We start from the raw sequence: 57,671 nt of genomic DNA on the forward strand, positions 1-57,671 counted from the left end.
CGTTTCTTTATGTTGATGGTATGTTGAACTTCCATCATGGCGCATTACGACGCCGTATTAAAGGGGGAGGAGACCATCTCATCACCCTACCGGTTCGTCACTCCCTGACGGGGCGATATGTAATGTGCATCACCCCTGGTAGGGTGCGCATTGCGCACCAAATAATAAAGGATATAAATAAACAACATCATGAATAAAGACATACAAATCACCATCACCCAACCCGATGACTGGCATCTACACCTGCGTGATGGCACCCTGTTGCAACAGGTGGTGCAACACACCGCCGCACAGTTTGCTCGTGCCATCATCATGCCTAACCTTAAACCACCGATGACAACGACCGAGGTGGTACTCGCCTATCGGCAACGTATCCTTGATGCCCTGCCAGCCAACAATCAGTTTCAGCCCCTGATGACCCTCTACCTCACCGAGACCATGAGCCCGGATGAGATCCATCGCGCCCAACAAAGTGGCCATATCTATGCCGCCAAGCTCTATCCAGCCGGTGCCACCACCAATTCCAGTGACGGTGTACGCGATCCAGCCAATATTTATCCCGTACTGGAGGCGATGCAAAAGGCCGATATGCCTCTACTCATCCACGGCGAGGTCACCGATCCCGAGGTCGATGTATTTGACCGCGAGGCCGTCTTTATCGAACGCCACCTGCTCGATATTGTCAAAAACTTCCCCGCATTACGCATTGTGCTGGAACACGTTACCACGCGTGAAGGTGCCCACTTTGTGCGTGACGCATCAGCCAACATAGCAGCCACCATCACTCCACAACACCTGTTGTTAAATCGTAACGCCTTATTTCAGGGCGGTATAAAACCGCATAATTACTGCCTACCCATACTCAAACGAGAAACCCATCGTCAGGCATTACTGGATATTGTCACCAGCAGACACCCACGCTTCTTTGCCGGCACCGACAGCGCACCCCATAGCCGTATCAACAAGGAATCTGCTTGTGGCTGTGCCGGCATCTATTCCGCTCATGCCGCCATCGAACTCTATGCCGAGGCGTTTGAGAACATTAACGCATTGGATAAACTAGAGGGATTCCTGAGCTTTTATGGTGCAGACTTTTATCGCCTACCCAGAAATAGTGGTGAGATCACTTTATACAAGGAAGATTGGGAGGCACCCGCATCCTATCCTGTGGATGGTGAAGAGATCATCCCCTTCCGTGCAGGTGAGAAAATTCGTTGGAAACTGTAGAACGAAGAGCAACCCTCGTACGCATCAAAGAAGAAATAACCTCAAGAGGGATTTTAATTTAGTCTCCTTTAAACTTGCACAATCTGCATAAGCTTTTCATAGCTGCTTACAACATCATATTTCACCTGATCCGATGTGATTTTTTTGAAGAATTTCTTGGCACATTTTATTTTGACGTTTTCTATTTCTTTAAGCTGCAAAGAACTCATTGTGCCCTTGGTTTCTGCAATGAAATACACGTGCTTTACAGTGCCGTCTTTAAATGAAATAGCCCAATCCGGGTTATAGCTACCAACCGGGGTTGGTATTGAAAATCCTCGTGGCAGTTTTGCGTAGACAACCACCTCAGCACTGTTATCAAGTTCTTGTACAAACCTTGTTTCAATTTTAGAATCCGTGAACACATAGTCGTAAATATGCTGATTGACTGGTATTGCCTTACTGAAATCTTCTTTTGGTTTTTCGGCTGTGAATATTTCCGTATCATAGACTTCATCTAAAGGGTCATAAGACAGGTGTTCTATAATTGTTGTGGCTTTCTGTTCATTGATAAGTTCAGATACCTTTGAAATAAAATCCTCGGGATTAGTTCGATATAACCCGAAAACAGCCACGTTCATTTGTTTTAATATGCTGGCAATCGTCCGTCTAGTGAGTTGAGTATTTTCTGAAATCTGACCTATCAGGTCATATCTTACCGATGATTTAATTGAATCATTGTATGTTTCCGTAGAAGTTTCAGAAACTTTGAATGCTGTTCCATCCTTGATGTTTTCATAGGTAGACTTATCTGTTTGTGTCCCTGCTTCAATAACATATTGCAAAGGCGATATTTTTAACCCACCTTTTTCATTGAGTGCCTTTACGCATTTTTCAATAAGCTCGTTTGAATCAAAGTCTACTGCATATACTGCTTTGCGATTAATTTTATTCCAAAGCTGCTGAAACTCTTTTTTATCAAAATTTGCATTAAGAGGGTTTTCTTTTGCTTTACGTCCATCTTCAATATCAGGCAGTAAAGAGGCACTAAAGACACCACTAATCAAGTGATGAATTTCTTCTGTATAAGGTTTTAGGTCTTGGGGTAATTCAGCAAGCTTCCCTTCACGCTTAGCCTCATGATAACCCTCCACGATCATATCGTTATCATCTGTGTAGTCATTTTTAAGAAGATAACGGTAAATTTTCTTTGCCATTTGATCATCAATTTTCAGGCTACCATCCTTTGTTTTAATAGATTTACCCTGAAAATAATCTTCATTAGCGGCTTTAGGACGCGCCGAAAGTGAATCGGCTGTTTCTTTAAGCAGTGCCTTTACAAAATCTTTATAACTTTCATTTGCAACAACGGTTAGCACGTTAATCTGATGAACATTCAATGGATTATCCATGCGTTCACCATTTTGATTAACCGCAAGGCGAAGACCACGACCAAGCTCTTGCCGTCTTGTAATCGTGTTGTCGTAATTCAGGTTTTTAAGCTGGCAGATATTAAATACATTCGGATTATCCCAACCTTCTCGTAACGCGGAATGAGAAAAAATAAATCGTACTGGTTCATCCAATGATAGAAGCCTTTTCTTGTCCTTCAATATCAGGTCATAGGCATCCACATCATCAGAAGCCTCAGCGCCCCGTTTCACTGTGGAGTTTATAAATTTTTTCTTTTTATCTTTGGAAAAATATCCCTCATGTGTTTTTTCTGTCGCAATATTCTTAAGGTACGTGTTATAAGTCGAGCCTTTATCATTCAAGCCTTCTAATGATAAAACCTCGTTCAAATATTGATTATATTCTTCTTCAAATATCTTAGCGTACTCTCCACGCATGTCTTCTTGATTATCGTAATCCCGATATTTAGCCACCTCATCAATAAAGAAAAGCGATAAAACCTTTAGTCCCTGATGAAAAAGCACCTGTTCTTTGTCAAAATGGGCTTTAATGGTTTCTCTTATTTGAATACGCCGCAAAGCTTCTTCATTAACATCCCCGATGGCATCGCCAACGGTAAGCTCAACACCANNNGGTGAAGCTCAGCGTATCCTTAACGGCATCAATATCAGAAACAACAAAGCCTCTGTATTCTTCTAAACCCTTAGATTCATCGAATAGATTAATACCTTTACCAATTTTCCGAACAATGCGTTTAATACCGTTGTTTTGTTTAATCTCAAATTCAACACGCGCCACAGGGGGCTTTGTAGACGAAACCTCAATGGATTGCAGGTAGAGATAGGCATTAGTCCCACTTAATCCTTTAATCGATATTCCGCGTACAGCAATCTTTTTAACTAGCTTCTGGTTATAGGCATCCAGGGCATCAAGGCGGTGTATCTTATTATGTTCTGTTCTATGTGTGGCGGAATATCGTAAAGTAAACAATGGCTCAAACTCAGCAAGAGATTCCATCGTTTTCTTGCCTTCCATTTTCTGTGGCTCATCCAGAATAAGTATCGGGCGGTTCTTTTTAATCACATCAATGGGGCGGCGAGATTGAAAATCATCAAGCTCCATATAAATACGGCGCGCATCTTTACCGCGTGCTGCAAAGGCTTGCACGTTGATAACCATGACATTAATGCCTGCATCAGATGAATAGTTTTCAATCTCGTGAAGAGATTTTGAATTATAGATAAAAGCTTTGGCGCGTTTCCCATATTCTTCTAAAAAGTGATCTGCCATACCATCAAAGGATTGATAGACACCCTCACGAATAGCAATACTCGGCACTACCACGATGAATTTATTCCAGCCGTAACGCTTGTTCATCTCGAACATGGTTTTAATGTAGCAATAGGTTTTCCCTGTTCCTGTTTCCATTTCTATATCGAGATTAATAGCGCAGGATTTTGTTTTCACTAACTCATCTGAAATAGGTAAGTTTTGCTTTTGCTGGACATTTTGAACATTGGTGAATATTTGTGCAGGTATCAGCATGAGATCAGAGTTTTTAAACCCGTCAGTCAATATACTGGCTTGGCTTTGCCCCGTATCATCCACTTCCCGCCCCGGATCAATACGGTACGACAAAGAAGAGAGCTTGGGTTGACCTGCAAAGCAATCTACCACAGCATCTACAGCCTCGGCTTGATAAGGAAGTTGCTTAAATTTTAGGTTCTTCATACTATCCTTCATTTTTTAACCACGAAATACACGAAACACACCCCACAAATTTTCTTGGTTTTTTGAGCATTATCTGTCAAATCTTTCTCACTTTTACAGGCATCTGTATCAATATTAATCTAATAACATCAATCAGTTAGAAACAACCCTTCTCAAATCTCTCTCAAATCTCTCTCATTTAACACGCGTTAACCGCCACTCTGGGGCAGCCTTTGAACCAGCATTATAAATAATGTCTGCCATTCGTAACTGCGTGAGAAGATGGCCAACTTTTGTTTTTTTCTGCTTATCACTTAAAACATCACTGAGTTTTTCATACAGAATATCGTCAATCTCCTTTCTTGATGCTTTACTAAATTTTTCTAAATATTCAGTAATCAACTTTTTGTAATACCCATCACCCAACGAGCGAGTCCGAATATAATCTGCTTTACTAGAGGTCGCACTGGCAATACGCGCAGCAACATGAAGGTTTGGCTTACGCCCCTCAATCAACTTGTCTCGGCGCAGTTGTTTAATGACATCGTCTGAAATCTTTAGTTTCTTTTGCACTCGGTCAAGCGCCAAAACACTCTCGAAAGTTAATTTTTCTTCTTGCATCAGCAATTGACTGTAAGCAGGGTCTACAACCCCACCATGAAGAGTCAAGCTAACAGAGTTTGTATCAGACACATCATAATCTGGCATAGGTAAGTAACGTTCGGCTTGTTTGCTGTGCATTTGATGAATGCCATACCCCATCGTATCAATCATATTCAACTCAGCCATTGCCTGCACCAAAAAAGGATTACGGTAACGGTGTGGCGTTTTTTCATTCAGAATATAATCTTCGGGTTTACCTTCAAAAAAACTTCCCACATTTTCAAGAACGAGCCTATCGTTCTTCTCTGTCACAATAATACGGCCATAAAGTGAATAGTCCTGGTGAGCGATACAGTTATGGAGTGCTTCTAGTACAATTTTCTGATCGTATTTTGAGACCTCATAAGGCAAAAGTTCATCAAATGGCAACAAACGAAGCTGAATATTGCGAATGCGTTGGTAGAGTAAAGACGTGTTCAACATAAATGGCAGGCTGAAATGCTCATAGGCTTGTTCCTCCCCTACAAGTTTCCATGTCATTTGTGCTGGATGTGGAGAAAGCAGGTACGCTGACTCTGGTTTGCCAAGCAACAGAATCGCCGTGCGCGTCATTTTTCCACCCTGTGTTAACTTTGCACGGTCTAAAAATGTGCTATCAGACCATTCTTCCACTTCATCAGGAGTAAAACGGTTGGCATGTTTTAAAATAAAAGCGGCACGCGCCCTTTGTATAGCGACCGGATCTAAATCACCAAGGGAAGCGTTAGCTACAATTTGCGCCGACCAATCAGTAGCCAATGTTTGTTGACGTATGCTATCGAGTTTATCCAACCCAAGATTTGTTAGGCTCTCCCCTGCACGCGCATAATAATGCCCCTTCCATGCGATAGGCATACCTCGTGGCGCTGGTGGAATTTCGAATAAAATGACGCGCCTGGCAGAAACATCTAATTCATGGATATGACGGAACGTGACACCAGGTGCTGTATTTTCAGCAATTTGCATTTTCAGACTTTGCAAACGTTCTGGCTCAGGGCGATATCCTGTTCCTACCACCGTTCTTGATTCGTTATTAACGCCAAAAACAAGCCATGCTTTTTCAATGCCTCGCAAATTAGCTTCGTTAGACAGGGCAGAGAAATATTTCCCAATATCATTGGTGGAAAAGCCATCTCCTGCCTGCTTAAATTCCACCACTTCATTTTCCCAAGTGGCTATTAAGCTATCCAGCGTTGTCTGTAGATCGTTTGCGTTCATGCTATATCCTTTATCTCCTTAAATTACCTTAATATCAGTTGCTGGTGATTTAAGTTTAAATATTTGCTCGACATTGATTTTTACAGCATCACTGGTAAAGCCATCATCACGGAATACAACCCGTAAAGGTTGTTTTTCGGCAAGCTTTTTAACAAAGTCTTCGTTTATGTCTTTGTCAAAACAAGCTGCCAAAGCATTGCCATCCACAAAGAATACTTCCTTGCCATCAATTTCTTCTCGGTTAATGGGCATAGATAAATCCACACCCCAATCTAGTAATATTTGGAACAGCAAGTCTTCTGAAGATCTGTCTGTTTTAATATTCCCAACCTGTTCTTCAAACATATCAGGGTGTGCTTCATCAGGGGATAAGGTGACATCAACCATGTTTGAGCTATCTATTTTGAAAACACGAAAACCTGTATCGAGGTTTTCTATGCCTTCTTTATCGATATTGTCTTCCTTGATTTTCTTTCCAGCACGACGAATACGTTCTTTTGATATTTCAGCGATATTTTTATAACCCGCGTTAAAGGCTTCGGACGTTTCATCGGTTTCTTCGGGAAGCTGCACAGAAATACATTTACGGCTTCCTCCATCCTCAGCATTAAGCTGCATGGTGGCGTGGGAAGTTGTCCCTGATCCAGTGAAGAAATCTAGTACAAGATCCTCTTCTCTAGCACCAATTTGAATAAGTTTCTTAATCAAATCAACAGATTTCGGAAAACTCATTACAGCTGACCCAAGTAATTCCTTAATTATTTTTCTGCCATAGTCATTGTTAATTTTTTTATCTAACCACAGAGACTTAACTAATGTAGTTGCCGTTTTGCCATCTTCATCAAGCAAATAATCTTTACGATAAACCCTCCAGCCATCTCCTGTTTTTTCAGCTATCAATAAATGGTTTTCTTTAACAACTTTTTCTTTCCCCCAAGTCCAACATGTTTTTACTCCGTCTGGCGTATCTGGCCATATTTCATCGACAAAAATGTCACTTTCTTCAAGGGAAACGTGACCTGTTAACTGTTCTATATATAAGGGATAATAAAGTTTTGGACGAGTCTTTGGATTAAACGCCTGATTCCGGTTTCTCAACCCAGTTAATCTATGTTGCCCGATATCGTCCGTCTTATTGTATTCCTTTACCATTCGACCTTCTTTTTGCATTCCAAAGATCGAATCTTCATTCATATAATCTTTCACAAAGACCAAAACTGTTTCATGTGTTTTTGCAATAAATTTATCAAGGTTTCTCCCCCGAGGATTAAGCTGGACAGAGATTTGAGCTACGAAGTTGGCTTCTCCAAATATTTCATCACAAAGTTTTTTTAAGTTTGATTGTTCATTATCATCAATGGAGATGAAAATAACTCCATCATCGCGCAATAGGTTTCGAGCCAGTTTTAGTCTGGGATATACCATGGAAAGCCAATCAGAATGGTAACGACCATTGCTATCGGGATTAGCAACAAGACGGCCACCTTCTTCATCGCGCTGACCGGACGCTTCATCATATTCGCCTTTATCAACCGTAAAATTATCATTATAGATAAAATCATTACCTGTATTGTAAGGCGGGTCGATATATATCATTTTGATTTTATCGAGGTAAGTTTCCTGCAATAGCTTTAATGCATCAAGATTATCGCCTTCAATAAATATATTCTTGGTGGTGTCGAAATCTACACTCTCATCACGACATGGGCGTAGAGTTTTTGAAATGGGCGTATTCGCTGTAACTAATGCTTCACGTTTGCCCGGCCAATTCAGGCTATAACGCTCCTGCTGACCTTCAACGATGGTATCGGAAAACTCTTGGCGCAGAGTATCAAAATCAATAGCGTATTCTAAATCGCCTTTGTCATTTTTCTTTTCAGTCACACAACTGGGAAATAATTCAGCTAGCCTGGCGATATTCTGAACAACAAAATTTTTGCTCTGCATTTTTAATTTATCCATTATTGCTCTCCTTCCATCTTTTTAATGCTGCTGTCTGCTGTTAACAGGCGCATTTGATGGATAGCGGTTTTATTCAACAATTTTAATCGCTCAGCCTGCGCTAGTTCCTGCTGGATTAAATGGGCGTTGAGGTTTTCAAGGTTAGCCAGGCAAACTAATTGTGACATATTGGCAAAATCACGGATATTTCCTTTGTCATCAGGATGCACATCCCGCCATTGTTTTGCTGTTTTTCCAAAAAGAGCCATGTTCAAAAGGTCTGCTTCGATAGAATAGACCAGATTAACCTGCTGTTTGCTTAGCTCGGGTGGAATGAGGTTTTCTTTGATGGCATCGGTGTGAATACGGTAGTTGATTTTAGTTAAGTTGCGTTTTATATCCCAACCGAGTTGATTTTGTTCATGCTTTTTAAAGCGTTGAAACTCTTTAATGAGATAGAGTTTAAATTCCACGGATACCCAGGAGGCAAATTCAAAGGCAATATCCTTGTGGGCGTAGGTTCCGCCATAGCGTCCAGATTTAGAAATAATACCTACTGCATGGGTGAGGTTGTGCCATTTGGTCGGGGTCATCACAAAAGCATTACTGCCAGCCTCGTTTTTAACCGCCTCGAATTCGACACGGTTAAAATCCGGATTATTCAAATGCTCCCATAGTCCAAGAAACTCTATGGTAAAACGGGTGCGCATCCAATTTTGAATAATAAATCTCGGATCATCCGGATTTTTATGTTTAGCAATGTCAGTCAGTGAAATATAATCCTCTTTTTGCACGTTTTGTACACGGACAGTCTCACTTAGAACCTGCATTTCCCTGTTTTTACCCATCTATCAAACTCCTTACTCCGGTCTTCAGCTCATTGAGTGTACGATTAAGCTCCACGCGTCGGTTAAATTGTTTTTCTCTATTCATGCGTACTTCCAACTTTTTAGCTTCTTTATCCTTAGCTATCACTTGCTCCATCCGTTCTATATGACTTTCTAAACTTTCATTCTCTCGCGGTTTTAATGGTATTAATTCACGCAGGATACGCTCATATAAAGTTGACAAGTTAAGCACCACAGGCAATTTTTGTCGCTCAATACCTGCTGGCAACCAATCTGTTTCAAAATATTCTTCACTTGTAACCCATTTGCTTGCATCTGCTTCGCCTGGGCGTTTGTATGTCGCAATCACTTTTATTTTATCTGCATAAGTTAGGTGAAATATAATTGGGTGCGCAATGGATTTATCAATACATCGTAAAATATTCACGTCTAAATTTTCTGTTTTTGAAACCACCTCAAAAACTTCTATTTCTTTAACCTTTTCTGTTTCAGATAAATTGGTTGTTTTCGGTGCGAGCTTATATTGCCAGATTATTTTCCCAACTTGCGATACGAACGCTTCCTGTATTTTACGACTTGGCTTTACTCGATCATAAATCTTGTTTTTGGCGACTATACGACCAAACCCTGCCTGTTTTGGGTAGTCATATAATACGCTCATCAAACCTTACCTTCCTGCACCACCAGAAAGTTAATCAGCTCAAAATCATCAAGCTCTGCAACCGTATCAATTAAAACGGTCGTGCGCTCACCGCTAAAGAGACTATCAATGTCCTTATCTTCATTGAGATCAATAATTGAGCCTATCGTCTCTTTCAGCAGACTTGAATAGGCACTCATATCTCGACCATCATCTGTTTCCTGATTAAACAGCCGACAAATATCATCCAGTGGTTTGCTTTGACCTTTGCAGGTGCTTCTTACTAAATCCAGAAGTTTTTTAATCTCACTGTGGTTTGCAATAATTTCACCATCATTGGCAATATAAACCATATAGTACGGATGTAGGCGGTTATGCTGGTTGATATTGACGCTTTGATTACGATTACGAAGGGTAAAGATAACACCGGGATTTAATCCCTTGTCTGGTGTTGCGGGAACAACGGCGTGCATACCATTAGGGATGTTAGACATATCGCCGTGGTCTTTTATGTAACCTAAAAGATCCATACGGAAATCATTCAAGCCAAGGTCGGTTATGGATACCCCTGTTTTGAGGTCTTCCATTTCGATCACCTCTTCTTGCAGGCGTTTTAATTGGTCTTTGCGGTAAGAAACATCACTTGAGTCATTGTTTAATTGGGCATTGAGCGGGTTGTCATCTGCCGTTGCTGACATATCCGCAATAACCATGCGGCTTTCTACACGTTCTTTAAGGTTGATATATTCATCAAGTGAAATGTCAGGCCAATAATTCATGAGCTGGATAGTGGAATTGATAGAGCCGATACGATCAATCCGACCAAAACGCTGAATGATGCGCACGGGGTTCCAAACGCGTATATAGAAAAGCATGAAGCTGCTATTTTCAGCTTTGAGCTTTTTTGTATTTCCTGCTTTATATTATCGCCAAGTAGATGATTTATATTGTCAATTATTTCCATAGTTTCACTTATGTCTTTATATCTGACATTACACCCTTGGTTAGTTTCTCTACTTCATCCTTTCGGAATCGCCAACTACCGCCCACCTTGAAGCCGGGAAGTTTACCCTCCGCCGCAAGGCGATAAGCTGTCTTCTCTGCTAGCTTTAAGTATTTGGCGACCTCTTTTAAGGTCAAAATTTCGTCTGTCATCGTTTCTTTCACCTGAATACCAGATGAGAGAATAAAGGAAAATCGGGGGGTTAACAATATTCAATCAAAAGTAATCTTATGATTAGTAAACACTTATATTAATTTGATCAAGCCGCACCGTATCGTTTAATACCACAAATAGAAATTCATTCACGGCATACACTTCAGAAACCCTCCATTCCTATCCACCTTTAAGTATCGTTATTAACAAGATAAAAATTAAAATGAATTTGTATTCAACCCTCTCTCCCCGTATCCTGTATAACTATGAATGAAACCAAGCTCAAGCCACGTATGGCAACCCGTTTCCGTAGTTATCTACCCATTGTGGTCGATATCGAGACCGCTGGCTTTAATGCCAAAACCGATGCTATGCTGGAATTTGCGGCGGTTATTATCAAGATGGATGAAAATGGCAAGCTCTATCGGGGTGCCACCCACTCTGCCCATATCGAGCCTTTTCCCGGTGCTAATCTAGATCAAAAATCACTGGAATTCACGGGCATTGACCCCTTTCACCCCTTCCGTATGGCAAAACCCGAAGCCGATGCATTGCGTGCAATATTCCAGCCCATCCGCAAATCCATCAAGGATCAGGGCTGCACCCGCGCCATTATGGTGGCGCATAATCCAGCATTCGATATTGCCTTCCTCAACGCAGCCATAGAACGCAACCAGATCAAACGCAGTCCCTTCCACCAGTTTAGTAGCTTTGATACCGCAACACTCGGTGGTCTGGCTTATGGACAAACTGTGCTGGCCAAGGTTGCCAAGGCGGCGGGGATGGAATGGGATAGTGAGCGCGCCCATTCTGCCGTTTATGATGCAGAACAGACTGCCGAGCTATTTTGTACCATTGTTAACCGTTGGGATAAAACCAATGACAGCGTACACCATGAAGGCCCCCGATTTGCCAACGAGGCCTAGCAAGTTGAATAAAACCTAATTGACAGGAAATAATAATATGTCCCTCTTCACTGAAAAAGCCGAACAGATTCGCCAGGCCCATGCCGGTCTCATCCATCGCGTTGTTATCGAATGCAACAACCCCGGTGCCGTCAATGACCTTGAATCCATCCTGAAAGAGGCTGAGGCCAATGAATGGAAAATACTGGTCATGCTAATTCGTAAGATCCTTAGTGGTGACCGTAATGAGACCCTGCTTCAAAACCTGGATGAAGAAGATCATATCATTATCAAATCCATTCTCAGTGGGCTACAGGATCCCGCCACACTGCCCGACCTGGATCAGAACATCAGCCCTGAACTGGCCGCACCGGGAATTGCCTCTATCGTCCATGCCGCACGCACAGGTAATGAGGGTGCTCTGCAACTCATTGGTCAAATGGCAACACAGATGTCTCATGCAGGTGGTGAGATGGCGCGTATTGCGGCACTGGTACGCCCATTGGTAACGGGTGAACGTGATGAGGCGGTATTATGCAAAGGACTCAATGAGGATGGTAGCAAACTGGTTAAGCGTATCCTCGAAGAGCTACTAAAGCTTGAAGAGGCTGTAACCGAGTAACCACGTTCGATGTTTTTCAGAAAAAATAGCCTCTCCCAACCTCAGGTCATGGCCGCGATTGATCTGGGTTCCAATAGTTTTCACATGATTATCGTCCGGGTAACCGGGCAGGATATACAGGTCATTGATCGACTACGTGAGATGGTTCGCCTGGGTTCCGGCCTGGACAAACGCAACCGACTCAATGAAACAACACAGGTACGCGCACTCGAATGTCTGCAACGATTCGCTCAACGTCTGGCGGACATCCCCCCAGCCAATATTCGTATTGTCGGCACCAATACCCTGCGCAAGGCGATCAACGCTCAACAATTCCTCAGCCGTGCCGAGGCCACCCTCGGTCACTCCATTGATATTATTAATGGCATTGAAGAGGCGCGACTGATCTATCTCGGGGTTTCACATAATCTCCCGGAGGATGAAAAACGCCATCTAGTCATTGATATTGGTGGTGGCAGCACAGAATTAATCATCGGTGAACGCTTCAGACCCATCACCATGGAAAGCCTGTTTATGGGCTGCGTCAGTATGACAAAACGTTTCTTCAAAGATGGCAAGATCAGCAAGAAACGCCTGCACAAAGCACATATACATGCACTACTCAAGCTGGAAGATATTCAGCAACAGTACTGTGATATTGGCTGGGATATTGCCATTGGTGCCTCAGGCAGTGCACGTGCTATTGCCGGGGTCATCAGTGCCGAGGAATGGTCAACAGAACATATCACCGCTAAATCACTCAGCAAGATGAAGGAACATATCCTTGCCTGTACACATATTGATGAACTGAAACTGAATGGTCTTGATGAGGATAGACAACCTGTCTTTGTCGGCGGTTATATCGTATTACATGCCATCTTCGAGGCATTACACCTCAAGAAGATGATCGTCTCTGATGGTGCCTTACGCGAGGGATTGATCTTCGAGGCTCTGGGACGAATTAACCAGGAAGATGTACATCAACAAACCATTACCAATCTGTGTAAACGCTATCATATTGATGTTGAACATGCCGACTCAGTTGAACAAACCGCACTACAACTGCTTAATAGCACAGCTAAATCATGGCACTTGCAGGGTGAAGAACACCGTAATCTATTAGGGTGGGCTGCCCAACTACACGAGATGGGTCTGACCATTGCCCACTCCAGCTATCACAAGCACAGTGCCTACCTGGTTGAACACTCCAACATGCCCGCCTTTACACTCAAGGAACAACAGATCCTGGCACTCATAATTCGTTATCATCGTCGTAAGATAAACCCTGATGCCTTTGCCTCATTAGCGGACAAAAGTCATCATCCTATTATCTATTTGTGCATCCTGTTACGACTAGCCATTAAGTTTCAGCGCAGTCGATCACATCAACCGCTACCCAAGTTAACCATCGAGACAGAGGATAAAAAATTGACTCTAGGTATCCCTGCTGCCTGGATCGAGGAACATCCATTGACGATGACTGATCTTGAGCATGAAAAGGAATACCTGAAGAAGCTGGATTTCAAACTACGTTTGAAACCACAATAAAGTGTAAAAAAAACACTAAAACCATAAATAGCTATAATTTCATTATAAAACAATGCATTATGATAACAATTTAATGTCTTTTATCATTAAGATATGTCGATATAGATTACACTTACTGAAAATCCTAATTTGATAAAATTATAAAAAAATAATAACCCATTGAAATAAAAGATAAAAAAATAAGTGGCATCAATAATGCTAATAAAACCAGTAAGGGACTGTCGCATGACATAGAGAGGGTGGACTAATAACAACCTACTGCTAAGGAGGGATTCTCTATGATATCTCAATTAACAAGTACCAAGGGCAAGACGCTATCTTGTCTTATCATCGCAGCAGGGATGTCGGCCACGTCATCTATTGCCTACGCTGTAGCCGCCCAACCCTATGTAACACCAAGACCTTCCGCAATACCAATGCCAGGTTTAAGCATTCCTGATCCAACGCAAGTTACCGGTAAAGAATACTCAAACAATACTGATGAAGACTTTATCGGAGTACCCGACCCCATGCAGGTCCTTAACTGGGATGGTCTTGGCGGAGTCACAGATGGTGTTGATTTCGGCACTGAATACGAAGTTGATGCCATCGCCAATGCTGGTGATCTGCTATTTAACTCGGTTATTAGCAATAACTCAGCATTGCTCTATTCAACAGCGGCTGATGGTAATATTTATTCTCACGGCATCACTGGCGCATCGGGTCTATGGGCAACTCCACCTGTAATTAATGCCAACCACGCCCCTTATGATGTTGATGGTCTGGAGGTCTGGGGTGCTGATCAGCCGGGTGACAGTGACCGTTATTCGATTGCAGGTGATCTTTTTGGCGAATCGGTCTATGACGCAGCGGGCATAGGTATCATATCAACTGTTGATATTGCAACGGCCATTGGAATACCCAGTATGTACGGTCAGGTCGATCTTGATGCCCTTATGTTCAATAGTACCGGCACCAATAGTTTCGATATACTATTCAGTATTGCACCTATCGCCGGAATATTTGACGGTGGTGAGATCTGGACATGGAGTAGTGGTGCCGCTGTAGCAGCCTTCCTGAATCAGGGGGGGCATGTATGGGATACAATACATTGTGTTGTATGTGAATACGACAGTGTAACTGAAAACATCAATGCACTGGAGGCAGTATCTTCAGTACCGGTACCCGCTGCGGTATGGCTATTCGGTTCCGGTCTGCTGGGTTTGATAGGTGTTGCCCGCAGGAAGAAATAACATTTAGAGCGGGTGTTGCTGACATAAGAAGGGGCGGGTACATCATACACCGCCCCTTTTTTTACGCCTGATTTTTGGTGCGTGGTACGCACCCTACCGAATGTGAAATTGTTTGGGTAGGGTGTGCATTGCGCACCATTATTGGCGAAAAATGGCACCCTACTCGGGGACAATACCTGAATCAGCAGCTAGTTTATCTAACAAAATCATCTGTGCTGAACGCGGCTTCTGACTGCCCTGTTCAACCCGCTTGTACTCACCATCTGCCTGCAACTGCCAGGCCTGCATATTATCCGACAGGAATGGCATCAATCCTTCCTTAATCACACGTTCCTTAAGCTTTTGATCCTCAATCGGGAAACACGCCTCAACACGGCTATACAGATTACGATTCATCCAGTCGGCACTGGAGCAAAACACCAATGGGTCATCCTCGTTCTGAAAGTAAAATATACGCGTATGTTCAAGAAAACGTCCAACAATCGAACGCACCTGGATATTCTCGGAAACCCCCGGCACCCCTGGACGTAAACAACAGATACCTCGCACAATCAGATCAATCTTCACGCCTGCCTGTGATGCCTCATACAAAGCACGAATAATTTTACCTTCCACGATGGCATTCAACTTGGCAATAATACGGGCGGGCTTACCGGCTTTGGCATTCGCTGTTTCAGTTTCAATCAGAGTGATAATACCCTTGTGCAAGGTAAAGGGTGATTGTAACAACTTCTTCAACCGGGTCGCCTTGCCCAGACCTGTCAACTGCACAAATAAACGATGCACATCCTCAGCAATTGCCTTATCACAGGTCATCAAACCAAAATCGGTGTAAACCCTGGCAGTACCGGCATGATAGTTTCCGGTACCCAGATGCACATAGCGGCGGATACTACGGCTCTCGCGCCGTACAATCAGCAACATCTTGGCATGAGTTTTATAACCGACAACTCCATACACTACATGCGCCCCGGCATCCTGCAAACGAGTGGCCAATTCAATATTAGCCGCTTCATCAAAACGCGCACGTAATTCAACAACAACGGTCACCTCTTTACCCGCCTTGGCGGCTTCCACCAGGGCATCCACCAGTGATGATTCATTACCCGCACGATACAAGGTTTGTTTGATCGCCAATACCTTCGGGTCATTGGCAGCCTGTCGCACCAGACTGATCACAGGTGCGAAAGACTCATAGGGATGATGCAATAACAAGTCACCTTCTGTAATGGCTGCAAACAAATCCGTAGTCCCCTTAATCCTTTTATTAAACCCTGGTGTGAATGGTGCATATTGCAGATCGGGGCGTTCAATCAGACTTTGCATCTCCATCAATCGACTCAGATTAACCGGGCCATTGACCTGATAAAGATCATCCTCCTCCAACCTGAATTTCTTCAACAGAAAGCGAGCCATCTCATCATCACAATTATCCGCCACCTCAAGCCGGACGGCATCGGTTAAGCGCCGTGATGTCAATTCACCCTTGATCGCCATCATCAGATCATCAACATATTCTTCCACAAACAGGTCACTATCACGCGTCACCCGAAATTGATAACAACCAATGACATTCATACCCGGAAATAATTCACTGGCATGGGCATGAATAATTGAGCTTAAAAACACATAGCTATCCGATTCTGCAATATCCCCTGGTATACGAATCAGACGCGGCAAACTACGCGGCGCATGCACGATAGCGATACGCGAATCACGCCCAAAGGCATCCTTGCCTTCCAGTGAGATGATAAAGTTGAGACTCTTGTTTACCACCCGTGGAAACGGGTGTGCTGGATCCAGCCCAAGAGGACTCAACACCGGCAACAATTCATTATTAAAGTAACGTTTGATCCATGCCGTCTGTTTTTCGTCCCATTGTGAACGACGCAGAAAATGAATATCCTGTTTTGCCAGCGCCGGGATCAACTCCTCATTCCACACCCGATATTGCTCATCCATCAAGGCATGCGCTTCTTTACTGATTTGTTGCAGTGATTGCTCCGGTGTTAATTCATCGGCATCACCACTCCCGGACTCAAGCATGGCGCGATGTTTTAAACCAGCGACCCGAATCTGAAAAAACTCATCCAGATTGCTGCTCAGAATACATAAAAACCGCAGACGTTCCAGCAATGGCACTGACTCATCTCTTGCCTGCTGCAACACCCGTTTCTGGAATTGCAGCACACTGAGTTCACGATTGATATAAAGATCCGGGTTCTTCAAAGTCATTACTATTAATCCTGCTATTACTTACTATCCTGATAAATGTGTATAGTATATACCTGAACACAGACAAAGCTAAGGATACATTATGTTTGAAGTAGCGGAGTTAACTCACAAGGTAAACAAGGCGGATTATCAAGCACAACTACCCGCACTTCGAACAGCATTACTCGAGGCACAAGCAGCCCTGAAGGATGTCGACTTTCCCGTTATCATTCTCATCTCAGGCGTTGATGGCGCGGGTAAGGGAGAGACCGTCAATATCCTCAATGAGTGGATGGATCCACGTTATATCCGTGCCTTCTCCTTCGGCCCGGAGAGCGATGAAGAACGTGAACGACCCGAGTTCTGGCGTTACTGGCGTTCCTTACCACCGAAGGGACATATCGGTCTCTATGTCGGTTCATGGTATAGCAAGCCCATCGCCGAATGTGCCCGCAAGGAATTGTCCCTAGCCGACTTTGATGCCAACCTCAAACGCATTCGTGCCTTTGAAAGCATGTTGGTAGAAGATGGTGCGTTGATCATCAAGTTCTGGCTTCATCTTAGTGAAGAGGCGCAAAAAAAGCGCCTGGATAAACTGAAAAAAAATCCTGAGACAAGTTGGCGTGTAACCCAACAGGATCTACACCATCTAAAGACCTATAAAAAATTTGCCACTATCGCTGAACGTTCTCTGCGAGAGACCAGCACAGGTGCAGCACCCTGGGTAATTCTTGATGGCAGAGATGCCCGTTACCGTAGCCTGACGGTTGGTCAACACGTGCTTGAAAGAATCAATCAACATTTAACTGATAACACATTAGAAGAAAAAGCCCCTGCTCAACCTCACCTGAGACCCATTGTACCATCCCCTGTCGATCATCAGAATATCAGCGTACTGGGTGCATTGAACCTTGATCAGACCTATACCAAGAAAGAATACAGTGAACTTCTGGCTCGCTACCAGGCACAGGCAGGCAAACTAACCCGCAAAGCTATTGAACAGAAGGTTTCCACCATCATGCTATTTGAGGGCTGGGATGCTGCTGGTAAAGGTGGACTGATCAGGCGTTTTATTCAACCCATGGATGCACGCCACTATCAGGTCATTCCCATCGCTGCTCCCACCGATGAAGAAGCGGCTCACCATTATCTATGGCGTTTCTGGCGGCACATCCCGCGTGCAGGGGACATCACCTTCTATGATCGTAGCTGGTATGGTCGTGTACTGGTAGAGCGTGTTGAGGGCTTTAGTTCACAGAAAGTGTGGATGCGAGGCTATTCCGAGATTAATGATTTTGAGGAACAACTCACTGAAAGAGGTATTCTATTACTTAAATTCTGGGTTCATATCAGCAAGGAAGAACAACTAATACGTTTTAAGGCGAGAGAGAAAATCCCGTTTAAAAAATACAAGATCACAGAAGAGGATTATCGCAACAGAGAACAATGGGATGCCTACGAACATGCCGTTAACGATATGGTCGAGCGCACCAGTACCGAATATGCCCCCTGGCACCTTATTGCGGGCAATGACAAACGCTTTGCCCGCATCAAGGCACTCAAGATTTATTGCAAACAGTTGGAAAAAATCCTAAAGAATTAAGAGCACCACTAGGCATCAGCCTTGGCGGCATCGGCCTTAGCAGTAGCGGCTTCCATCATCTTCTTCAGTTCACCACTCTCATGCAATTCAAGGGTAATATCACAGCCGCCAATCAACTCACCATCAATATAGACCTGGGGAAAGGTGGGCCAATCAGCATAACGTGGCAGATTCTGAAATACTTCAGGATCAGCCAGTATATTGACATAGGCAAATGGCACACCACAGGCCTGCATTGCCTGTGAGGTACGACTGGAATAACCACATTGTGGCATTTGAGGGGTTCCCTTCATAAAGACAATAATCGGGGTGCCTTCAACGGCCTCTTTAATACGTTCTAATACATCCATAACAACTCAACCTTACTTGGTTCAAAAAATAATCTGCGCGTAGGATAACTGATTTCAATACCATACAGCAATACCCCACAAGAGAGGTATGGTATCCATTGATGGATTAATGGTGCGTGGTACGCACCCTACCTGCACCCATCCACATTTTGTTGTAGCCAATACTCCAACAAAGCCAGATGCCACAACTTACTGCCCTGAATACGTGTCATATATCGCTCAGGGTCAGCCAGCATCTTGTCCACATAAGGCCGTTGATAGATCCCGCGTTCCCGACAGGCACTGGAGTTCAATATGTCCTGCATAAAATCATAGAATTCCCCACGCACATACTTTAATGCCGGCACCGGGAAATAACCCTTAGGTCGATCAATCACCGCATCCGGCAAAATGCCACGAGCGATAGATTTAAGGATATGTTTGCCGCCTGACTTAAACTTGTACTGTGGCGGCATACTCGCCACCAGCTCCACCAAATTCTGATCCAGAAAAGGTACCCGTGCCTCTAACCCCCAGGCCATCGTCATATTATCCACGCGCTTAACCGGATCATCGACAATCAGGGTGGTCACATCAAAACGCAACACCTGATCAATAAATTCATCGGCATCGGGCAACCCCAAACGTTCTGCAACTAATTGAGCGGTATAATCCTCACCTTGCAGATCAGGATGAATCATTGACAAATATTCATCATGGTCACGATCAAAATAGTGCTGACGAAAGCGTTCCAACGGTGAACCATTGCTCTCATTCATCCTTTGATACCAGAAATAACCGCCAAACACCTCATCGGCTCCCTGCCCACTCTGCACCACCTTGACCTCACTGGAGACCTGTTCAGCCAACAGATAAAAAGCCACCGCATCCTGACCCACCATAGGTTCAGCCATCTGGGTAACGGCCTCAGGCAAACGCCGCAGCACCTCATTATTCGGAATACGATATTTACAATGGCGAGTACCATAATAGTCGACTACCTGATCCGAAAACTCGAATTCACTACCCGCCTCCTCCGGCATATCTTCAAAACCCACCGAGAAGGTACGCAAATCCGATACACCCGCCTCAGCCAGTAGTGCCACCAGTAGACTGGAATCCAACCCCCCCGACAACAACACGCCTACCGGCACATCGGCAATCGCCCGACGACGTTTCACAGCCGACAACAGCGATTCCCTGATTGCCTCAATCCATTCCCCTTCACTCATTGACTGCTGTGGACGCTGCGCCTTGAGTCGCCAGTAACATCGTTTATCTTCTCGACCATCGACAAACACAGTCATGCTATGACCCGGTTCCAATTTACGAATCCCTTGCATCAGGGTGCGTGGTGCAGGCACCACGGCATGCAAGGAAAAATGATGGTGCAATGCCATCGAATCAATCGCCGTATCGATCCCGGTCGTTGCCAACAATGCCTGTGTATTAGAGGCAAAACGTATAAATTGATCGTTCTTACTGTAATAAAAGGGCTTGATGCCAAAACGATCCCGCGCCATAAACAGACACTGACGTTTAACATCCCAGAGGGCAAAGGCAAACATCCCGTGCAGACGTTTAACACAGTCCTCACCCCAGGCAGCATAGGCCTTAATGATGACCTCGGAATCCCCGTGTGAAAAAAAGTGATAACCCAGGCCCTGGAGTTCTTCACGTAGCTCGGGGTAGTTATAGATAGTACCATTAAATACCAAGGTCAAATTCAGACCACTATCGACCATCGGTTGATTAGCATGTGAAGACAGATCGATAATGGCCAGACGCCGATGCCCCAACGCCACCGGTCCATCACTATGCACACCCTCATGATCCGGCCCACGTCTTGCCAGCAACGGCATCATCCGCGCAACTATCGACAGATCCGATGTCGTACCATCCAGTCTTAATTCACCACATATTCCACACATAAATTATCCTAGTGTTGGTGCGTAATACGCACCCTACCAATTACACTCATCATCATTTTCTTACGGCCGGTAGGGTGCGCACTGCGCACCAACATCCTTTGGTGCGTAATACGCACCCTACCCCCAGCCACCGCCACCCGGAGTTTCAATCAACAGACGCGCACCCTTATCAACCTTAATACTCACCTTAGCAGGCAACTCAACACCATCCAGCAAATTAACACCCACCTGACCTGCCTCACCACCCTGTAACCCCCAGGGCGAGTAGCGTCGACGTTCGGTTAACAGCGTTAACTGTGCGGGTTGTAAAAACTCATACTCACGCACCAGTCCATCGCCGCCCCGATGTTGCCCCACACCACCTGATCCCCGGCGTAACTGATAACGCCATACCCGTAAAGGATAATTCATCTCCAGCACCTCAATCGGGGTATTCAGGGTATTGGTCATGTGCGTTTGTACCGCACTCGGACCACTGGCATTCGGCCCTGCCCCCATGCCGCCACCCAGAGTCTCATAATAGTCCCAATTAACATTATCACTACGCATGCCCATCGCCAGGTTATTCATCGTACCCTGACTTGCCGCCGGGATACGTTCAGGGATTGCCTGCGCCAGCGCGCCCAATACAACATCAACAATACGACTACTCGTTTCTACATTACCCGCCGTCACCGCAGCAGGATAACGCGCATTAACCAGACTCCCTTCCGTTGCCTTGATATCAATAGCACGAAAGCTACCCGCGCAGGCCGGGGTATAGGCTGGCATCAAACAACGAAAGACGTAATAAACCGCTGCGGCAGCCACTGACAGTGGACAATTAATATTACCGGCTACCTGCTGACTGGTCCCCGAAAAATCCACACCAATCCGTCCATCACTAATATTAATTGTTACCTCTATGCTCAGATCCTGATTGCCCATACCATCATCTTCCATCACATCACTGAAGACATAACAACCATCAGGGATGGTCGATAGACTATGACAGGCAAGGCGTTCCCCGTAGTCATTAAGGGCATCCAGTGATTGCTGATATGGCTTATTGCCCAGTCCTGTAATCAAGCTGGACAGACGTTTAACACCGGCACGGTTGGCACTGATCTGGGCAGAAAAATCTGCCGCAGCCAGTTCAGGGTTACTGGTCGCTAAAGTAATTTTATCAAACAAGGGCTGATTCAAGACCCCCGCATGCAACAACAAAGCAGGAGAAATAACGATCCCCTCCTCATGCAATGAACAAGAGATCGGCATCGAACCGGGTGTGCTAGCACCAATATCAGCGTGATGCGCCCGATTAGCAACAAAGCCCTGACATATTCCATCAATAAACACTGGGGCAACCAGTGTAACATCGGGCAGATGCGTCCCACCCTGAAAGGGGTCATTCACAATCAACATATCGCCCTCAGCCCATTCAACAGCACGCACCAGCCCCACCATAGCATAGGCCATACTGCCCAGGTGAACCGGAATATGCGCCGCCTGGGCACACAGACTACCCTCCATATCAAAGACTGCCGTGGAGAAATCCAGCCTGTCCTTAATATTCGGTGAGACAGATGTTTGACGCAGCACCTCACCCATCTCATCACAGATAGCGGCAATACGATTGGAGAATATACTCAGTGCAACAGGGTTTAAGGTCATGGCATTATTTTACTCGTAATCGCAGGTTTCTTAAATCAATATGAGAATTTTATTGGAGTTTACAGCCTGATTACGTTAGAATATTACCTTACAAGATTACTAGGTCTTTATTTTTACGATAGACCCCAACATAACGGAGATAGAACACGTGAACCCATTAGCATCCATATCAGGAACCATTATCGCAGGACTGATTGTTGCCGTAATTATCGCACTGGTACTTTAAACACATCATTTAAACCTTAAAAATCAACTTATTATATTAATATCAGGAGAAAATATGAATCTTTTGGAAATCGAAGTCTGGCTACATGTAATGGCCGGCATCACCTGGATTGGTCTACTTTACTACTTTAATTTCATTCAGGTGCCTGCCATGGCAGCAGCCCTGGCTGACAAAGATGGCCCCGGACCCGCTGCCATTGCCAAATATATTGCCCCGCGTGCCTTGCTGTGGTTCCGTTGGTCAGCACTGGTTACCTGGCTCACAGGCGCAGCTGCACTGGAAGGTGTTGGCGTAGGCTTTATGAATGCGTTCACCTTCAATGGCGATGTTAGTACCATTGTTATCGGAATCGGCGCATGGCTGGGTACCATCATGCTATTCAATGTATGGGTTCTGATCTGGCCTAACCAGAAGAAGATACTGGGCATGGTTGCAGCAAGCGATGAAGAAAAGGCTCGGGCTAAGGCCGTTGCCTTTGCCGCATCGCGTACCAACACCCTGTTGTCCATCCCTATGTTAATGTGCATGACAGGTTTTGCCCACGGTTTACCTTTCTAGATTAACCGGGGACAAAAAAAGGGGGCAGACCTAAGGTCTGCCCCCTTTTTTTATTTTTTATTATCTACGATCCCTTAACAATGCTTCAAGATCAGCAGCCGGTACTGGCAAGCTATATAAATATCCCTGCATGCAATAGCAATCATGCTGCAATAAAAATTCTTTTTGTTGCTCTGTTTCCACACCCTCTGCAATAACCGCCAACCCCATATTCTGTGCCAGGGAAATTACTGTTTTTACGATCACCACATCGTCATCATCATCGGGCAAACCATGAATAAACAGCTGATCAATCTTTAACTTATCAATCGGTAAACGCTTGAGCTGGGACAAGGATGAATAGCCGGTACCAAAATCATCAATCGCCAGACCCACACCTAATTCCTTTATTTCTCCCAGCCGCTGTATCAGCGTATCAGAGTTTTCCATCACCTGACCTTCGGTAACCTCCAACTCAATCCATTGTGGCTGACACCCCGTATCATTTAATAACTGCTGTATACCTTCAACAAAAAATTCCTTCTGTAGCTGTTTCATCGAGACATTAAGTGCCAATACCCCTGGGTTCAAACCCTCTTCATACCAGATTCTGAACTGCGTCATTGCTGTCGTCATTACCCAATGGTCCATTGGAATGATCAGGCCCGTATCTTCTGCAAAAGATAAAAATTTGGAAGGTGAAAGCAGCCCCATATCCGGGTGAATCCATCGAACCAGCGCCTCCATACCAATAAAGTGTCCTGTTCGAACATCCACCTGCGGTTGATAATGCACAATAAATTCTTTTTTCTCCAAGGCATTACGGAAACTGGCATTCATCACGATGCGTTCAAAGGCTTTCTCGGTCATCAAGCGGGTATAAAACTGGTAGGTATTTCGACCATCATCCTTGGCTTGATACATTGCCGCATCAGCATTCTTCAGTAATACCTCTGATGAGTAACCATCATCCGGGTAAATCGCAACACCAACACTCAAAGTAATATAAAAAGGTTGATGAAATAGTTCAATAGGCTCTTCCATCGCCTTCAATAAAGTCTGCGTAATTTCTACCACCACATCATTATCAGAAATCTGATCCAGAATAATAGTAAATTCATCACCACCAAGACGAGCAATCGAATCCGTTTGACGAATCTTCCCTTGTAAACGCCGCGCGACCTCTACCAGTAATTGATCCCCCGCCTTATGCCCCATTGAATCATTAACCCCTTTGAAATGATCCAGATCAATAAACAAAACAGCCACTTTAGTCTTGTGACGTTGCGCCTGTTTAATCGCCTGATTAAGACGATCATCAAATAAGACCCGATTGGGTAAGCGAGTCAGCGCATCATAGTGTGCATAATAATGAAGTTTATCCTTCTGCGCACTTAATTCTTCCTGTACCAGACGTCGTTTCTTAATCTCCAGTGAGAGTGAAATCGCATTAACAACGGAGCGAGCAAACTCCTGTTCATCAGACTCCCAATGTCTAACCTCCCCGGTTTTTTCATAACAGATAATACCCAAAGGCTGGCCATCATGAACAATAGGCAAGGTTAATATTGAATAGATATCAAAGGGTTTAAAATGACCTTCATTCAACTCACAACTACGCACATCATCCCGGGCATTATCAATAACCAGAATATCCCGATCCTGAATCGCCTGAAAATATTTCGGGCAATCATCTCTATTCAGGACCAAACCACTCTCGTGCTTACGCAACTGGCTTAAATAGAGGTTCACACAAGAAAGTTTTGTTTGATCATCATTAAACAACCAGACACTGACCCGCTCCACATGCAAGGCCCTGGCTGACAACTCGGTTGCCTTCTTAATGGTCAGACTATCATCCTGATAATTGACCCTGGACCATTCCAGCAAGGCCTGCTGATAATCAATTTTTCTATTTAATACATGTTGCACATTGAGGATATTCTCATTAACCACCTTGGCCATAACCGCTATTTCATCACGCCCTTCCACAACAATGGGGCGCGCCATCTTTTTTTCCTGATTAAGATAACGAAAGAAATCCAGCAAGCCTTCCTGAAACGAGGTAATCACTGAGGATATTGAGCGGGCAATCCCGATACCAAAGAACAAACCCAACAAAATCGCCACCACGCTCACTAAAGACACAATCAACGCAATACTGTTACGTTTATTCGCCATGTGCTCAAGTGATGTTCTAGCGGCATAAATCGCACTAACAACCACATCATTCCCCAGGCGTTCCATCCGCGGTAAGACTTCGACAACCAACTGCTGATTGATATCAACCCATGACAACATAGCCTGTTCATATTTACCAGCAGACACGTAGAACATATTCAGTTTATCAAGCTCAAATGACTGATCAGACATCTTCTTGAGACGAAGCCATTCGCTCATCATAAAGGCATAATCCCTTATAAAGTCATCAAGAATAATCTCATCAGGACTTAGCAGGTATTTTTTTTCATGTAATCGAGTGACATAAGTATACTGCCAGATATTGGAACCATTATTAATCTTCTCAATGGTTTTCTGGGTTAGGTCTTTTTTAATCTCAACTCGTTTAGATTCCACGTATTGTTGAATTTGCCAGGTAATATATTCACCCTCGGCTGCCAGTGTATTTGCCTGCGTATTCAAATTTGTTAATAATGAAACAGCACGTAAATAGAGTGCCTTGTATTGATTCGTTGATTGACGCGTCTGTTGTATATGACTCGGCGGAAGACCGCCCTCATTCACCTCATCCAGGGTCTGGTAGATATCATCAATATACTGCAAGGCCTTTTCGTAAGACTGATTAGCCACTTCAAGGTCATAGATAGAGCCATTGGCATTCAATCGATAGTTTTGTTCTTCCAATATTAGTTTATTGGTATAACGTTCAATCTTGGTCGCCACCATCATGCTATCCAGTTCAGCACGAATCATATTCAAGCCATCATTGGATACGAAAGACAATATCAATGAGGCAACAACACCCAAAGATGCCAATAGATAGGTTCGAGTTCTAATCGATAGTTGATTGGTAATATTCATAGCATTTAAGTTCAGAAAACTCCCTGTGTAAAATCCATTTATTCACGCATCATCAGGCAAGTAGTGAACCTGTAGACGGGCAAAAGTGACATAGGTCAATTTTTTAATTAAAAGACATTTTATAACAATAATTTCTGATAGAATATATCCTTCTGTGGGTCGATGACATCGTTCAAATCGACCGACACACCATAACCAAAGCTCACTATTTGTAACTATAAAGGAATATTTGACTAAATTGTACGCTATTTCTGCATACATTGATGTCGACAATTCCCACAACAAACTTAAGGAGACTACTAGTGGCAACAGCACAGGTAGAAACTAGATATGATTTTGATGTCGTACGCTGGTTCAGCGTAGCAGCAGTCATATATCTCGTGGTTGGCACCCTTATTGGCTTGCTAATTGCTTCCCAACTCGCCTGGCCAGTGCTCAACTTTGATATTGCCGAGTTAAGCTTTGGTCGCCTGCGTCCACTGCATACCAATGCCGTCATCTTTGCCTTTGGTGGTTGTACCTTGATGGCAACCGCCTTCTATACCGTACAACGTACCTGCGGTACCAATCTTTGGAGTAACAAGATGGCCTGGTTCACCTTCTGGGGCTGGAATCTGGTTATTGTCTCTGCGGTTATAACCCTGCCACTGGGTCTAACTTCAGGCAAGGAATATGCCGAGCTGGAATGGCCAATTGATATTCTGATCGCTGTTGTCTGGCTAACATTCTCGCTCAACTTTGCAATGACCATTGCTAAAAGGACAACCTCTCACATCTACGTTTCCAACTGGTTTTTCCTCAGTATGATGGTGATGATTACCTATCTGCATGTCATCAACAGTCTCGCCATCCCGGTCTCTATGTTCAAGTCCTATTCCATCTTTTCTGGTGTGCAGGATGCCATGATACAGTGGTGGTGGGGACATAATGCGGTAGGTTTCTACCTGACGGCTGGTTTCCTGGGTATTATGTATTACTTCGTGCCCAAACAGGCCAACCGTCCAATTTTCTCTTACCGTCTGTCCGTCATCCATTTCTGGGCTCTGTCTTTTGGTTATGTATGGCTGGGTGCACATCACCTGCAATATACCGCATTGCCTGACTGGACGGGATCGATTGGTGCGGCCGTATCACTGGCGATGATTATTCCATCCTGGGGTGGCGCCATCAACGGCATGATGACCTTGTCAGGTGCCTGGGACAAGCTACGTACCGACTATGTATTACGCTTTTTGATTATGTCGCTGGCCTTCTACGCCATGTCCACCTTTGAAGGACCGGTAATGGCTGCCAAGACCGTCAATGCCTTGTCTCATTACACTGACTGGACCATTGGCCATGTACATTCTGGTGCCCTCGGTTGGGTGGCTATGGTTGCCGCCGGTGCCTTATATCACATGATAATGAAGCTATGGGATACCGAGATGTATAGCAAGAGCCTGGTTAATCTACACTTTTGGCTCGCGACCATTGGTACCGTTGTCTACATCACAGCTATGTGGGTATCCGGTATTATGCAGGGTCTGATGTGGCGTGATTACACCGAGTTTGGAACGCTCACCTATACCTTTGCTGAATCGGTAGCAGCGATGCATCCCTACTACGCCATGCGTGCAGCAGGTGGAGCTATTTACTGGCTCGGTGGTGCGGTCATGTTATACAACACCATTATGACCATTCGTCAGGCATCTGCTCAGCCACGCATCAACGCGGCAACAGCAACGGCCCAGGCTTAATGAGGAGTTAAATCAATGTCTGATAAATATCATTCAACAAAATTTCAGGACAAGATTGAACGTAATGTCTTTATTATGTTCATTATGCTGGCGGTTTTGCTCTCAGTCGGTGGACTGGTTGAGATCGTCCCTTTGTTCTATCTAAAGGATACGATGGAACATAACAAGTATCCCGAGATCATGTGGGACAGACAGGCGGGGCAACCACTGTCCGACTGGCAGGCAGGCGACGGCGTTAGACCTTATACGGCACTGGAGCTCTCCGGTCGTGAGATCTATATCCGGGAGGGTTGCTACCTTTGTCATTCCCAGATGATTCGTCCATTCCGTGATGAGAATGAACGTTACGGTCATTATTCACTCGCATCAGAGTCTATGTATGACCACCCGTTCCAGTGGGGATCAAAGCGTACCGGGCCTGATCTGGCTCGTGTGGGTGGCAAGTATTCCGATGAATGGCATCGCCAGCACATGACCGCTCCTCGCTCAATGGTGCCTGAGTCTGTGATGCCGAACTATCCCTGGTTGGCAAAGAACAAGGTTGATCCTGACAGTGCTACAGCCAATATGAAAGGCATGCGCATCGTGGGTGTCCCTTATACCAAGGCCGACATCAAGGCAGGTGCTGCCGAGGTCCGAGGCAAGACAGAACTGGAGGCGATAATCGCCTACCTGCAAGTACTCGGTACTATGGTTAAATTTGATGAGAAGATTAACTATCGTGACTGATTTAAAAGACTACTTACACACCGACTGGGCCTCCATGACAGTCAATGACTGGATTGGCGTGACGATGACTGTTGTTGTCTTCATCATGATGATTTGGGCATACGTTTATACCTTCCACCCCAAAAACCGTGACAGACTGGAAGCACAACGCTACATACCATTCGAAGAAGATGATTTCCGTAATGGAGAAGAAAAATGAGTGAAAAGAATCCGTTCCCTAATGAGAAAAATTCCGGGCATGTCTGGGATGACAATTTACGCGAACTATTAAATGAGCCTCCTACCTGGTGGCGCATCGGCTTCCATCTGAGCTGGATCCTGGTGATTGTCTACACCTTGGTATACCCTTCCTGGCCGATGCTGACGACTCATTACAAGGGTATGACCGGCTGGACATCCATCGGTGAATATCGAGAAGACATGAAGGATCTTAAAAAAATACGCGCCAAATATGAGGATAAGCTACCCAATATGTCAGCGGCTGCCATTCTTGCCGATGAGGAACTATCCAACTACTCAGTTTCTGCTGCCAAGGTACTATTCGGCGATAATTGCTCTGCCTGTCATGGTGCCGGTGGTTCAGGTAACATCGACTATCCAATACTGGCCGATGATGACTGGCTATACGGTGGCACCATCGAAAATATAGTACAAACCATCAGCTATGGTCGTAAGGGCTTCATGACCGCACAGGCTAGCACCTTGTCTGAAACAGAAATTGATGAGCTGGCCACTGCCATTTACAGTGGTAACCCAACATCAACATCCCTGTTTACAGAAAAGGCCTGTTTCGCCTGTCATGGAATGGATGCCAAGGGTATGCACGCCATGGGTTCTGCTAATCTGACCGATGGTATCTGGCGTTTTGCAGCAAAGGATCAGCTTGCCAGCATCAAATACACCATTAAACACGGTATCAACGATACCAGCGACCCCAAGACACGTAATGCAGAGATGCCCGTATTTGGTAGTAAGCTGGACGAAAATGATATCAAGAAACTAGCAGTATACGTCCACAAGCTCGGTGGTGGTCAATAAGCACTCGGTGTAAGCCGGGTTAGCATAACGTAACCCGGTAGCTGTTCATCAACATCGTAAAACAAGATCGGGGCTTCGGCCCCATTCTTGTCTATTAGCACTTACTAATATATAATATTGCCTTCTGGTCGAGGCAAGGAATATTAATGGCAACTGCCAAAAAAAACCAGCAAGATCAAGAAAGCATTGATAAGCTATACGAAGAATCTATCCACTGGCATGTCAATACGGGTGATGAGACGATTCATGCCAAACGCGTCCCGGGAATCTTTCGCAACCTGAAACATGTCGGCATTATGACATGGGTCATCTTCTTCTTTGGACCTTACCTGCGCTGGAATGGACGGCAGGCTATCACCTTTGATATTCCTAATCGCCAATTTCATTTCTTTGACATCACCATTCTGCCCCAGGATGTATGGATGTTATCTCTGGTTTTATTATTCCTTGCGATCTTACTCGCCGTCGTCACCTCAGTAGCAGGACGTGTATTCTGCGGCTATTTCTGTTTCCAAACCGTCTGGACCGACATGTTCACCTGGATTGAAGAGAAATTGGAAGGTAATCCGGGGCAACGCCGTAAACTGGAGAAGAAACCTTTTCTACAACGCAAGCTACACATCAAGGCACTGAAACATAGTATCTGGATCCTGATGGGAATGCTCAATGGTATTACTTTCACATTATGGTTTGGAGATGCCTTTGATATCTGGATTCAATTTCTAACCCTCAAGGCGACACCGATTGCGTGGACGGCAGTTGCCACCTTTGCTATTTTCACCTATCTGTTTGCTGGATTTATGCGTGAGCAGGTCTGCCTATGGTTATGTCCCTATGCACGAATTCAGGGTGTTATGCTGGATACCAGCACCATTCTTCCCACCTACGATTTCCATCGAGGCGAACCCAGGGGACATCTTAAAAAAGGTTCTTCAAATAATGACCAGGGCGATTGTGTCAGTTGCAATCAATGTCTCGCCGTTTGTCCAACAGGGATTGATATTCGTGATGGACAACAAGAAGGTTGTATCACCTGCGGCCTATGCATTGATGCCTGTAATCTGGTTATGGACAAAATAGATAAACCCCGCGGACTCATTCGTTACATGTCACTGGATGAGCTGGAAGGACAGGAGTTGAGGCCACTATACAAACGTCCACGCCCCATCATTTATGCCCTGATTATGTCAATCGCTCTGGCGGGTATAATCTATGGACTAACGCACCTGGGCTCACTGGAATTACGGGTTATTCACGAGAGACAACCCCTATTCGTCACCCTGAGTAGTGGTGAGATACAAAACAGATATGAATTGAAAATCCTCAACAAAACTGAAAAAAGAATGTATATTGAGGTGCAGGCAAGTGGTATCGATGGTATGAAAATTCACGGCAATGAAAAGATATTCTCAGCCAAACCGGGGAGATTAACCAGTCATACCCTCTTTATCAAGGTCGCTAAAAATAATTTGATAAAGCATCGTCAAACGGTCAACATCGTGGTTACAGACCGTGACAACAAAGAACATAGCGCAAGCTATGACAGCATGTTCTTTAGCCCATAGCCAGTAAGGTATTATTATGTCTAATTCAGAACCTTTTTTCTCACAATCCAGCAAACAGGCCTTGCGCAATCCCTGGGTCATTGGCTGGCTGGGTATTTTATTACTGGTACTTATCGTTAACGCCGCTTTTATTATTACCGCTTTTATGACCAACCCAGGGCTGGTTGAAAAAGACTATTACGAAAAAGGTCAAGATTACGAAAAGACCATACGTACCCGCATGGCCAATAAAAAACGTCTGGCATGGGATATTGATATTAAATATCCTGCACAACTCATCATGGATCGTGCCACCACTATCCATGTGAATATTCTGGATAAAGAAGGTCACCCACTAGATGCACATAATGTTGTTTTATCCGCTTATCGTCCCTCTGATGCACAAGCAGACTTTAGCCACGAGATGATAAATATCAGTAGCGGACGTTTTGTTGTCACAGTAAAATTCCCGCTTAAAGGAGTGTGGGATATCAAGGCAACGGTACGTGCAAACGAAGATAGTCTGGATATACAACATCGCATCCATGTAACCGGTTAGCGCCATGTCCAACCAGCCTTGCTATCATTGCGGGCTTCCCGTCCCGGCTGAATCATCCATCCACGCAGACATTGATAATCATCGTCGTGCATTCTGTTGTATTGGATGCCAATCGGTCTGTGAGACCATCTATGCAGCAGGATTGCAAGGGTTTTATCAACGCACCCCGGATGGGCTATTATTAGCGCCTCCACCCAACCTGCCACAGGATCTCGAAGTCTTTGACCTGGATGAGGTGCAAGAGGAATACGCCTATCATCATTCCGATCAGGATCAGGGTGACATCCGTTCCATTCATTTACTGGTTGAAGGGATACACTGTGCTGCCTGTGTATGGTTGATAGAACGTAGCCTGCAATCCACACCCGGAATCATCAGGGCAGCAGTTAATCTCTCGGGGAAAAGGCTACACCTTGAGTGGGATAACCAGAGCATTCAGCTTTCCAGTGTAATACAACAGCTGGGAGAAATTGGTTATAGTGCCATCCCCTTTGATCCCGAGATCGCCGATCACGCCATAAAAAAACAAAATCGCAGCTTATTATTTCGCATGGCATTCGCTGGATTCACCATGATGAATCTGCTGTGGATATCTATTGCACTCTATTCCGGAGCTGATCGAGGAGAATTCCGTGAGATGTTTCACTGGATAGGTTTTAGCTTGGCCACACCCACCCTGCTCTATTCCGGCTGGCCCTTTTTAAAGGCCGCCTGGCGTGGTCTGCAACAACTCCACCTGACGATGGATCTGCCCATTGCGATTGGTGCAACAACAACCTGGGCTTATTCCAGCTATATCACCTTTTCAGGATCAATCCAGGGCGATGTCTATTTTGACACCGTAGTCAATTTTATCTTTGTGATTCTGATCGGGCGTTATCTGGAAGCCATCTCAAAACGACAGGCGGTCTCTGCCACTCAACGCCTAATGGATCTGCAACCTCGCATAGCCACTCGCATTGAAAACAATGAAGAACACATCATCCCTGTCAGACGACTTGAAATTGAGGATACTATCTTAGTTAAGCCCGGTTACAAGATCCCGGCGGATGGCATTATTATCAAAGGAAGCAGTCGTATTGATGAGTCAATGTTAAATGGAGAATCCAATCCGGTTACCCGTATACAAGGTGACACAGTATCTGCCGGCACTGTCAATATACACAACCCCCTGTTTATACAAGTCACTGCCACTCTGAAAAACACGGCACTGGGACGCATCATACATCTGGTGGAAGAGGCACAGGCATCTAAGGCACCGATACAGTGCATGGCTGATCGTATCGTCCCCTGGTTTGTTGCTATCACCTTGAGCCTTGCTGCCCTGAGCTTTACCTTCTGGTTCTCACAGGGCATGGAACAGGCGTTAATGACGGCTACTGCCGTATTAATTATCACCTGCCCCTGCGCCTTTGGTCTGGCGACACCAATGTCCATTGCCGTTGCCTCCGGTCAAGGTGCACAACATGGCATCCTCATCAAGACCGGTGCCGTACTTGAAACCCTGTCCAATATCCAGCATTTTGTCTTTGACAAGACAGGCACTCTGACGCAAGGCCGAATGAAAGTCACTAAAATACAACTGGTGAAAAACCATGATCGTCGACGACTATTAAGTCAAATCGCAGCTGTTGAACGTCACTCTGAACATCCCATAGCCAAAGCGATTGTAGCCGCTGCTAATGATGAAGGTATCCCGTACCTTAATATCAAGGTCGACGATATCACTAATACACCCGGTTCAGGGATACAAGCACAGCTTTACTCTGAATTGGGGATGGGGACAGACCTAAGGTCAGTCCCCAATGCAGCCCCCGGTTCCATCGTGGTCTCTATCGGTCATAGCCTGTGGCTACAACGACAAGGGGTCAGCCTTGATAATGAGCTTTTAGCCCATGCTGAAAAATGGGAAGGCAATGCCATATCACCGGTACATATCGCCATTAATAAACAACACATAGCCGTGTTAGGTATTGCCGATCAATTAAGAGAGGATGCCCCCGCCCTGATTGCTTCGCTCCATCAAGCCAACATTAAAACCACTATGTTAACGGGTGACAAACAAAGGGTTGCCGAGGCAATCGCCAGCGAAATAGGGAATATAACCGTTATTGCCGAGGTTTTACCCGAAGACAAGTACCGGATCATACAAACCTTGCAGCAACAGGATGGCAGTGTAGCAATGGTTGGTGATGGCATTAATGATGCCCCCGCATTGATGCAGGCTGATGTCGGAATCGCCATTGGTTCGGGGACGGATGTATCCATAGAAAATGCCGATATTGTACTTATCAATGATGAACTTGAAAAGATACACCTCGCCGCAAGACTATCACGTCGCACCATAAAAACCATCCATCAAAACATTGGCATATCCATCATCTATAATATTATTATGGTTCCCTTGGCGATGGCAGGGTTCATCACACCCCTGATCGCAGCCATCAGTATGCCCATTAGCTCACTACTGGTGATTGCCAATGCCGCCAGGATTCGCACTGTATTTAAAAAGGTCAAATAAAAATGGATGTCATTTATACATTAATCCCCGTCATGATCCTGATCGGGCTGATTTTAGTCGGACTTCTGATCTGGTCGGTAAAACGCGGGCAATACGATGATCTGGAAGGCGATGGTCATCGTATTCTGATGGACGATGATGACCCACAGCCACTCAACAATAAAAAAGAAACTCGCTCCTGGCCCGACGCCGATGATCATGACTAGAGGGTAACGGGGACAGACTTGAAGTCTGTCCCCTTGCAGCCCACTACTTTAATGGTTCACTAACCCGTGCAAAATCCTTGGGTGGGAGGTACTGCAGTACCACTTTACCATTGTCCGATAACAGAATATCCAGCCCCTTCTTAGGATAGAGCCAGTGCGTTGCCTGCGCCTTTTCCTCAACTACCCGGCTTGCGGGTTCACCAAAACGTTGTAGCAATAAATCAGCATTCAGACCAGCACCTGGGAGGTAGGTCACTGAGGCAACAGGTTGACGATAAATCCATTCAATATCAGCACTGCTCAGCGTAACCTTTCGCTCCCCACCCTCTCCTTTTGCGATACGTTCCCCGCGCGCATAGATCGCATCCAGTTCAGCATTATTAACATCAATAACGACAATCACTTTAGCCCTGATTTCCGATAACAAAACCCTATCAAAATAGGCCTCGACGACCCTATCACCCGTCTCGGTAACAAACATGGTGATCGCGGCAGGCTCCTTAAATTGATTTTCAAACTGCCGTAAACTGGACTCGCCAATAACCAGACCAAAGACCCGGGTCAAACCATTGCTGGTAAGTTCTATCTGCCATGGCAGATTTTCCCGAACATTATGTTCTCGCCTCGGCATTGATAATGCCAACACTAGAATCAGCAAAGAACCCAAAATGACACCAGGAAGAATCCAGCGTTGATTCATTTAAAATGACTCCTGTTTTTTTATTGATTTCGGTTCGGGATAAATCGCCAGCAAGCTAACGGGTAATCGTCCCGTTTTAGCCTGATGCATACCATCAGACTCCATCACAATCAGCACTAGAATCGAAAACATTCCAGGCAAAAAAGCAATACCGCCAATGGCATAATGTCCCGGCCGCAACAAGGCTATATCACCACCCGCCGATAAAACTAACAATATCACTACCAGTAATACAGCCAGTATCATGCCCACAAAAAAACGACTACGCCGGGCACATAATTGCCAATGACACATAACAAACCAGGATGGATTCTGCCTTTCTTTTTTTGCCCGAAACAAAAGATAACCTAATACCAGAAAAGAGATCGCCGGAGTGACCAGCGCCAACAGCGGATAGCCCTTGAACATACCCAATAGTCCGACAAATAACAGGATATGATTGGTTACAAGATTAATCAGGAAAAGCTCATGCGGCAAACGTGCCTGTCTGGACTCGGATTCAGGGATGATATAATGCATAATGATGCGAAATTATAACACAGACAAAAAATACCTGGATTTGTACTTTTTCATCATTTAATGTTATATTTCCTCCTTGTGAGCGGCTCTCTTCAGGGCTGCTTTTTGTTTTTAGCAGTAATTTAAAGAAAATAAGACACGTTATGGATAATTTTTTAATGTCCAATTACCGGCCTCTAGATATATCTTTTGCACGAGGTGAAGGGGCATGGCTCTGGGATCAATCCGGTGAACGCTATCTGGATGCCCTCTGTGGCATCGGGGTAACAGGTCTGGGTCACGCTCATCCAGCCATCACTCAAGCTATCTGTGAACAGGCAGGTCAGCTTATCCACACCTCCAATATATATAACATCAATAAACAACAACAACTTGCTGAGAAACTGGCTCTCATATCAGGCATGTCGCGCACATTTTTCTGTAACTCCGGAGCCGAGGCCAATGAGGCTGCGATCAAACTGGCGCGTCTGCACGGTCATCAAAAGGACATCTCAGAACCAAGAATCATTGTCACCGAAGGCAGTTTTCATGGCCGCACCATGGCGACATTAACCGCCACCGGCAACAGAAAGGTGCAAGCTGGGTTTGAACCACTGGTACAAGGCTTTATACGGGTGCCTTATAATGACCTGGAGGCAATAAAAACCGTTGCCGAAGAACACAATGATATTAGTGCCATCCTGGTGGAGCCGATACAGGGCGAAGGCGGCATACAAATTCCTGATGCCGATTATCTCACGGAGATAGGTCAGTTATGCAAGCAGAATAACTGGTTATTCATGCTGGATGAAGTACAGACCGGCATGGGTAGAACCGGCAACTGGTTTGCCTTCCAACAACAGGATCTGTTACCCGATGTTGTCACTCTGGCAAAAGGTCTGGGTAACGGCGTACCTATTGGCGCCTGTCTTGCCAGCGGCCCGGCTGCTGACCTGTTTCAACCAGGACATCATGGTTCGACCTTTGGTGGCAATCCCCTGGTCTGCAATACTGCTCTTGCTGTTATTAACACCATTGAACAGGATAAACTGTTACCACGCATCAGCCAATTGAACGACATATTATTACAGGGTCTGCAACAAAAAATCGGCACCATGGATGCCGTAATATCGATACGTGGACAAGGGCTTATGCTGGCAATAGAACTGGATCGGCCCTGCACCGAACTCGTCTCTCATGCACTGAAGCTAGGCCTATTAATCAACGTAACCACAGAAAACGTTATTCGACTGCTGCCACCCTTCATCCTGAACGATGAGCAGGCAGAGGATATTATTAACATCATAAATGACCTGGTAAGGTCTTTTCTTGAGGAGTCGTAGACAATAGTATTGTTGTCTCACAGTCATTATGTCCGCACGTCATTTTCTAACATTACTGGATCTATCCAGCACCGAGCTAAACGCACTGATTCAACGCGCCATTGAATTAAAGGCCTGGCTGAAAGAAGGAAAGAGTCACACGCCTTTTGCCGGAAAAACTCTGGCGATGATTTTTGAAAAATCATCGACCCGCACTCGGGTCTCATTTGAGGCGGGTATGACTCAACTCGGTGGTCATGCCATATTCCTGTCACCCAGGGACACCCAACTCGGTCGTGGTGAACCCATTGAAGACAGTTCCAGGGTGCTATCACGGTTAAGCGATATCATCATGATTCGAACCTTTGAACATGACAAGATTGAACGCTTTGCTGAATACTCCAGTGTCCCGGTCATCAATGCACTGACGGATCTATATCACCCCTGCCAGCTCCTCGCCGATATGCAAACCTATGTTGAACATCGAGGTTCTATCCAGGGTCGAACAGTAAGTTGGATTGGTGACGGCAACAATATGTGTCATTCCTATATTAATGCCGCCCGCCAGTTTGACTTTAAACTAAATATTGCCTGCCCTGATGGCTATCAACCGGATCACAATATCGTGGCGGCGGCAGGTGAGCGGGTATCCATTACCAACACGCCCCTTGAGGCAACGATAGGTGCTGACCTTGTCGTGACTGACGTGTGGGCGAGTATGGGACAGGAAGAAGAACAAAAAATTCGTGGACGCGCCTTTGCTGATTTTATGGTCAATGACAAATTGATGTCTGTTGCTGCTGATAATGCCCTGTTTATGCATTGCCTGCCAGCTCATCGAGGTGAAGAGGTCTCAGCATCCGTCATTGATGGACAACAGAGCGTGGTCTGGGATGAGGCAGAAAACCGCATCCATGCACAAAAGGCCTTGCTGGAATTTTTGCTTTGCTCATAATGAAATAAAAACAATTATATTCAATAAGATACAGAACGTCTTAAGCAAAGATTCCCTAAGCATATTACCCTCAACCAAAATGATTCTGGATAATTGATGTTTGCATTAAACATCAATGCGTTATATATTCAAAAGAACAAAAAAACAAACCAATCATGGAACGATTAAAAACATTCATTCTGGCAAATATGGGGGGGCGGAGTTAATAATGTCCAGAGATCATCGTTGGAGTATACGTAAAAATGTTGGGATGGATGTCACGCTTCATTCAACACAAACCCATTCTGTTCGTGGCAGACTAATTAACGCTAGCCTGGAAGGTATGCTGATTCAACCTGACCAATCCTGCTTCGCCAAAGATACTGATCTTGAGGTCAGTTTTACCATGCCAGGTAAAAATGAGAGCCACCATCGAGTGCGCGCACATGTCGTCCATAATGGTATTCATGGTATAGGCTTGATGCTAAAACATATGTGTCATACTGATATCCATGCCATGCAACAACTCGTCAGACCATGAACAAACAGCAGAAAACAGCAGAACTTACCCTCCCCATTGAACGCGATCTCTTTCTTCGCAATCTATTACGTGAACTTTCAGGAACCCTGGAAGAAGTGATTGGTCTTGATGAGGCCTCTGGCTTCATTAGTATTGTTGGGCAACGTATTGGTGACTGGATAAATACAGAATATCGCAAGGCACTTGATACAGAATTACTTCCCCCTGATCAGATTGCAGCGATACTCATTGACCTGAAGAGTCGTATTGAGGGTGAGTTTTACCTGATTAAAGAAGATGAAGAGAAAATTGTTTTAGGCAATCATCGTTGTCCCTTTGGTGAAAAAATACTAGGCCGCCCATCTCTGTGTATGATGACTTCTAATGTCTTCGGCACCATTACCGCAGAAAATCTGGGCTATGCCAAGGTATGCCTGAATGCCACCATTTCCCAGGGTGCACCTGAATGCAGAGTAACTATTTATAAAGAGGACAGCAATGCTGCAGAAGAGGCCGATGGTCGTGAGTATTACAAGGGCTAACACGGCTTAATGAATATAGAAGACTTCCTACAACTCACAGATACACTGCCCGAGGCACTAATCCTTTTTGATATATCAGGGACCATCCTGGCAGCCAATCGCAAAGCTTCTCGATTTATAGAGGCCTCACCTGAGCAGTTAAAGAATAGGCCCCTTATTGATCTTCTCAATAACTCAGCAACCGGTCTGCAAGACTGCATACGTCTCTGTAGCCGCAGCCGGGCACCCATCCCTATATCCCTGAAATGGAAACATATCGCATCTGAAAAGCAATCAAACATTCAGTGCCAGGGGTTTTTATTAAAACCTGCCAGCCCGGAAGAAAAGGCATGGTTGGTGTTGCGTTGCATTATTGGTTATTCCATCACACGTCAGTTTATTGATCTTACTTCTGAGATTAATCGTCACAAAAATATCCTGCGCAAGCTGGAACAAAACCGAAAAATCCTTGAACAGGAACGTGAAAAGGCCATAGTAACTTTACATTCTATTGGCGATGCTGTCATCACCACAGATGCCCAAGGTAATGTCGAATATCTCAACCCCATTGCGGAACAATTAACCGGATGGAAAAATGACACAGCGGCAGGTCAAACGATTGAGACCGTATTCAACATTATCAATGAAGTTACCCGTCAACCCGCACTGCACCCGGTAAGACATTGCCTAACCGAAGGTCGTATTGTTGGTCTGGCTAATCATACCGCTCTTATATCGCGTAATGGCGATGAATATGTCATTGAGGATTCAGCCGCCCCGATACGCGATCGTTATAAAAACATAATGGGTATTGTCCTTGTCTTCAGGGATGTGACCGGGGATCGTCTGGCAAAAAGACAAATGGAATACCTGGTTCAACATGATTCCCTGACTGGTCTGAAAAACCGTTACGTGTTTGAGCAGCAACTAAAACAAACCGTTAATAGTGCATCGCGTGGCAAGCATAGCGCAGCATTACTCTATATTGATCTCGATCAGTTCAAAATAATAAATGATACCGCAGGTCATGCCGCTGGAGATGAATTACTAATAGAAATGGCTCGACGTTTCAACGAACGAACCCGCCAGGGCGACATCCTGGCACGCCTGGGCGGCGATGAATTTGGTGTCATCCTTGATGACATCAAGGCCAATCAGTTACAGGAGATTGCCGAATCCTATTGCCATGCATTAAAAGGCTTTAAATTTCAATGGCATGGTAACAAATATGAGGTTACCTGCAGTATTGGCTGTATTATTATTGACCAGAACATAAGAACACCCGCCGAAGCACTTAGACAATGTGATATTGCCTGCTACGTTGCCAAACAAAAAGGTCGTAATTGTAACCACATCTATAGTAAGGAGGATGAGAGCAAGGTTTCTACTCTGGGAGAAATAACGGTTGTCAATGAAATCAAGGCAGCCCTGGAAGAGAATCGTTTTATCCTCTATTTCCAACCCATCAGGCATCTAGGTGATAGCACGATCGTAATGCATGAAACTTTGCTACGACTGCAACAAAAAGATAAAACAATAACAACACCCGGTAACTTCATCCCGGTTGCCGAACGTTATGGACTCATGACACAGGTTGACACCTGGGTCATTACACAAGCCATAGAGCGACTAACAGATCAATCTAAAGAGAACCCTATTGATCATCTTACCGTCAACCTTTCTGGCGGGTCTATTGGTGACAATACAATTCTGAAGATCATCAAGTCCTTTGCCGAGAAAAACCCCTCTGCAGCACAACGCCTGATTATAGAGATAACCGAGACAGCGGCTGTGACACACCTTGATAAGGCCAGTCTATTTATCAAAGAACTCCGAAAACTAGGTATTCGTTTTGCCCTCGATGATTTTGGCACCGGTTTTAGTTCCTTTAATTACCTGAAACATCTGCCAGTGGACATCATCAAGATTGATGGCACCTTTGTCCGTGATATCGCTAACGACCCAGTGGATCTGGCGATGGTGCGTTCCATTAACCATATTGCACATTCCCTGAACAAAACAACCATTGCCGAGTTTGTCGAAAACCAGGACATACTGGATGCTCTGGAATCAATCGGCATCGATATGGTGCAGGGTTATTTTATCGGCATGCCCGAACCACTATAAGGTCAATTCCAGTTCACGAATATGATGAATCTGATCCCGTAAGCGGGCGGCATCTTCAAATGCCAGATTACTGGCATGATCATGCATCTGCTTCTCCAGCATCTTGATCTTCTGTTGAATCTGTTGCGGTGACATCCGCGCATATTCAATCTGTTCTTCAGCAATCCTGGCAAACTGTTTAGCACTCTGCCTTGAGCCACCACCAACAACCTGTAACATATCATCAATCGATTTATTAATGGTCTGTGGTGTAATCCCGTGCTTTTTATTATGCGCCGTCTGTTTGACACGGCGGCGATCGGTCTCATCCATCGCCCTGCGCATTGACCCTGTAATCTTGTTACCATAAAGAATGGCCTTGCCATGCAGATTACGTGCTGCCCTGCCAATGGTTTGTATCAGAGAACGATCCGAACGCAGGAAGCCTTCCTTATCGGCATCAAAGATTGCCACCAGTGATACCTCGGGCATATCCAAGCCTTCTCTGAGCAGGTTAATCCCAACCAACACATCAAACTTACCCAGACGTAGATCACGGATAATCTCTACTCGCTCAACAGTATCAATATCAGAATGAAGATAACGCACACGAATACCATGCTCACTCAGATAATCGGTAAGATCCTCAGACATGCGTTTGGTCAGGGTGGTAATCAGAACACGTTCATTATCAGCAACCCGGCTATGAATCTCTGACATCACGTCATCGACCTGGCTATCAGCAGGACGCACCTCAATGGCGGGATCAATCAGACCCGTTGGCCTAACAACCTGCTCCACCACCCGCCCGGAATGTTCATGCTCATAGCGCCCCGGAGTGGCAGAGACATAAATGCACTGAGGTGCCAGACGGGTAAATTCATCAAAGCGCATGGGACGATTATCTAATGCCGAAGGCAGACGAAAACCGTATTCGACCAAATTCATCTTACGCGAATAATCTCCCTTATACATACCCCCAAGTTGCGGCACGGTGACATGTGACTCATCAATCACCAACAGAGCATTCTCCGGCAGATAATCAAACAAGGTCGGGGGGGCCTCCCCTGCCGCACGACCAGACAGGTAACGGGAGTAATTCTCAATGCCATTACAATAGCCTAGCTCCAGCATCATTTCCATATCAAACAAGGTACGCTGTTCCAGGCGTTGAGCCTCCACCAGCTTATCCATATCACGCAGTTGTTGTAGTCGCTCCTTGAGCTCATCACGGATATAATCAACCGCCTTTAACACCTTCTCTCTGGGGGTGACATAGTGGCTCTTGGGATAGATTGTGATGCGAGGGATGCGGCGCAAGACCTCACCGGTCAAGGGATCAAACCAGGATAGGCCTTCAATTTCGTCATCAAATAGCTCAACCCGTAGCGCCTCATTTTCAGAGTCAGCTGGAAAGATATCCAGGATTTCACCGCGTACCCGATAGGTGCCACGTTGCAAATCAGTATCATTACGGGTGTATTGTAGCTCCGCCAGGCGCCGCAGAATCTTGCGTTGATCCACCTGCTCGCCCTGAACCAGGTGCAACACCATACTCAGATAGGAGCGGGGGTCACCCAGACCATAGATAGCCGAGACCGTAGCAACAATGATTGCATCCTTACGTTCCAGCAGGGACTTGGTTGCCGATAATCGCATCTGTTCAATATGTTCATTAATCGAAGCATCTTTCTCAATATAGGTATCCGAGGAAGGGACATAGGCCTCAGGCTGATAATAGTCATAATAAGAAACAAAATATTCCACTGCATTATGTGGAAAAAAGGACTTCATCTCACCATAGAGCTGTGCTGCCAGGGTCTTGTTTGGTGCCAGCACCAGGGTCGGACGTTGCACATGGTTAATCACATGCGCAATCGAAAAGGTCTTGCCTGATCCGGTCACGCCCAATAAGGTCTGATGCGCCAAACCCGCTTCCAGGCCCTCAATCAAACCTTTAATTGCAACAGGCTGATCACCTGCCGGTGTCATTGATGTATCAATTTGAAATAACTTGCTCATTTATAAACACTGTAATTAATTATAAAAAATGATTCTGCAATCAATAAAATTCAAGTATTATTGATTGCAATAAAACCGATTCTCAAAAACAGGGCATATTACTTGAAAAACCTACCCTTATCCGGACGTGTACAACGCATCAAACCCTCCCCTACCCTGGCTATTACAGCACGCGCTGCTGAATTACGCGCTGCTGGACAAGATGTTATTGGTCTTGGTGCTGGAGAACCCGATTTTGATACCCCTGACCATATCAAGGCAGCAGCAATACAGGCTATCAATGATGGCTTCACCAAATATACCGCAGTGGATGGAACCGCCTCACTCAAGCAGGCCATTATAACCAAATTCAGCCAGGATAATGGCCTTCAATACACCCCGCAACAGATTCTGGTCTCCTGTGGTGGTAAACAAAGCTTTTATAACCTGGTACAGGCCCTGTTAAACCCCGGCGATGAAGTCATCATCCCCGCACCCTACTGGGTATCCTATCCTGATATGGTGCGTCTTGCCGATGGTGAGGCCGTTATTCTACTCGCTGGAATCGAGCAAGACTTCAAGATCAGCCCACAACAACTTGAGGCCTCGATTACCGACCAGACTCGCCTGTTTGTCATCAACAGTCCATCTAATCCCAGCGGTGTTGCCTATCGCCGGAGTGAGCTTGAAGCCCTGGGCGAGGTACTACGCCGTTACCCCAAAGTGCTGATTGCCAGCGATGACATGTATGAACATATCTGGTGGAAGGATGAACCCTTTAGTAACATACTGAATGCCTGCCCCGACCTGTATGACCGCACCATCGTCATGAATGGTGTCTCCAAGGTCTATGCCATGACCGGCTGGCGTATTGGCTACGCAGGCGGCCCTGCCACGCTTATTCAGGCAATGAAAAAGGTACAGTCACAAAGCACTTCCAATCCAGCCTCAATCTCACAGGTTGCCGCTCAGGCAGCACTCGAAGGCGATCAATCCTGTGTCCAGGTAATGTGCAAGGCCTTTAAGCAACGTCATGATTATGTCCTCAAGGCATTAAACAAGATGGAAGGCGTTCATTGCCTACCCAGTGATGGCACCTTTTATGCCTTCCCGGATATGAATCCATTAATTGAACAACTCGATGGCATCAGCAATGACGTCGATCTGGCTGAGGCCATACTCAATGATGTCGGTGTCGCACTGGTGCCGGGATCAGCATTTGGCAGTAATGGGCACATGCGTCTGTCCTTTGCCACCTCATTAGAGGCTCTACAGGATGCCTTACAACGAATTAATCGCTTTATCGAACAGCGATCGAGATAAATAGTATTCAGGGAACACACAAAGACTCAGGGAGGAGTCAATATGCCACATCATCAACACCATCAACGGGCTGTCAGCCTGATTGAGCTATTAATCACCATTATCATCCTTGCTATCCTCACTGGTTGGGGCGCTAGTAGCTACACTCAAATTCTACATAACACCCGTATGCGTACCAGCGTTGCAGACTTTCATAGCAGCCTGCAATACGCCCGGAGTAGCGCGATACGACTGGCATCCTATGTCATCCTCTGCCCTAGCCGGGATCAACAATATTGCAACAATACCAGTGACTGGAGCAACGGCTGGATTGTGTTCCATGACCTCAACTACAATCGAATACGCGAGACCGATGAAGATATATTACATACCGATAACGCCCTGCCCGAAAACATCTTCATGCGTTCCAGTAGCGGCCGAAAACGCATACGCTTTCGCCCCTCAGGCATGAGCTATGGTGCCAACAGCTCCTTTACCTTTTGTGATCGTTCATTACAAACTGAACCACGCGTGATCTGCCTGTCTAATAGCGGCCGCGCACGTATCACCGATAAACGCTGTAATGGGGCAAAGATTGGATGTCCCTGATGAAACTGAGGTACAGATAAGGATTAATTTTAAAAAATTATGATTTAGTCATCAATTTACCACCTAAATCTATTGCCGATAACGCCATAATCCAGTATTATCTCGACCTCGCAAGAGCGCAATTCCCTGATAGCTCAGTTGGTAGAGCAAATGACTGTTAATCATTGGGTCCGTGGTTCGAGTCCACGTCAGGGAGCCATACAAAACAAAGGCTTAGCATTTCGCTAGGCCTTTTCTAATGGTACCACTGTTAGAATTGCCACTTTGAGTATAGGCTTATAAATTAAAGTGTCAGGATGATTCAGCAGGTAACATCTTGGCATTTACCCATTGGATACTTTTATTAGCTTGCAGTTGGAGAAAGTATAATAGCGGCATTTAAACCATCCACAAGCATTTGCACTCCTATTACCGTTAAAATAAGCCCCATTAAGCGAGTAATTATTCCAAGCCCACTCTCACCTACTGCAGAGAGTATTTTCGAGCTAAATATAAAACAAAAAAAGGTGATAACACATAACACCGCAAATGAAAAAATTGTAACGACAACTTCCATCCACCCTCCAGTCGCCGAATAATTCATAGCCGTTGCTATCGTTCCCGGCCCCGCAAGCAAAGGAACGGCCAAAGGCGAGACCGCTATATTGGCATCAGATCCATCTTCAACCGTATGTAACTTTGAGTTTGTACCCTTAAGCATATGGTATCCGATAAGAAACACCAGGACACCTCCAGCGATTCGTAGTGCGGGAAGGGTTATTCCAAACAGATGAAAAATCAACTTCCCTAAAACTGCAAATAGTAAAATAACCACGAAAGTTATAATTAGAGCCTTTATTGCAATTTTTCGCTGCTCGCTTTTATTTCTGTCACCCACCAATCCAAGGAAGACCGTTGTGTTTGCAATTGGATTCATAATTGCAAAAAAGGCCATAAAAACCGATATAACATGCCCTAATAATGGGTTCATCTTGCCCTCACTTTCATTATTCTATCCCATCTTAACCCCACTACATTGATCAGGATAACATCAATGCCTTCATCTTCTCCGCATCGGGTCGTTCCACCACTCCCTTCTCGGTCACGATCACATCCACCAGGGTAGCCGGGGTCATATCAAAGGCAGGGTTCCATGCCTCAGCCCCGGTAGCGGCAATCACTTGTCCAGCGGCCTGTAACACTTCATCGGATGCCCGTTGCTCAATGGGGATCTCATCGCCATGCGGTAAGCTCATATCAATCGTTGAGGTTGGTGCCACCACCATAAACTTTACCCCATGATGACGTGCCAGGATCGCCAGGGAATAGGTGCCGATCTTGTTGGCCACATCACCATTACCGGCAATGCGATCCGAACCGACAACTATCCATTGAACTTTACTCTGCCGCATCAGATGCGCGGCAGCACTATCTGCTAACAGGGTTACCGGGATACGCTCATGCACCATCTCCCAGGCGGTCAATCGAGCCCCTTGTAACCAGGGTCGGGTCTCATCCGCATAGACCCGTTGTAAACCACCCCGCTCCCAGGCCGCTCGAATCACACCCAGGGCAGTACCATACCCTCCCGTTGCCAGTGCTCCGGCATTACAGTGCGTTAATACTGCAGAACTATCACCCAGCACATCAGCACCCAATTGTCCCATGCGATAATTAGCCTCAATATCCTCATCATGAATCGCTTGTGCCTCAGCCAATAAAACAGGCACAGGATTGCCCCCGATGGCATCAAATAAAGCCGACATACGTTTAATTGCCCAGAATAGATTCACCGCCGTTGGCCTGGACTGTGATAACAGCTTAAGATCATCCTCGACCCATTGCCGCCAACAAGAGGGATCTTGCTCATAACGCACACGCGCCGCAATCACCACCCCGAAGGCAGCGGTAATACCAATCGCCGGTGCACCACGCACCACCATGTCACGAATCGCATTCGTCACCGCAGTAAGCGTCGTCAACGTCAGCCATTCCTCAGACTGCGGCAGGCGTCGCTGATCCAGCAGATGCAGCGCATCGTCCTTCCAGATTATCGGTCGAATGGTGTCATACGCCTGCTTCATATATACCGTACCTTTTGTGCATTATCTGTAGGTTGATGGACTTATGGGGACAGTATACCTATTCCCCTTTTACGAGCACGTTCGGTTGAGGTTCGTGGAACTCTTCGAGGGGACACAGCAGATAAAGCCTGCTATGTCCCCGGCCTGTGCCAGCCTAAAATCATACACCTACCCGCATCACATTGAACCGGGGACATAACTGACCGTACAGACCAATATAATAATGTAGCGCAATATAATAAATTCAAGTAATCTGATTATCCCTTATTCATCGAATACATACCACTATGCAAGTCAACACACTGATTCACGCACGCTGGATTATCCCGGTTGAACCGGATGACCGAGTACTGGAACACCATAGCCTAGCCATCAAGGACGGACGTATTGTCGCCATCATCCCAAGTCAGGAGGCACGCGAACAATACCAGGCCGACACCACTATTGAACTCAACGATCACGCCCTGATCCCTGGCCTGATCAATGCCCACACCCATGCTGCAATGAACCTGTTGCGCGGTCTCGCCGATGACCTGCCACTGATGGACTGGTTAAATAAGCATATCTGGCCAGCCGAATCGCGCTGGGTTAATGAGGAGTTTGTACTTGATGGCAGTGAGCTAGCCATTGCCGAGATGTTACGCAGTGGCACCACCTGCTTTAATGACATGTACTTCTTCCCCAATATCACTGCACGGGTAGCGGCACAGGCGGGTATCCGCGCTATGGTCGGTCTGATCGTACTGGATTTCCCGACAATATGGGCAGAGGATGCCGACCAGTACATTGAAAAAGGTTTACAGGTGTTTGACCAATATAAGGATGACAACCTGATCCATACCGCCTTCGCACCCCATGCACCCTATACTGTATCCGACCAACCACTGCAACGCATCCAGACCCTGGCCGATGAACTCAATATCCCGTTACATATACACCTGCATGAGACCATTAGCGAGATACAACATTCACTGGAACATTACCAGCAACGACCACTCGCTCGATTACAACAACTGGGATTAGTTTCACCACAGTTGATCGCGGTACACATGACCCAGCTTGAAGAGGATGAAATCACCTTAATGACTGATTATCAGGCTCACGTTGTTCACTGCCCAGAGTCCAACCTTAAACTCGCCAGTGGATTCTGTCCGTTACAAAAATTAATCAAGGCCGGGGTCAATGTGGCATTAGGAACCGATGGTGCTGCCAGCAACAATGACCTCGATATGCTTTCCGAGATGCGTAGTGCTGCACTATTGGCCAAGGGCGTTGCCAACGATGCCAGTGCGGTACCCGCCCATCAGGCCCTGCGCATGGCAACCATCAATGGTGCCCGCGCACTGGGGCTGGATCAGGAGATTGGTTCATTGGAATGTGGCAAGTGGGCTGATATCACTGCCATTCAACTCGATGATATTGAAACCGGGCCGGTATACAACCCGATATCACAGTTGGTCTATGCGGCTAGTCGGGACAAGGTTAGTGATGTCTGGGTCAACGGCAAACACCTGTTAAAAGAACGTCAGCTAACCACTCTGAACAGCGATAAAATAATACACAAGGCACGGGCATGGCGTGATAAAATCGCTCAATGAACGAACAAACCACGCACAATGTCGACCCGGAAGAAGTCGCCAAGTTTGAGGCTATGGCCTCACGCTGGTGGGATAAAGAAAGTGAATTCAAACCCCTGCATGACATCAACCCTCTGCGTCTTGATTTTATCGATCAACACGCGAATGGAATTGAACATAAAAAAGTCATCGACGTTGGCTGTGGTGGCGGCATCTTGTCTGAATCTATGGCTCTACGCGGTGCCCAGGTCACCGGTATTGACATGGGTAAGTCACCACTCACCGTAGCGCGTCTGCATCAGATCGAAACCGGGGTTGAGGTCGACTATCAACAAACCACTGCCGAGGCCTTTGCCAGCGATCATCCACAACATTTCGACGTCGTCAGTTGTATGGAAATGCTAGAACATGTCCCTGACCCTGCCTCGGTTATCCAGGCCTGTTCACAAATGACAAAACCCGGCGGCAGGATATTCTTCTCCACCATTAACCGTAATCCAAAGGCCTATATGCTAGCGATTATTGGTGCCGAATATATCCTCGGTATGCTCCCTAAGGGCACCCATGACTACAGCAAATTTATTCAGCCATCTGAACTTGATCGTTGGGCTCGCGAGGCAGGGCTACAACTAGAAAAACTTGCTGGCATGACCTACAACCCGCTTACACGGGAATACAAGATTGAACACAATGTGGATGTAAACTATCTTGTCTGTTACCGCAAAGACTAACATCAAGACCGTTCTGTTCGATCTGGATGGTACCTTGCTTGATACCGCACCGGATCTCGCCTTCGCCCTCAACCAGTTGCGGGCAGAACGGCAGCTACCTACATTGGCTTTTGACAAAATCCGTCCACTGGTCTCTCACGGTGGTGCCGCCCTGATCCGGGGTGGTCTTGATATGAATGAGACAGACCCTGAGTTTGAGCCTTGTCGCCAGCGCCTACTGGATATCTACCAGGACAATCTGATCAATAAAACCCGCTTATTTCAAGATATGGACAAGGTATTAAACGCACTGGAAAACGCGCAAATAAAATGGGGGGTCGTCACCAATAAACCCGCTCGTTTCACCTTACCTATTATGCGGGGTCTGCAACTCGATAGCCGTGCCAGCAGCATTGTCTGTGGTGACACTCTGAATCGTAACAAACCTCATCCAGATCCGATACTACTGGCCTGCCAACAAAGTGATAGTACACATACAGAGTGCGTCTACATTGGTGATGCCCAACGTGATATTGAGGCAGGAAGAAACGCCAATATGCCTACCCTGGTAGCGTTGTTTGGTTATCTAGATAAAGATGATCAACCGGATACCTGGCAAGCAGATGGCATGTTAAACACCCCATTGGACATCCTTGACTGGTTACAAATCAAGGCATAAATATGCATAAGCAACGCATAAAAGAGTCTTACCAATGGTGTCAGGATCAGGCCCGTAATCATTATGAAAACTTCCCGGTCGCCTCTATATTATTACCAAAAAAACTACGCAGACCCATATCAGCAATCTATACCTTTGCGCGCTGTGCAGATGATATTGTGGATGAAGGTAATGATAACTGTCAGCAAAGAACCTACAAGATTGACCAGATGCAGATCCAGTTAGAAGAGATCAAACAAGGGAAACCGCAACAGGAAATGCTCTTTATTGCATTGGCTGATAGCATTAATCAACATCAACTTCCCATCAGCCTGTTCCATGATCTACTCGATGCCTTCCGTCAGGACATTAACAAAACCCGTTATCAGAATTATATCGAGGTAATAGATTATTGCCGCCGCTCAGCCAACCCCATTGGACGACTTATGCTGCACCTCCATCAGCAGGCCAGCCCGCAAAACCTGGTCTGTTCTGATGCTATCTGTAGTGCCTTACAGCTCATCAACTTTATGCAAGATATCCACGATGATTTATATGATCGTAACCGTATCTATCTACCACAAGAAGAGATGGAACACTGCCGCGTTACCGAAGACATGCTTATCAATCAGCAAAGCAATCACTCCATGCACAAGTTATTAACCCTACAATATAATCGAATTCAGCAACTACTGGAGACAGGAAAACCACTGCTCAATAAACTGCATGGCCGCTTTGGGCTGGAAATTCGCCTGATTTATGCCGGTGGCAGCTGCATATTCAACCATCTACACCGACAGAAAGCCAACCTCTTTAGCCAACCCCGACTCAAAGCGAGTGATTGGGGATGGATGATATGGCATGCAATAACGGTATAAAAAAGCTACACTACCCCTATGACACCTGACGAGTATTGCGCACAAAAAACCATCAATAGTGGCTCCAGTTTTTATTATAGTTTTCGCTTTCTTCCCTCGAAACAAAGGCAAGCCATCATGAGCTTGTATGCTTTTTGCCGTGAGGTGGATGATATTGTCGATGAATATAATGAAATTGAGATTGCACGCAAAAAACTCGACTGGTGGCGACAGGAGATTGAAGCGCTGTATCAAGACCAGGGACAACACCCCGTTACCCAGGCCATGCACAAGGTGTTCATAAATAAGCCGCAGTGTAAACAATATCTACTTGAGCTCATTCAGGGTATGGAGATGGATCTCGATATCAATCGTTATCACACCTTTGATGAGCTGTATCAATACTGTTATCGCGCTGCCAGCACGGTAGGCCTGCTGGCCGCAGAGATATTCGGTTTCAAGCATCCGGAAACACGCGAATACGCTATCAAACTAGGCATATCTCTGCAACTAACAAATATTATCCGTGATGTACGCGAGGATGCCGCACGCAACCGCATCTATCTGCCTGCGGATGAACTGGCACGCTTCCATGTCACAGAAGATGACATTCTTAATTACCGCAACACCCCGGAACTACAATCCCTGCTGGCATTTCAGGCGCAACGTGTCGTACAATTTCACCATGAGGCAATGACCTCACTGGCAACAACGGATCGCTATGCACAACGCACTGGGCTTATTATGGCCGCCATCTATCTATCGACTCTCAAGGAGATAGAACTCGATGGTTTCCAGGTCATGAAACACAAGATACGGCTAACCCCGCTCCGCAAGATATGGATTGCCTGGCGCACGGCCTGGCAGGAAAGACGTTACCACAAAAACAACCACTACCCCGAGATCGCTTCCCATGCCGAAAACCAGAAATAAAACCAAGCCCGTTTGTGTCGGTATTATCGGTGGTGGCTGGGCCGGACTAACCACAGCGGTTGAACTCGCCAGCAATGGCATGAAACCCATTGTCATTGAATCTGCTCGCCAACTTGGTGGACGCGCACGCTGTGTGAAATTCAATGATCTACGTGTTGATAATGGCCAGCATCTACTCACCGGGGCCTGTAGCACTCTGCTTAATACACTGGATACCATTGGCATCAATGAAGAGGATGTCTTTCAACGGGAGCCACTCCAACTGCTGGTTAACGCGAGTAACAATGAATATCTAAAACTATCCACGCCATCGCTACCGGCACCTTTTCATCTGCTGATCGGGATGCTCTCAGCCAGGGGCATATCGCTACTGGAACGCGTTCAGTTATTACGCTTCGGCAGCCGGATTGTACAGGATAAGATTGCATTGGAAACGGATGTTAGCGTGCAGGCATTACTCCTTGCACAAAAACAGTCCGCTCGACTGGTACGTCTGCTATGGGAACCTCTCGCCATTGCCATCCTCAATACTCCGATCAAAGATGCCTCGGCACGTATCTTTATCAAGGTTTTGCAGGAAAGTTTTAGCGGTGCTGCCAGCAATACTGAATTTCTGTTTCCATCGGTTGATCTTAGTCGGCTATTCCCAATCCATGCGCTGGATTACATCGAACAAAACAATGGCAAGATCATACTCAGTGAGCGTGTCTCACAGATCGACCAGCATGAAGAATATTCTTTTAGCTTGCATACCAACAAACAGGTTATAGCTTGCGATCATATCGTCATTGCTACTTCACCGGACAATAGCAAACGATTACTGGAAAACTTCCCGCGCATGAACCCAAGCTCTGAGCGGATTGGTCAACTGGGTAACCTGCCTATTTGCACCATCTATCTGCGTTATCCTACTGACATAAAACTCTCCACCACAATGATCGGATTATTGTATGGTCACAGCCAGTGGGTTATTGACCGTGCCGTATCAGGACAACCAGGACTCATGTCAGTTGTAATCAGTGGGCCAGGAAGTCACATGGAACTGGATCCCGATGAATTGGGCAAGATCATCAGCCAGGAGATTGCCGAGCAGTTCCCGCTATGGCCAGCCCCGTTGGAGATTATGGTCATTCGTGATAAAAGAGCTACCTTTGCAGCCACTACTGGCGTTGATCAAATTCGTCCAAAAAATAAAACCGCAATCAGTGGGCTCTGGCTAGCCGGTGATTACACCGATACAGGGTTGCCTTCTACCCTGGAAGGGGCCATGCGGAGTGGTAGCCAATGCGCACAACAGCTTATTGATACCCTGAAACCCATACATCCTATATAATACAGTTCATGAAAATACCTGAAAACTGGAAACCACAAGAAAACTATCTAAGCGAACATGTCATCCTGGTAACAGGAGCAGCACTCGGTATTGGTCGCGCGGTATCATTGGCACTAGCGGCTCATGGTGCCACCATCATCTTGCTGGATAAAGACATCCCCGGTCTGGAATCTATTTATGACGAGATCGAGCAGGCGGGTTATCCCAAACCCGCTATCTATCCAATCAACCTTGAAGGGGCAACTCCAACCGATTACCAGACACTGGCCGACACCTTGAAGGAAGAGTTCGGACGACTGGATGGTCTATTACACAATGCCGCTCACCTGAGCGCACTGACACCTATCGAGCACCTTGAGGTTGAGGAGTGGTATCAATCCCTGCAAGTCAACCTGAGTGCGCCATTATTACTCACCCAAGCCTGCCTGGAACTATTAAAAGCCACCAAAGACAGCAGCATCCTGTTTACCAGTGATGCCATGGCCAGCAAAGGTCGCGCCTATTGGGGGGGCTATGGAATTGCCAAGGCGGGGATTGAAAACCTGAGTCAGATACTGGCCGATGAACTGGAAGAAAACACCAGCGTTCGGGTCAACACTATCAATCCCGGCATCGTCCATACTCGCCTACGCGTTCAGGTCTATCCGGGTGAAGACTCCAGCACTCTGAGCAAACCAGAGGATGTTGTTATGCCCTATCTTTATCTATTCGGTTCGGATAGCAGAGATATTAACGGGCAACGTTTTGAGGCACAGGGATAAAAAACAGCGTGCCAACGGTCTATTTCGAAGGTCCTTTTTGCAACCTGAAAATCATTCAGAAAAATAACACCCTTCATTACATTGATTTCGTCAGTCAGAGCGATGCACTTCAAACCACCCACGATCAACTACTCAAAGAAACCTTGAAACAGATCCGACAATACCTAAAAAACGCAGACTTCCCCTTTGATTTACCAATAAGCCCACAAGGCACGGAGTTCCAGCATAGAGTATGGGCTGCCCTGCAAAAAATACCCGTTGGCAAGGTTAAGACCTACGGTGAACTTGCAAAGGAACTACATAGCTCACCTCGGGCAATAGGCAATGCCTGCCGCAGAAACCCCATCCCGCTGATTATTCCCTGCCATCGAGTCATATCCGCGCAAGGTATCGGCGGCTTTGCAGGACAGACGCAAGGAAGCAGGATCACCATAAAACAACAACTGCTACACCATGAAGGGGTTAATCCATTATATTGACATGGATACCCTTAGCTTCCAGTGCATCCGCCCGTGTTTGTATGTAACGTTGAAAACTGGGTTCAGTCTTATAGGCTCCGGATAACACATAATCCATTGAAGACTGTAGATGAAAGGACTTTAAATAGGCCTCAGTTCTAAATACTTCTAAACCCTGACGATCAAAGAAAAGCATACTAGGGGCATACTTCACATCGAGTTGCCGCGCCCAATCAACGACACTCATCTCACGACCATTACGCAGGCGAATCATCTCCTCAGACCACATATCCAGCAACATCACATCAAACTGTTTAAATAAAGACACACTCTCCTTGCGTTGCAGGATATCCCCATGCAACTCATCACAGGGACTACAATCACGCTGTTCAAACAACACCAGCAATGGTTTACTGGTGCGCTTACCCAGATCATATGGTGGCAATAAATAACGATCATCATGGTACAACTCACCCGTTGACGGCAATGGATTTAATGCACTAAAGTAATCACGAAAACCTTGTTTCTGCCAATACCCACCAGCAACATAATCCAGCACGGCACGAAATTTATGCGGTGGATAATAACCATTCATGCGCATCACTGGCCGACCATCCTTATTCAAAAAGATCAATGTCGGTGTAAACATCACTCTGGCACTCTTGGCAAACTCTTTCTCCGTCGTCTCGTTTCCCTGTAGATCAATCACATCCTTATCACCCCATAGATTAATCGCAATCACATCAAACTTCTGTTGTGTGAATTCAGCAATCTCACGCAAACTAAAATTCACCTCTAGTAATTTTTTACAATAAGGGCAACCGTCCTGATAGAAATAAAGCAATACCTGTTTACCCGCCTGATCCGCCTCAGCCACATCCTCCTTCAAATCCAGAAAAGACAGTTTGAACCACTCAGGTTGCTCATGATAACCAGGGTTCACCAACCCCTCATCAAGCGTCTCCTCTGCATTGACAGAGTACGGCAGCATCCACATCAACAATATATATACAAAAAGGTTTTTCATCACAATTCACGCCTCTAACCAATAGCAACACTGATAACCATACTACAACACTAGGACTTTGCACGAAAAACCACTACAGCATCCGGATAATACAGGCATGCAAGAAAATGCCAGGGCGGTAAACTTTTTCCGTCACAACAATAAAACAAGGCTCTAATAATCGGCAAAAAAATGACGCGTATAAAAATTAATATATTTAATGATATGATTATAAAGGATAAAAAAAATAATCTTCGTATTGGCATGATTATCGCATAAGTGATAACAGCAAATAAACTCAGGAGAGACAACATGGCAGGTTCATTACATAGCATTGAAGGATCAATGGCACGACGTGACCGACGTCGGTCACGAACCCCCTATCCCTATGTTTCGGATGATTCATTCAATATTACGCTTGCCTTGCAGGAAACTCTGGATATTGAACAGATTATTGAAATATTCCATGAGCATGCAAACACACATGTAAGCCATGATGCCCTTGAATATCATAATCCCGAACTGAATATTGATATCAAGGCGGGAACGCCTGCCAACCATGCCTGTACTTATCATCTCAACCTGGGCAATAAACCCATGGGACGACTGGTATTCAAGAGACGCAAACGCTTCGTTGAAGAGGATCATGAGCAACTGGAAAACATATTATCCAGCTTGCTCTATCCTTTGCGTAATGCCCTGCAATACAATGAGGCATTGCAACTGGCTCAAAAAGATCCCCTGACAGGCACATTTAATCGCGCCACCCTGGATGACTCAATACAACGAGAGATCAATACAGCCCGGCGCCACAACACCCCTTTATCAATGATTATGCTGGATATTGATCACTTTAAAGGCATCAATGATAACTACGGTCACAGTATTGGCGATCAGGCATTAAAAAGCGTTGCCAATGCCGCACAAGAATGTATCCGTAATACCGATATGTTGTTCCGCTATGGTGGTGAAGAGTTTCTCATTGTGGCACGTAATACTGATTACGAAGGTTGCCAACAACTTGCCGAACGTATCCGTCAACAGATAGAACAAGACAAATGTGTTATTGCAGGAAACACCATCAATGTCACGGCTAGTTTGGGCATCAGCACGCTGAATAAGGAAGATACTCAAGATACATTGTTTTCACGCACGGATACGGCACTCTACCAGGCAAAAAACAATGGTCGAAATCAAGTGCGGGGACTGGACTAAACACTCTTACAAAGACGACACAGACCGGGAGCAGAAGATATGCGGCAAATAAAACAAACAGCTTTCACAGACTGGCTTTACTCGACAGTGTTGCTTGGCGTGAAAGACAATCAGGGCATGAAATTTATTAAAGACCGCTACATCCCGATCAAGCCCCTGCTCAAAAAAGCCTCTTAGTATGGATTATCAGGTGTAACCAGGGCAGGATAAGGGTTAGCAAACCAAGGATAATAATCAGAGCACCGGCCAGGATGCGTAATTGCCGTCCTTGTAGGAAACGAATAACTCTCTGTCCCAGTAAACCGGTGAACAACATCACGGGAAGAGTACCCACACCAAAGGCCAACATCAATAAACCCGAGTGTTGCCAATTGGCCGCCAACAAAGCCCAACTCAAGGTGGTATAAACCAGACCACAGGGCAATAAACCCCATATCAAGCCCAGACCCATTGCCTGGATCATATTGTTTGCCGGTAAAACCTTACGCGTCAGCGGCTGTACACATCGCCAAAGCCCGGCTGCCATAGCCTCAATACGGGTTAAACCCATCCACCATTGCATCATATACAGCCCCATAGCAATCATCAATAAACCCGCCAGGGTTCTGAAAAGAGGCCCCGCCAAGGGAGATAATTGGGTAAGCTGATCACCAAAAAAA

At 45.6% G+C, this 57,671-nt stretch carries 48 protein-coding genes, 1 tRNA gene and 3 pseudogenes (1 of these 52 running past the window's edge); 33 read left to right on the forward strand and 19 right to left on the reverse strand.

Translation table 11 applies throughout. The annotated features are described in order from the left end of the window. Window positions 1-189 precede the first annotated feature (189 nt). Complete coding sequence (gene pyrC / locus GXP22_08910; GenBank protein NOX09588.1) at window positions 190-1,227, forward strand: dihydroorotase; 1,038 nt, start codon at window positions 190-192, stop codon at window positions 1,225-1,227. 68 nt (window positions 1,228-1,295) lie between these two features. Here the strand turns inward: pyrC and GXP22_08915 are convergent. From GXP22_08915 to GXP22_08945, 7 genes and pseudogenes are all read right to left on the reverse strand, one after another. Continuing rightward, window positions 1,296-4,350: pseudogene (locus GXP22_08915) on the reverse strand (DEAD/DEAH box helicase family protein). A gap of 174 nt (window positions 4,351-4,524) precedes the next feature. Next, window positions 4,525-6,189, reverse strand: a complete 1,665-nt coding sequence (locus GXP22_08920) for a transcriptional regulator (protein ID NOX09589.1) — start codon at window positions 6,187-6,189, stop codon at window positions 4,525-4,527. A gap of 18 nt (window positions 6,190-6,207) precedes the next feature. Further along, window positions 6,208-8,151, reverse strand: coding sequence for a site-specific DNA-methyltransferase (locus GXP22_08925; protein ID NOX09590.1), 1,944 nt, complete (start codon window positions 8,149-8,151; stop codon window positions 6,208-6,210). Continuing rightward, on the reverse strand, window positions 8,151-8,978 hold the full coding sequence (locus GXP22_08930; protein NOX09591.1) for a KilA-N domain-containing protein: 828 nt from the start codon (window positions 8,976-8,978) through the stop codon (window positions 8,151-8,153). Before GXP22_08930 ends, GXP22_08925 begins: the two co-directional genes overlap by 1 nt. Next, window positions 8,971-9,639 (reverse strand): DUF4391 domain-containing protein, encoded by a 669-nt coding sequence (locus tag GXP22_08935; protein NOX09592.1) that lies wholly within the window; start codon window positions 9,637-9,639, stop codon window positions 8,971-8,973. Before GXP22_08935 ends, GXP22_08930 begins: the two co-directional genes overlap by 8 nt. Next, window positions 9,639-10,472, reverse strand: a pseudogene (locus GXP22_08940) (SWF/SNF helicase family protein). The gene GXP22_08935 and the pseudogene GXP22_08940 overlap by 1 nt, the downstream one beginning before the upstream one ends. Before the next feature lie 118 nt (window positions 10,473-10,590). Then, complete coding sequence (locus GXP22_08945; GenBank protein ID NOX09593.1) at window positions 10,591-10,773, reverse strand: helix-turn-helix domain-containing protein; 183 nt, start codon at window positions 10,771-10,773, stop codon at window positions 10,591-10,593. Window positions 10,774-11,040: 267 nt separating this feature from the next. On the opposite strand from GXP22_08945, the gene rnt reads away from it, so the two are divergent. The 4 genes and pseudogenes from rnt to GXP22_08965 all read left to right on the forward strand — a co-directional run bounded on the left by rnt (window position 11,041) and on the right by GXP22_08965 (window position 15,060). Then, complete coding sequence (rnt, locus tag GXP22_08950; protein ID NOX09594.1) at window positions 11,041-11,700, forward strand: ribonuclease T; 660 nt, start codon at window positions 11,041-11,043, stop codon at window positions 11,698-11,700. Between the two features lie 37 nt (window positions 11,701-11,737). Then, window positions 11,738-12,301: a hypothetical protein gene (locus GXP22_08955; GenBank protein NOX09595.1), complete on the forward strand. Its 564-nt coding sequence runs from the start codon at window positions 11,738-11,740 to the stop codon at window positions 12,299-12,301. Between the two features lie 9 nt (window positions 12,302-12,310). Beyond that, entirely contained in the window at window positions 12,311-13,828 is a 1,518-nt protein-coding gene (gene ppx, locus GXP22_08960; protein NOX09596.1) for an exopolyphosphatase, read from the forward strand. Between the two features lie 1,142 nt (window positions 13,829-14,970). Next, window positions 14,971-15,060: pseudogene (locus GXP22_08965) on the forward strand (VPLPA-CTERM sorting domain-containing protein). Window positions 15,061-15,219: 159 nt separating this feature from the next. On the opposite strand, the gene ppk1 reads toward GXP22_08965, so the two are convergent. Next, entirely contained in the window at window positions 15,220-17,295 is a 2,076-nt protein-coding gene (ppk1, locus tag GXP22_08970; GenBank protein NOX09597.1) for a polyphosphate kinase 1, read from the reverse strand. 82 nt (window positions 17,296-17,377) lie between these two features. Between ppk1 and pap the strand changes: the two genes are divergently transcribed. Next, on the forward strand, window positions 17,378-18,877 hold the full coding sequence (pap, locus tag GXP22_08975) for a polyphosphate:AMP phosphotransferase (protein ID NOX09598.1): 1,500 nt from the start codon (window positions 17,378-17,380) through the stop codon (window positions 18,875-18,877). An 8-nt stretch (window positions 18,878-18,885) separates the two neighbouring features. On the opposite strand, the gene grxD is transcribed toward pap, so the two are convergent. The 3 genes from grxD to GXP22_08990 all read right to left on the reverse strand — a co-directional run bounded on the left by grxD (window position 18,886) and on the right by GXP22_08990 (window position 22,790). Then, the gene (grxD, locus tag GXP22_08980) at window positions 18,886-19,227 is read right to left on the reverse strand and encodes a Grx4 family monothiol glutaredoxin (GenBank protein NOX09599.1); all 342 of its coding nucleotides are present in this window, start codon (window positions 19,225-19,227) and stop codon (window positions 18,886-18,888) included. Between the two features lie 128 nt (window positions 19,228-19,355). After that, on the reverse strand, window positions 19,356-21,137 hold the full coding sequence (locus GXP22_08985) for an N-acetylglutaminylglutamine amidotransferase (protein ID NOX09600.1): 1,782 nt from the start codon (window positions 21,135-21,137) through the stop codon (window positions 19,356-19,358). Between the two features lie 117 nt (window positions 21,138-21,254). Then, window positions 21,255-22,790 (reverse strand): hydantoinase B/oxoprolinase family protein, encoded by a 1,536-nt coding sequence (locus tag GXP22_08990; GenBank protein NOX09601.1) that lies wholly within the window; start codon window positions 22,788-22,790, stop codon window positions 21,255-21,257. A 280-nt stretch (window positions 22,791-23,070) separates the two neighbouring features. On the opposite strand from GXP22_08990, the gene GXP22_08995 reads away from it, so the two are divergent. Next, window positions 23,071-23,574, forward strand: a complete 504-nt coding sequence (locus tag GXP22_08995) for a hypothetical protein (protein ID NOX09602.1) — start codon at window positions 23,071-23,073, stop codon at window positions 23,572-23,574. A gap of 60 nt (window positions 23,575-23,634) precedes the next feature. Here GXP22_08995 and GXP22_09000 read toward each other — a convergent pair whose 3' ends face one another. Continuing rightward, window positions 23,635-26,595: an EAL domain-containing protein gene (locus GXP22_09000; protein NOX09603.1), complete on the reverse strand. Its 2,961-nt coding sequence runs from the start codon at window positions 26,593-26,595 to the stop codon at window positions 23,635-23,637. A 263-nt stretch (window positions 26,596-26,858) separates the two neighbouring features. Between GXP22_09000 and ccoN the strand changes: the two genes are divergently transcribed. From ccoN to ccoS, 8 genes are all read left to right on the forward strand, one after another. After that, on the forward strand, window positions 26,859-28,331 hold the full coding sequence (gene ccoN, locus GXP22_09005; GenBank protein NOX09604.1) for a cytochrome-c oxidase, cbb3-type subunit I: 1,473 nt from the start codon (window positions 26,859-26,861) through the stop codon (window positions 28,329-28,331). A gap of 15 nt (window positions 28,332-28,346) precedes the next feature. Further along, window positions 28,347-29,060, forward strand: coding sequence for a cytochrome-c oxidase, cbb3-type subunit II (gene ccoO / locus GXP22_09010; GenBank protein ID NOX09605.1), 714 nt, complete (start codon window positions 28,347-28,349; stop codon window positions 29,058-29,060). Next, the gene (locus GXP22_09015; GenBank protein NOX09606.1) at window positions 29,053-29,259 is read left to right on the forward strand and encodes a cbb3-type cytochrome c oxidase subunit 3; all 207 of its coding nucleotides are present in this window, start codon (window positions 29,053-29,055) and stop codon (window positions 29,257-29,259) included. The genes ccoO and GXP22_09015 overlap by 8 nt, the downstream gene beginning before the upstream one ends. After that, entirely contained in the window at window positions 29,256-30,098 is an 843-nt protein-coding gene (locus GXP22_09020; GenBank protein ID NOX09607.1) for a c-type cytochrome, read from the forward strand. The genes GXP22_09015 and GXP22_09020 overlap by 4 nt, the downstream gene beginning before the upstream one ends. Window positions 30,099-30,244: 146 nt before the next feature. Further along, entirely contained in the window at window positions 30,245-31,663 is a 1,419-nt protein-coding gene (gene ccoG, locus GXP22_09025) for a cytochrome c oxidase accessory protein CcoG (protein ID NOX09608.1), read from the forward strand. 16 nt (window positions 31,664-31,679) lie between these two features. Continuing rightward, window positions 31,680-32,201 carry a FixH family protein gene (locus GXP22_09030; protein NOX09609.1) on the forward strand — a complete coding sequence of 174 codons (522 nt, stop codon included), beginning with the start codon at window positions 31,680-31,682 and terminating at the stop codon, window positions 32,199-32,201. 4 nt (window positions 32,202-32,205) lie between these two features. Continuing rightward, window positions 32,206-34,722 (forward strand): heavy metal translocating P-type ATPase, encoded by a 2,517-nt coding sequence (locus GXP22_09035; protein NOX09610.1) that lies wholly within the window; start codon window positions 32,206-32,208, stop codon window positions 34,720-34,722. 2 nt (window positions 34,723-34,724) lie between these two features. Continuing rightward, window positions 34,725-34,928, forward strand: coding sequence for a cbb3-type cytochrome oxidase assembly protein CcoS (gene ccoS, locus GXP22_09040; GenBank protein ID NOX09611.1), 204 nt, complete (start codon window positions 34,725-34,727; stop codon window positions 34,926-34,928). A 43-nt stretch (window positions 34,929-34,971) separates the two neighbouring features. Here ccoS and GXP22_09045 read toward each other — a convergent pair whose 3' ends face one another. Beyond that, a complete protein-coding gene (locus GXP22_09045; protein ID NOX09612.1) occupies window positions 34,972-35,628 on the reverse strand; it encodes a hypothetical protein in 657 nt (218 codons plus the stop codon). Continuing rightward, the gene (locus GXP22_09050; GenBank protein ID NOX09613.1) at window positions 35,629-36,147 is read right to left on the reverse strand and encodes a hypothetical protein; all 519 of its coding nucleotides are present in this window, start codon (window positions 36,145-36,147) and stop codon (window positions 35,629-35,631) included. It abuts the gene before it with no gap. A 143-nt stretch (window positions 36,148-36,290) separates the two neighbouring features. On the opposite strand from GXP22_09050, the gene GXP22_09055 reads away from it, so the two are divergent. The 5 genes from GXP22_09055 (at window position 36,291) to GXP22_09075 (ending at window position 41,550) form a co-directional block, all read left to right on the forward strand. Further along, complete coding sequence (locus tag GXP22_09055) at window positions 36,291-37,469, forward strand: aspartate aminotransferase family protein (GenBank protein ID NOX09614.1); 1,179 nt, start codon at window positions 36,291-36,293, stop codon at window positions 37,467-37,469. Window positions 37,470-37,497: 28 nt separating this feature from the next. Next, a complete protein-coding gene (argF, locus tag GXP22_09060; protein ID NOX09615.1) occupies window positions 37,498-38,403 on the forward strand; it encodes an ornithine carbamoyltransferase in 906 nt (301 codons plus the stop codon). A gap of 208 nt (window positions 38,404-38,611) precedes the next feature. Continuing rightward, window positions 38,612-38,923, forward strand: coding sequence for a PilZ domain-containing protein (locus GXP22_09065; GenBank protein NOX09616.1), 312 nt, complete (start codon window positions 38,612-38,614; stop codon window positions 38,921-38,923). Next, entirely contained in the window at window positions 38,920-39,444 is a 525-nt protein-coding gene (locus GXP22_09070; protein NOX09617.1) for a transcriptional regulator, read from the forward strand. Before GXP22_09065 ends, GXP22_09070 begins: the two co-directional genes overlap by 4 nt. Before the next feature lie 9 nt (window positions 39,445-39,453). After that, window positions 39,454-41,550: an EAL domain-containing protein gene (locus tag GXP22_09075; protein ID NOX09618.1), complete on the forward strand. Its 2,097-nt coding sequence runs from the start codon at window positions 39,454-39,456 to the stop codon at window positions 41,548-41,550. On the opposite strand, the gene uvrB is transcribed toward GXP22_09075, so the two are convergent. Continuing rightward, on the reverse strand, window positions 41,545-43,551 hold the full coding sequence (gene uvrB, locus GXP22_09080; GenBank protein NOX09619.1) for an excinuclease ABC subunit UvrB: 2,007 nt from the start codon (window positions 43,549-43,551) through the stop codon (window positions 41,545-41,547). The two genes, GXP22_09075 and uvrB, sit on opposite strands and share 6 nt — an antisense overlap. A gap of 102 nt (window positions 43,552-43,653) precedes the next feature. Here uvrB and GXP22_09085 point away from each other — a divergent pair, with 102 nt between their 5' ends. From GXP22_09085 to GXP22_09095, 3 genes are all read left to right on the forward strand, one after another. Further along, window positions 43,654-44,853: a pyridoxal phosphate-dependent aminotransferase gene (locus GXP22_09085; GenBank protein ID NOX09620.1), complete on the forward strand. Its 1,200-nt coding sequence runs from the start codon at window positions 43,654-43,656 to the stop codon at window positions 44,851-44,853. 42 nt (window positions 44,854-44,895) lie between these two features. Further along, window positions 44,896-45,441 (forward strand): prepilin-type N-terminal cleavage/methylation domain-containing protein, encoded by a 546-nt coding sequence (locus GXP22_09090; GenBank protein ID NOX09621.1) that lies wholly within the window; start codon window positions 44,896-44,898, stop codon window positions 45,439-45,441. A gap of 123 nt (window positions 45,442-45,564) precedes the next feature. Then, a tRNA-Asn gene (locus GXP22_09095) sits at window positions 45,565-45,640 on the forward strand. Between the two features lie 144 nt (window positions 45,641-45,784). On the opposite strand, the gene GXP22_09100 is transcribed toward GXP22_09095, so the two are convergent. Both GXP22_09100 and mtnA read right to left on the reverse strand, forming a co-directional pair. Further along, entirely contained in the window at window positions 45,785-46,411 is a 627-nt protein-coding gene (locus GXP22_09100) for an NAAT family transporter (protein NOX09622.1), read from the reverse strand. 49 nt (window positions 46,412-46,460) lie between these two features. Further along, entirely contained in the window at window positions 46,461-47,504 is a 1,044-nt protein-coding gene (mtnA, locus tag GXP22_09105) for an S-methyl-5-thioribose-1-phosphate isomerase (GenBank protein NOX09623.1), read from the reverse strand. A gap of 287 nt (window positions 47,505-47,791) precedes the next feature. On the opposite strand from mtnA, the gene GXP22_09110 reads away from it, so the two are divergent. From GXP22_09110 to GXP22_09145, 8 genes are read left to right on the forward strand one after another with little or no spacing between them, the layout of a single operon-like run. Next, window positions 47,792-49,102: a TRZ/ATZ family hydrolase gene (locus GXP22_09110; GenBank protein ID NOX09624.1), complete on the forward strand. Its 1,311-nt coding sequence runs from the start codon at window positions 47,792-47,794 to the stop codon at window positions 49,100-49,102. Continuing rightward, on the forward strand, window positions 49,099-49,812 hold the full coding sequence (gene ubiG, locus GXP22_09115) for a bifunctional 2-polyprenyl-6-hydroxyphenol methylase/3-demethylubiquinol 3-O-methyltransferase UbiG (GenBank protein NOX09625.1): 714 nt from the start codon (window positions 49,099-49,101) through the stop codon (window positions 49,810-49,812). Before GXP22_09110 ends, ubiG begins: the two co-directional genes overlap by 4 nt. A 1-nt stretch (window position 49,813) precedes the next feature. Next, window positions 49,814-50,470, forward strand: a complete 657-nt coding sequence (locus GXP22_09120) for an HAD-IA family hydrolase (GenBank protein ID NOX09626.1) — start codon at window positions 49,814-49,816, stop codon at window positions 50,468-50,470. 2 nt (window positions 50,471-50,472) lie between these two features. Further along, window positions 50,473-51,327 carry a squalene synthase HpnC gene (gene hpnC, locus GXP22_09125; protein ID NOX09627.1) on the forward strand — a complete coding sequence of 285 codons (855 nt, stop codon included), beginning with the start codon at window positions 50,473-50,475 and terminating at the stop codon, window positions 51,325-51,327. 18 nt (window positions 51,328-51,345) lie between these two features. Then, window positions 51,346-52,239, forward strand: coding sequence for a presqualene diphosphate synthase HpnD (hpnD, locus tag GXP22_09130; protein ID NOX09628.1), 894 nt, complete (start codon window positions 51,346-51,348; stop codon window positions 52,237-52,239). Further along, on the forward strand, window positions 52,220-53,572 hold the full coding sequence (locus GXP22_09135) for an NAD(P)-binding protein (protein ID NOX09629.1): 1,353 nt from the start codon (window positions 52,220-52,222) through the stop codon (window positions 53,570-53,572). Before hpnD ends, GXP22_09135 begins: the two co-directional genes overlap by 20 nt. A gap of 8 nt (window positions 53,573-53,580) precedes the next feature. Continuing rightward, a complete protein-coding gene (locus GXP22_09140; GenBank protein ID NOX09630.1) occupies window positions 53,581-54,333 on the forward strand; it encodes a YciK family oxidoreductase in 753 nt (250 codons plus the stop codon). Continuing rightward, window positions 54,330-54,812, forward strand: coding sequence for a methylated-DNA--[protein]-cysteine S-methyltransferase (locus GXP22_09145; GenBank protein ID NOX09631.1), 483 nt, complete (start codon window positions 54,330-54,332; stop codon window positions 54,810-54,812). The genes GXP22_09140 and GXP22_09145 overlap by 4 nt, the downstream gene beginning before the upstream one ends. On the opposite strand, the gene GXP22_09150 is transcribed toward GXP22_09145, so the two are convergent. After that, window positions 54,796-55,818: a thioredoxin fold domain-containing protein gene (locus tag GXP22_09150; GenBank protein ID NOX09632.1), complete on the reverse strand. Its 1,023-nt coding sequence runs from the start codon at window positions 55,816-55,818 to the stop codon at window positions 54,796-54,798. The two genes, GXP22_09145 and GXP22_09150, sit on opposite strands and share 17 nt — an antisense overlap. Window positions 55,819-56,109: 291 nt before the next feature. Between GXP22_09150 and GXP22_09155 the strand changes: the two genes are divergently transcribed. Together GXP22_09155 and GXP22_09160 are read left to right on the forward strand one after the other, a co-directional pair. Then, window positions 56,110-57,012 carry a GGDEF domain-containing protein gene (locus GXP22_09155; protein NOX09633.1) on the forward strand — a complete coding sequence of 301 codons (903 nt, stop codon included), beginning with the start codon at window positions 56,110-56,112 and terminating at the stop codon, window positions 57,010-57,012. 39 nt (window positions 57,013-57,051) lie between these two features. Next, window positions 57,052-57,189 (forward strand): hypothetical protein, encoded by a 138-nt coding sequence (locus GXP22_09160; protein NOX09634.1) that lies wholly within the window; start codon window positions 57,052-57,054, stop codon window positions 57,187-57,189. Here the strand turns inward: GXP22_09160 and GXP22_09165 are convergent. Next, window positions 57,173-57,671, reverse strand: the 3' portion of a protein-coding gene (locus GXP22_09165; protein NOX09635.1) for a sulfite exporter TauE/SafE family protein. 185 nt of this gene lie beyond the right edge of the window; the window shows 499 of its 684 coding nt (coding positions 186-684); its start codon lies beyond the right edge, outside the window; its stop codon occupies window positions 57,173-57,175. The two genes, GXP22_09160 and GXP22_09165, sit on opposite strands and share 17 nt — an antisense overlap.

It is taken from the genome of Gammaproteobacteria bacterium (assembly GCA_013151035.1).
Lineage (GTDB): Bacteria > Pseudomonadota > Gammaproteobacteria > JAADJB01 > JAADJB01 > JAADJB01.

Excerpts from the sequence above, each read along its gene's own strand:
- GXP22_09090 (NOX09621.1), top strand. The coding sequence starts at position 44,896 with ATGCCACATCATCAACACCATCAACGGGCTGTCAGCCTGATTGAGCTA.
- GXP22_09160 (NOX09634.1), top strand. The coding sequence starts at position 57,052 with ATGCGGCAAATAAAACAAACAGCTTTCACAGACTGGCTTTACTCGACA.
- GXP22_08955 (NOX09595.1), top strand. The coding sequence starts at position 11,738 with ATGTCCCTCTTCACTGAAAAAGCCGAACAGATTCGCCAGGCCCATGCC.
- GXP22_08930 (NOX09591.1), bottom strand. The coding sequence starts at position 8,978 with ATGGGTAAAAACAGGGAAATGCAGGTTCTAAGTGAGACTGTCCGTGTA.
- GXP22_08925 (NOX09590.1), bottom strand. The coding sequence starts at position 8,151 with ATGGATAAATTAAAAATGCAGAGCAAAAATTTTGTTGTTCAGAATATC.
- mtnA (NOX09623.1), bottom strand. The coding sequence starts at position 47,504 with ATGAAGCAGGCGTATGACACCATTCGACCGATAATCTGGAAGGACGAT.
- ubiG (NOX09625.1), top strand. The coding sequence starts at position 49,099 with ATGAACGAACAAACCACGCACAATGTCGACCCGGAAGAAGTCGCCAAG.
- pyrC (NOX09588.1), top strand. The coding sequence starts at position 190 with ATGAATAAAGACATACAAATCACCATCACCCAACCCGATGACTGGCAT.
- GXP22_09000 (NOX09603.1), bottom strand. The coding sequence starts at position 26,595 with ATGAATATTACCAATCAACTATCGATTAGAACTCGAACCTATCTATTG.
- hpnC (NOX09627.1), top strand. The coding sequence starts at position 50,473 with ATGCATAAGCAACGCATAAAAGAGTCTTACCAATGGTGTCAGGATCAG.
- GXP22_09135 (NOX09629.1), top strand. The coding sequence starts at position 52,220 with ATGCCGAAAACCAGAAATAAAACCAAGCCCGTTTGTGTCGGTATTATC.
- GXP22_08995 (NOX09602.1), top strand. The coding sequence starts at position 23,071 with ATGAATCTTTTGGAAATCGAAGTCTGGCTACATGTAATGGCCGGCATC.
- uvrB (NOX09619.1), bottom strand. The coding sequence starts at position 43,551 with ATGAGCAAGTTATTTCAAATTGATACATCAATGACACCGGCAGGTGAT.
- ccoN (NOX09604.1), top strand. The coding sequence starts at position 26,859 with ATGTCGACAATTCCCACAACAAACTTAAGGAGACTACTAGTGGCAACA.
- GXP22_08920 (NOX09589.1), bottom strand. The coding sequence starts at position 6,189 with ATGAACGCAAACGATCTACAGACAACGCTGGATAGCTTAATAGCCACT.
- GXP22_09110 (NOX09624.1), top strand. The coding sequence starts at position 47,792 with ATGCAAGTCAACACACTGATTCACGCACGCTGGATTATCCCGGTTGAA.
- ccoG (NOX09608.1), top strand. The coding sequence starts at position 30,245 with ATGGCAACTGCCAAAAAAAACCAGCAAGATCAAGAAAGCATTGATAAG.
- GXP22_09035 (NOX09610.1), top strand. The coding sequence starts at position 32,206 with ATGTCCAACCAGCCTTGCTATCATTGCGGGCTTCCCGTCCCGGCTGAA.
- GXP22_09065 (NOX09616.1), top strand. The coding sequence starts at position 38,612 with ATGTCCAGAGATCATCGTTGGAGTATACGTAAAAATGTTGGGATGGAT.
- ppx (NOX09596.1), top strand. The coding sequence starts at position 12,311 with ATGTTTTTCAGAAAAAATAGCCTCTCCCAACCTCAGGTCATGGCCGCG.
- GXP22_09140 (NOX09630.1), top strand. The coding sequence starts at position 53,581 with ATGAAAATACCTGAAAACTGGAAACCACAAGAAAACTATCTAAGCGAA.
- ccoS (NOX09611.1), top strand. The coding sequence starts at position 34,725 with ATGGATGTCATTTATACATTAATCCCCGTCATGATCCTGATCGGGCTG.
- rnt (NOX09594.1), top strand. The coding sequence starts at position 11,041 with ATGAATGAAACCAAGCTCAAGCCACGTATGGCAACCCGTTTCCGTAGT.
- ppk1 (NOX09597.1), bottom strand. The coding sequence starts at position 17,295 with ATGACTTTGAAGAACCCGGATCTTTATATCAATCGTGAACTCAGTGTG.
- GXP22_09150 (NOX09632.1), bottom strand. The coding sequence starts at position 55,818 with ATGAAAAACCTTTTTGTATATATATTGTTGATGTGGATGCTGCCGTAC.
- GXP22_08985 (NOX09600.1), bottom strand. The coding sequence starts at position 21,137 with ATGTGTGGAATATGTGGTGAATTAAGACTGGATGGTACGACATCGGAT.
- GXP22_08935 (NOX09592.1), bottom strand. The coding sequence starts at position 9,639 with ATGAGCGTATTATATGACTACCCAAAACAGGCAGGGTTTGGTCGTATA.
- GXP22_09100 (NOX09622.1), bottom strand. The coding sequence starts at position 46,411 with ATGAACCCATTATTAGGGCATGTTATATCGGTTTTTATGGCCTTTTTT.
- GXP22_09155 (NOX09633.1), top strand. The coding sequence starts at position 56,110 with ATGGCAGGTTCATTACATAGCATTGAAGGATCAATGGCACGACGTGAC.
- GXP22_09050 (NOX09613.1), bottom strand. The coding sequence starts at position 36,147 with ATGCATTATATCATCCCTGAATCCGAGTCCAGACAGGCACGTTTGCCG.
- argF (NOX09615.1), top strand. The coding sequence starts at position 37,498 with ATGTCCGCACGTCATTTTCTAACATTACTGGATCTATCCAGCACCGAG.
- GXP22_09020 (NOX09607.1), top strand. The coding sequence starts at position 29,256 with ATGAGTGAAAAGAATCCGTTCCCTAATGAGAAAAATTCCGGGCATGTC.
- GXP22_09055 (NOX09614.1), top strand. The coding sequence starts at position 36,291 with ATGGATAATTTTTTAATGTCCAATTACCGGCCTCTAGATATATCTTTT.
- GXP22_09070 (NOX09617.1), top strand. The coding sequence starts at position 38,920 with ATGAACAAACAGCAGAAAACAGCAGAACTTACCCTCCCCATTGAACGC.
- GXP22_09030 (NOX09609.1), top strand. The coding sequence starts at position 31,680 with ATGTCTAATTCAGAACCTTTTTTCTCACAATCCAGCAAACAGGCCTTG.
- GXP22_08990 (NOX09601.1), bottom strand. The coding sequence starts at position 22,790 with ATGACCTTAAACCCTGTTGCACTGAGTATATTCTCCAATCGTATTGCC.
- hpnD (NOX09628.1), top strand. The coding sequence starts at position 51,346 with ATGACACCTGACGAGTATTGCGCACAAAAAACCATCAATAGTGGCTCC.
- pap (NOX09598.1), top strand. The coding sequence starts at position 17,378 with ATGTTTGAAGTAGCGGAGTTAACTCACAAGGTAAACAAGGCGGATTAT.
- GXP22_09045 (NOX09612.1), bottom strand. The coding sequence starts at position 35,628 with ATGAATCAACGCTGGATTCTTCCTGGTGTCATTTTGGGTTCTTTGCTG.
- GXP22_09075 (NOX09618.1), top strand. The coding sequence starts at position 39,454 with ATGAATATAGAAGACTTCCTACAACTCACAGATACACTGCCCGAGGCA.
- ccoO (NOX09605.1), top strand. The coding sequence starts at position 28,347 with ATGTCTGATAAATATCATTCAACAAAATTTCAGGACAAGATTGAACGT.
- grxD (NOX09599.1), bottom strand. The coding sequence starts at position 19,227 with ATGGATGTATTAGAACGTATTAAAGAGGCCGTTGAAGGCACCCCGATT.
- GXP22_08945 (NOX09593.1), bottom strand. The coding sequence starts at position 10,773 with ATGACAGACGAAATTTTGACCTTAAAAGAGGTCGCCAAATACTTAAAG.